At 68.1% G+C, this 53,852-nt stretch carries 59 protein-coding genes, 1 pseudogene and 1 riboswitch (2 of these 61 only partly in view); of the genes and pseudogenes, 30 read left to right on the forward strand and 30 right to left on the reverse strand.

What is annotated here, in order from left to right; genetic code table 11:
* The 4 genes from KZX42_RS08520 to KZX42_RS08535 all read left to right on the forward strand — a co-directional run.
* Nucleotides 1-103 carry the 3' portion of a DUF6468 domain-containing protein gene (locus KZX42_RS08520; RefSeq protein ID WP_248118781.1) on the forward strand. The gene continues 494 nt to the left of window position 1, outside the view, so only the last 103 of its 597 coding nucleotides appear in the window; the start codon falls outside the window, past its left edge; its stop codon occupies nucleotides 101-103.
* A 17-nt stretch (nucleotides 104-120) separates the two neighbouring features.
* A complete protein-coding gene (locus tag KZX42_RS08525) occupies nucleotides 121-1,032 on the forward strand; it encodes a hypothetical protein (RefSeq protein ID WP_248118782.1) in 912 nt (303 codons plus the stop codon).
* A gap of 86 nt (nucleotides 1,033-1,118) precedes the next feature.
* Nucleotides 1,119-1,358, forward strand: coding sequence for a DUF3297 family protein (locus tag KZX42_RS08530; protein ID WP_087119764.1), 240 nt, complete (start codon nucleotides 1,119-1,121; stop codon nucleotides 1,356-1,358).
* A gap of 43 nt (nucleotides 1,359-1,401) precedes the next feature.
* A complete protein-coding gene (locus tag KZX42_RS08535; protein WP_248118783.1) occupies nucleotides 1,402-2,847 on the forward strand; it encodes a M20/M25/M40 family metallo-hydrolase in 1,446 nt (481 codons plus the stop codon).
* A 529-nt stretch (nucleotides 2,848-3,376) separates the two neighbouring features.
* On the opposite strand, the gene KZX42_RS08540 is transcribed toward KZX42_RS08535, so the two are convergent.
* Nucleotides 3,377-4,087, reverse strand: coding sequence for a DUF3592 domain-containing protein (locus KZX42_RS08540; protein WP_248118784.1), 711 nt, complete (start codon nucleotides 4,085-4,087; stop codon nucleotides 3,377-3,379).
* A gap of 113 nt (nucleotides 4,088-4,200) precedes the next feature.
* Here KZX42_RS08540 and KZX42_RS08545 point away from each other — a divergent pair, with 113 nt between their 5' ends.
* The gene (locus KZX42_RS08545) at nucleotides 4,201-4,938 is read left to right on the forward strand and encodes a hypothetical protein (protein ID WP_248118785.1); all 738 of its coding nucleotides are present in this window, start codon (nucleotides 4,201-4,203) and stop codon (nucleotides 4,936-4,938) included.
* A 72-nt stretch (nucleotides 4,939-5,010) separates the two neighbouring features.
* Here KZX42_RS08545 and KZX42_RS08550 read toward each other — a convergent pair whose 3' ends face one another.
* Complete coding sequence (locus tag KZX42_RS08550) at nucleotides 5,011-5,745, reverse strand: fatty acid desaturase (protein WP_248118786.1); 735 nt, start codon at nucleotides 5,743-5,745, stop codon at nucleotides 5,011-5,013.
* An 80-nt stretch (nucleotides 5,746-5,825) separates the two neighbouring features.
* Here KZX42_RS08550 and crtY point away from each other — a divergent pair, with 80 nt between their 5' ends.
* From crtY to KZX42_RS08565, 3 genes and pseudogenes are all read left to right on the forward strand, one after another.
* Nucleotides 5,826-6,992 (forward strand): lycopene beta-cyclase CrtY, encoded by a 1,167-nt coding sequence (gene crtY, locus KZX42_RS08555; protein WP_248118787.1) that lies wholly within the window; start codon nucleotides 5,826-5,828, stop codon nucleotides 6,990-6,992.
* The gene (locus KZX42_RS08560; RefSeq protein ID WP_248118788.1) at nucleotides 6,992-8,473 is read left to right on the forward strand and encodes a phytoene desaturase; all 1,482 of its coding nucleotides are present in this window, start codon (nucleotides 6,992-6,994) and stop codon (nucleotides 8,471-8,473) included. Before crtY ends, KZX42_RS08560 begins: the two co-directional genes overlap by 1 nt.
* A gap of 32 nt (nucleotides 8,474-8,505) precedes the next feature.
* A pseudogene (locus KZX42_RS08565) lies at nucleotides 8,506-9,401 on the forward strand (phytoene/squalene synthase family protein).
* Nucleotides 9,402-9,405: 4 nt separating this feature from the next.
* On the opposite strand, the gene KZX42_RS08570 reads toward KZX42_RS08565, so the two are convergent.
* The 3 genes from KZX42_RS08570 to KZX42_RS08580 are packed head-to-tail and all read right to left on the reverse strand — an operon-like array spanning nucleotide 9,406 to nucleotide 12,270.
* Complete coding sequence (locus tag KZX42_RS08570) at nucleotides 9,406-10,473, reverse strand: ABC transporter permease (RefSeq protein ID WP_248118789.1); 1,068 nt, start codon at nucleotides 10,471-10,473, stop codon at nucleotides 9,406-9,408.
* Nucleotides 10,470-11,387, reverse strand: a complete 918-nt coding sequence (locus KZX42_RS08575; RefSeq protein ID WP_248118790.1) for an ABC transporter ATP-binding protein — start codon at nucleotides 11,385-11,387, stop codon at nucleotides 10,470-10,472. Before KZX42_RS08575 ends, KZX42_RS08570 begins: the two co-directional genes overlap by 4 nt.
* Nucleotides 11,377-12,270 (reverse strand): polyprenyl synthetase family protein, encoded by an 894-nt coding sequence (locus tag KZX42_RS08580; RefSeq protein ID WP_248118791.1) that lies wholly within the window; start codon nucleotides 12,268-12,270, stop codon nucleotides 11,377-11,379. Before KZX42_RS08580 ends, KZX42_RS08575 begins: the two co-directional genes overlap by 11 nt.
* A gap of 111 nt (nucleotides 12,271-12,381) precedes the next feature.
* Between KZX42_RS08580 and fni the strand changes: the two genes are divergently transcribed.
* Entirely contained in the window at nucleotides 12,382-13,425 is a 1,044-nt protein-coding gene (gene fni / locus KZX42_RS08585; protein WP_248118792.1) for a type 2 isopentenyl-diphosphate Delta-isomerase, read from the forward strand.
* Here the strand turns inward: fni and KZX42_RS08590 are convergent.
* Entirely contained in the window at nucleotides 13,392-13,877 is a 486-nt protein-coding gene (locus KZX42_RS08590; protein WP_248118793.1) for a sterol desaturase family protein, read from the reverse strand. The two genes, fni and KZX42_RS08590, sit on opposite strands and share 34 nt — an antisense overlap.
* A gap of 80 nt (nucleotides 13,878-13,957) precedes the next feature.
* Here KZX42_RS08590 and KZX42_RS08595 point away from each other — a divergent pair, with 80 nt between their 5' ends.
* Complete coding sequence (locus tag KZX42_RS08595) at nucleotides 13,958-14,752, forward strand: sterol desaturase family protein (protein ID WP_248118794.1); 795 nt, start codon at nucleotides 13,958-13,960, stop codon at nucleotides 14,750-14,752.
* On the opposite strand, the gene poxB is transcribed toward KZX42_RS08595, so the two are convergent.
* Nucleotides 14,700-16,418 carry a ubiquinone-dependent pyruvate dehydrogenase gene (poxB, locus tag KZX42_RS08600; RefSeq protein ID WP_248118795.1) on the reverse strand — a complete coding sequence of 573 codons (1,719 nt, stop codon included), beginning with the start codon at nucleotides 16,416-16,418 and terminating at the stop codon, nucleotides 14,700-14,702. The genes KZX42_RS08595 and poxB overlap by 53 nt on opposite strands.
* Nucleotides 16,419-16,565: 147 nt before the next feature.
* On the opposite strand from poxB, the gene KZX42_RS08605 reads away from it, so the two are divergent.
* Together KZX42_RS08605 and KZX42_RS08610 are read left to right on the forward strand one after the other, a co-directional pair.
* Complete coding sequence (locus tag KZX42_RS08605; RefSeq protein WP_248118796.1) at nucleotides 16,566-17,606, forward strand: DNA adenine methylase; 1,041 nt, start codon at nucleotides 16,566-16,568, stop codon at nucleotides 17,604-17,606.
* A 61-nt stretch (nucleotides 17,607-17,667) separates the two neighbouring features.
* A complete protein-coding gene (locus KZX42_RS08610; RefSeq protein WP_248118797.1) occupies nucleotides 17,668-18,012 on the forward strand; it encodes a hypothetical protein in 345 nt (114 codons plus the stop codon).
* Nucleotides 18,013-18,021: 9 nt separating this feature from the next.
* Here the strand turns inward: KZX42_RS08610 and KZX42_RS08615 are convergent, their stop codons facing one another.
* The 6 genes from KZX42_RS08615 to KZX42_RS08640 form a co-directional block, all read right to left on the reverse strand.
* Entirely contained in the window at nucleotides 18,022-18,663 is a 642-nt protein-coding gene (locus KZX42_RS08615) for a ribonuclease HII (RefSeq protein WP_248118798.1), read from the reverse strand.
* Nucleotides 18,656-19,255, reverse strand: coding sequence for a DNA-3-methyladenine glycosylase I (locus KZX42_RS08620; protein ID WP_248118799.1), 600 nt, complete (start codon nucleotides 19,253-19,255; stop codon nucleotides 18,656-18,658). Before KZX42_RS08620 ends, KZX42_RS08615 begins: the two co-directional genes overlap by 8 nt.
* Before the next feature lie 528 nt (nucleotides 19,256-19,783).
* Nucleotides 19,784-20,542: a 3-oxoacyl-ACP reductase gene (locus KZX42_RS08625; RefSeq protein WP_248118800.1), complete on the reverse strand. Its 759-nt coding sequence runs from the start codon at nucleotides 20,540-20,542 to the stop codon at nucleotides 19,784-19,786.
* Between the two features lie 8 nt (nucleotides 20,543-20,550).
* Nucleotides 20,551-21,357 carry a folate-binding protein gene (locus KZX42_RS08630; RefSeq protein ID WP_248118801.1) on the reverse strand — a complete coding sequence of 269 codons (807 nt, stop codon included), beginning with the start codon at nucleotides 21,355-21,357 and terminating at the stop codon, nucleotides 20,551-20,553.
* 30 nt (nucleotides 21,358-21,387) lie between these two features.
* Nucleotides 21,388-21,933, reverse strand: coding sequence for a hypothetical protein (locus tag KZX42_RS08635; protein ID WP_248118802.1), 546 nt, complete (start codon nucleotides 21,931-21,933; stop codon nucleotides 21,388-21,390).
* The gene (locus tag KZX42_RS08640; RefSeq protein WP_248118803.1) at nucleotides 21,930-22,160 is read right to left on the reverse strand and encodes a hypothetical protein; all 231 of its coding nucleotides are present in this window, start codon (nucleotides 22,158-22,160) and stop codon (nucleotides 21,930-21,932) included. The genes KZX42_RS08635 and KZX42_RS08640 overlap by 4 nt, the downstream gene beginning before the upstream one ends.
* Nucleotides 22,161-22,246: 86 nt before the next feature.
* Between KZX42_RS08640 and KZX42_RS08645 the strand changes: the two genes are divergently transcribed.
* From KZX42_RS08645 to KZX42_RS08655, 3 genes are all read left to right on the forward strand, one after another.
* Complete coding sequence (locus KZX42_RS08645) at nucleotides 22,247-23,212, forward strand: glycosyltransferase family 9 protein (protein ID WP_248118804.1); 966 nt, start codon at nucleotides 22,247-22,249, stop codon at nucleotides 23,210-23,212.
* Between the two features lie 183 nt (nucleotides 23,213-23,395).
* The gene (locus KZX42_RS08650; protein ID WP_248118805.1) at nucleotides 23,396-24,727 is read left to right on the forward strand and encodes a dihydroorotase; all 1,332 of its coding nucleotides are present in this window, start codon (nucleotides 23,396-23,398) and stop codon (nucleotides 24,725-24,727) included.
* Complete coding sequence (locus KZX42_RS08655) at nucleotides 24,724-25,455, forward strand: prephenate dehydrogenase (protein WP_248118806.1); 732 nt, start codon at nucleotides 24,724-24,726, stop codon at nucleotides 25,453-25,455. The genes KZX42_RS08650 and KZX42_RS08655 overlap by 4 nt, the downstream gene beginning before the upstream one ends.
* A 501-nt stretch (nucleotides 25,456-25,956) precedes the next feature.
* Here KZX42_RS08655 and KZX42_RS08660 read toward each other — a convergent pair.
* The 4 genes from KZX42_RS08660 to KZX42_RS08675 form a co-directional block, all read right to left on the reverse strand.
* Nucleotides 25,957-26,886, reverse strand: a complete 930-nt coding sequence (locus KZX42_RS08660) for an alpha/beta hydrolase (RefSeq protein ID WP_248118807.1) — start codon at nucleotides 26,884-26,886, stop codon at nucleotides 25,957-25,959.
* 25 nt (nucleotides 26,887-26,911) lie between these two features.
* On the reverse strand, nucleotides 26,912-27,607 hold the full coding sequence (locus tag KZX42_RS08665; RefSeq protein ID WP_248118808.1) for an SdpI family protein: 696 nt from the start codon (nucleotides 27,605-27,607) through the stop codon (nucleotides 26,912-26,914).
* Entirely contained in the window at nucleotides 27,604-27,909 is a 306-nt protein-coding gene (locus KZX42_RS08670; RefSeq protein WP_248118809.1) for a metalloregulator ArsR/SmtB family transcription factor, read from the reverse strand. Before KZX42_RS08670 ends, KZX42_RS08665 begins: the two co-directional genes overlap by 4 nt.
* A 138-nt stretch (nucleotides 27,910-28,047) precedes the next feature.
* A complete protein-coding gene (locus tag KZX42_RS08675) occupies nucleotides 28,048-28,365 on the reverse strand; it encodes an iron-sulfur cluster assembly accessory protein (protein WP_248119138.1) in 318 nt (105 codons plus the stop codon).
* A gap of 131 nt (nucleotides 28,366-28,496) precedes the next feature.
* Here KZX42_RS08675 and KZX42_RS08680 point away from each other — a divergent pair, with 131 nt between their 5' ends.
* From KZX42_RS08680 to KZX42_RS08710, 7 genes are all read left to right on the forward strand, one after another.
* Complete coding sequence (locus tag KZX42_RS08680; protein ID WP_248118810.1) at nucleotides 28,497-29,687, forward strand: deoxyguanosinetriphosphate triphosphohydrolase; 1,191 nt, start codon at nucleotides 28,497-28,499, stop codon at nucleotides 29,685-29,687.
* Between the two features lie 76 nt (nucleotides 29,688-29,763).
* Nucleotides 29,764-30,555 (forward strand): SPOR domain-containing protein, encoded by a 792-nt coding sequence (locus KZX42_RS08685; protein WP_248118811.1) that lies wholly within the window; start codon nucleotides 29,764-29,766, stop codon nucleotides 30,553-30,555.
* Nucleotides 30,552-31,601, forward strand: a complete 1,050-nt coding sequence (gene nagZ / locus KZX42_RS08690; RefSeq protein ID WP_248118812.1) for a beta-N-acetylhexosaminidase — start codon at nucleotides 30,552-30,554, stop codon at nucleotides 31,599-31,601. Before KZX42_RS08685 ends, nagZ begins: the two co-directional genes overlap by 4 nt.
* 7 nt (nucleotides 31,602-31,608) lie before the next feature.
* The gene (locus tag KZX42_RS08695) at nucleotides 31,609-32,430 is read left to right on the forward strand and encodes a ScpA family protein (protein ID WP_248118813.1); all 822 of its coding nucleotides are present in this window, start codon (nucleotides 31,609-31,611) and stop codon (nucleotides 32,428-32,430) included.
* Nucleotides 32,431-32,442: 12 nt separating this feature from the next.
* The gene (gene scpB / locus KZX42_RS08700) at nucleotides 32,443-33,114 is read left to right on the forward strand and encodes an SMC-Scp complex subunit ScpB (RefSeq protein ID WP_248118814.1); all 672 of its coding nucleotides are present in this window, start codon (nucleotides 32,443-32,445) and stop codon (nucleotides 33,112-33,114) included.
* Between the two features lie 62 nt (nucleotides 33,115-33,176).
* Nucleotides 33,177-34,784 carry an ATP-binding protein gene (locus KZX42_RS08705; RefSeq protein ID WP_248118815.1) on the forward strand — a complete coding sequence of 536 codons (1,608 nt, stop codon included), beginning with the start codon at nucleotides 33,177-33,179 and terminating at the stop codon, nucleotides 34,782-34,784.
* Nucleotides 34,785-34,806: 22 nt separating this feature from the next.
* On the forward strand, nucleotides 34,807-35,061 hold the full coding sequence (locus tag KZX42_RS08710; RefSeq protein WP_248118816.1) for a hypothetical protein: 255 nt from the start codon (nucleotides 34,807-34,809) through the stop codon (nucleotides 35,059-35,061).
* Between the two features lie 52 nt (nucleotides 35,062-35,113).
* Here KZX42_RS08710 and ispH read toward each other — a convergent pair whose 3' ends face one another.
* Nucleotides 35,114-36,085 carry a 4-hydroxy-3-methylbut-2-enyl diphosphate reductase gene (gene ispH / locus KZX42_RS08715; protein WP_248118817.1) on the reverse strand — a complete coding sequence of 324 codons (972 nt, stop codon included), beginning with the start codon at nucleotides 36,083-36,085 and terminating at the stop codon, nucleotides 35,114-35,116.
* A 249-nt stretch (nucleotides 36,086-36,334) separates the two neighbouring features.
* Here ispH and KZX42_RS08720 point away from each other — a divergent pair, with 249 nt between their 5' ends.
* From KZX42_RS08720 to KZX42_RS08740, 5 genes are all read left to right on the forward strand, one after another.
* Nucleotides 36,335-36,694 carry an AtpZ/AtpI family protein gene (locus tag KZX42_RS08720; RefSeq protein ID WP_248118818.1) on the forward strand — a complete coding sequence of 120 codons (360 nt, stop codon included), beginning with the start codon at nucleotides 36,335-36,337 and terminating at the stop codon, nucleotides 36,692-36,694.
* A 6-nt stretch (nucleotides 36,695-36,700) separates the two neighbouring features.
* On the forward strand, nucleotides 36,701-37,486 hold the full coding sequence (locus KZX42_RS08725; protein ID WP_248118819.1) for a F0F1 ATP synthase subunit A: 786 nt from the start codon (nucleotides 36,701-36,703) through the stop codon (nucleotides 37,484-37,486).
* 58 nt (nucleotides 37,487-37,544) lie between these two features.
* On the forward strand, nucleotides 37,545-37,769 hold the full coding sequence (locus KZX42_RS08730) for a F0F1 ATP synthase subunit C (protein WP_008261286.1): 225 nt from the start codon (nucleotides 37,545-37,547) through the stop codon (nucleotides 37,767-37,769).
* Nucleotides 37,770-37,837: 68 nt separating this feature from the next.
* Complete coding sequence (locus tag KZX42_RS08735) at nucleotides 37,838-38,410, forward strand: hypothetical protein (protein WP_248118820.1); 573 nt, start codon at nucleotides 37,838-37,840, stop codon at nucleotides 38,408-38,410.
* Nucleotides 38,410-38,925 carry a F0F1 ATP synthase subunit B gene (locus KZX42_RS08740; protein ID WP_248118821.1) on the forward strand — a complete coding sequence of 172 codons (516 nt, stop codon included), beginning with the start codon at nucleotides 38,410-38,412 and terminating at the stop codon, nucleotides 38,923-38,925. Before KZX42_RS08735 ends, KZX42_RS08740 begins: the two co-directional genes overlap by 1 nt.
* A gap of 76 nt (nucleotides 38,926-39,001) precedes the next feature.
* Here the strand turns inward: KZX42_RS08740 and KZX42_RS08745 are convergent, their stop codons facing one another.
* From KZX42_RS08745 to gcvT, 7 genes are all read right to left on the reverse strand, one after another.
* Nucleotides 39,002-39,469 (reverse strand): DUF6789 family protein, encoded by a 468-nt coding sequence (locus KZX42_RS08745; protein WP_248118822.1) that lies wholly within the window; start codon nucleotides 39,467-39,469, stop codon nucleotides 39,002-39,004.
* Nucleotides 39,470-39,604: 135 nt separating this feature from the next.
* On the reverse strand, nucleotides 39,605-40,009 hold the full coding sequence (locus KZX42_RS08750; RefSeq protein WP_248118823.1) for a hypothetical protein: 405 nt from the start codon (nucleotides 40,007-40,009) through the stop codon (nucleotides 39,605-39,607).
* A 192-nt stretch (nucleotides 40,010-40,201) separates the two neighbouring features.
* Nucleotides 40,202-41,137, reverse strand: a complete 936-nt coding sequence (locus tag KZX42_RS08755) for an SDR family oxidoreductase (protein ID WP_248118824.1) — start codon at nucleotides 41,135-41,137, stop codon at nucleotides 40,202-40,204.
* 225 nt (nucleotides 41,138-41,362) lie between these two features.
* Nucleotides 41,363-42,922: an aminomethyl-transferring glycine dehydrogenase subunit GcvPB gene (gene gcvPB, locus KZX42_RS08760; protein ID WP_248119139.1), complete on the reverse strand. Its 1,560-nt coding sequence runs from the start codon at nucleotides 42,920-42,922 to the stop codon at nucleotides 41,363-41,365.
* Between the two features lie 21 nt (nucleotides 42,923-42,943).
* The gene (gene gcvPA, locus KZX42_RS08765) at nucleotides 42,944-44,290 is read right to left on the reverse strand and encodes an aminomethyl-transferring glycine dehydrogenase subunit GcvPA (RefSeq protein WP_248118825.1); all 1,347 of its coding nucleotides are present in this window, start codon (nucleotides 44,288-44,290) and stop codon (nucleotides 42,944-42,946) included.
* A 142-nt stretch (nucleotides 44,291-44,432) separates the two neighbouring features.
* Entirely contained in the window at nucleotides 44,433-44,798 is a 366-nt protein-coding gene (gene gcvH / locus KZX42_RS08770; RefSeq protein ID WP_248118826.1) for a glycine cleavage system protein GcvH, read from the reverse strand.
* A 131-nt stretch (nucleotides 44,799-44,929) separates the two neighbouring features.
* On the reverse strand, nucleotides 44,930-46,042 hold the full coding sequence (gene gcvT, locus KZX42_RS08775; RefSeq protein WP_248118827.1) for a glycine cleavage system aminomethyltransferase GcvT: 1,113 nt from the start codon (nucleotides 46,040-46,042) through the stop codon (nucleotides 44,930-44,932).
* Nucleotides 46,043-46,188: 146 nt separating this feature from the next.
* Nucleotides 46,189-46,286, reverse strand: a riboswitch (glycine riboswitch).
* A 105-nt stretch (nucleotides 46,287-46,391) separates the two neighbouring features.
* Here gcvT and KZX42_RS08780 point away from each other — a divergent pair.
* From KZX42_RS08780 to KZX42_RS08790, 3 genes are all read left to right on the forward strand, one after another.
* Nucleotides 46,392-47,432, forward strand: a complete 1,041-nt coding sequence (locus KZX42_RS08780) for an alpha/beta hydrolase (protein WP_248118828.1) — start codon at nucleotides 46,392-46,394, stop codon at nucleotides 47,430-47,432.
* Nucleotides 47,433-47,568: 136 nt separating this feature from the next.
* Nucleotides 47,569-48,534: a class 1 fructose-bisphosphatase gene (locus tag KZX42_RS08785; RefSeq protein WP_248118829.1), complete on the forward strand. Its 966-nt coding sequence runs from the start codon at nucleotides 47,569-47,571 to the stop codon at nucleotides 48,532-48,534.
* Entirely contained in the window at nucleotides 48,534-49,166 is a 633-nt protein-coding gene (locus KZX42_RS08790) for a nicotinamidase (RefSeq protein ID WP_248118830.1), read from the forward strand. Before KZX42_RS08785 ends, KZX42_RS08790 begins: the two co-directional genes overlap by 1 nt.
* Here KZX42_RS08790 and KZX42_RS08795 read toward each other — a convergent pair.
* The 5 genes from KZX42_RS08795 to KZX42_RS08815 all read right to left on the reverse strand — a co-directional run.
* Nucleotides 49,163-50,176 (reverse strand): adenosine deaminase, encoded by a 1,014-nt coding sequence (locus KZX42_RS08795; protein WP_248118831.1) that lies wholly within the window; start codon nucleotides 50,174-50,176, stop codon nucleotides 49,163-49,165. The two genes, KZX42_RS08790 and KZX42_RS08795, sit on opposite strands and share 4 nt — an antisense overlap.
* Before the next feature lie 36 nt (nucleotides 50,177-50,212).
* Complete coding sequence (gene argS / locus KZX42_RS08800) at nucleotides 50,213-52,015, reverse strand: arginine--tRNA ligase (protein WP_248118832.1); 1,803 nt, start codon at nucleotides 52,013-52,015, stop codon at nucleotides 50,213-50,215.
* Nucleotides 52,016-52,702: a Tat pathway signal sequence domain protein gene (locus tag KZX42_RS08805; RefSeq protein ID WP_248118833.1), complete on the reverse strand. Its 687-nt coding sequence runs from the start codon at nucleotides 52,700-52,702 to the stop codon at nucleotides 52,016-52,018.
* A 111-nt stretch (nucleotides 52,703-52,813) separates the two neighbouring features.
* Complete coding sequence (locus KZX42_RS08810) at nucleotides 52,814-53,257, reverse strand: PaaI family thioesterase (protein ID WP_248118834.1); 444 nt, start codon at nucleotides 53,255-53,257, stop codon at nucleotides 52,814-52,816.
* 74 nt (nucleotides 53,258-53,331) lie between these two features.
* A protein-coding gene (locus KZX42_RS08815) for a DUF3035 domain-containing protein (protein WP_248118835.1) crosses the window boundary here: on the reverse strand, nucleotides 53,332-53,852 show its 3' portion. Its footprint extends 46 nt past the window's final position; the window shows 521 of its 567 coding nt (coding positions 47-567); its start codon lies beyond the right edge, outside the window — the gene reads right to left on this strand; it ends in the stop codon at nucleotides 53,332-53,334.

Consider the following 53,852-nt stretch of genomic DNA (forward strand, 5'->3'; position numbering starts at 1 on the left):
CATCGTTCAGGCCCTGACGGCCGGTCGGTCCGCTAACCATTCCGCCAAACAAAGCCTCAACGCCGCGCGTCGTAATCTTGACGACGACCTGTTCGCCGCCTGAGTTCGGAACCCGATTAAATGGCCCGCATCCCCCGCCTTCTGCCCCTGATCGCCATCGCCATCGGCGGGGTGGTCGCCGTGCGCGCCGTGGGCGTGGCGCCGGGCCTGTTCGACGGGGCCAAGGCCTGGGCCGAGGAGGCGGCGCCCGCCGCCGGGGCGGCCAAGCCCGCCCTGCCGGGAACCTGCGCCGCCCTGTCGCCGGAACAGTTGGCCCAGCAGGCCGGGATATCCCCTGCCGAGCTGAAGATCATCCAATCGCTGTCGCAACGCCGCGCGGCCCTGGATGCGCGTGATCAGGACTTCGCCACCACCCTGCCGCTGATGGTCGCCGCCGAGCAGAAGCTGGACGCCAAGATCCAGGCCATGGCCGCCCTGAAGGCCGAGATGAAGCAGATGCTGGGCCAGGTGGACGAGCGCGAGAAGGCCGAGATCGACCGGCTGGTTCAGGTCTATTCGGCCATGCGGCCCAAGGAAGCCGCCCCGGTCATGGCCACGCTGGAGGATCGCGTGCGCCTGCCTGTCGCCGCCGCCATGCGCCCGCGCACCCTGGCCGCCATCATGGCCCAGATGACGGCCCCACAGGCCCGCGAACTGACCGAGAAGCTGGCCGCCCGCTTCCAGGCCCAGCAGATGGCCGCCCGCGCCGCCGCCGCCGAGGCCGCGACCCCGGCCGCCGCCGCGCCGACGCCCGCTCCGAGCCCGGCCGCCGCGACGCCTGCCGTGGCGGCGACCGCGACGCCGGCCGCCAAACCCGCCGCGACCCCGGCCGCGCGGCCGACGCCCCGCCCGGCTGCAACACGCCCCGCCCAGCGCCCGGCCACGCCGCCCGCGCGCCGTCCCGCCGCCGCGACGCCGCCGCCCGCCGCCGGGCCTCAGGCCTATCAGCCCTCGAACCCCGCCAACGCCCAGCCGCGCCAGACGGTGCAGTAAGGGGGGCGTCGCCGACCACGCTTTCGGTTGGCATCCGCGCCGGGCGCCGCTATCACCGCGCCTTTCCGAGACCCCAGGCCCGCATCATGACCGACACGCCCCCCGACCGTCTCTCGGTCGATCCGTCCAGCCCCCATCACGACGCCGAGGTTCTTCAGCGCGGCGTGGGCATCCGCTTCAAGGGCGAGGAGAAGACCAACGTCGAGGAATATTGCGTGTCCGAGGGCTGGGTGCGCCTTGCGCTGGGCAACCGCGTGGACCGCAAGGGCAAGGCCCTGACCGTCAAATTGCAGGGCCCGGTCGAACCCTATTTCCAGAACGGCTGACACTGAATAGGGTCCGGGCCTTCGCGTCCAGGAGCCTGTTCCCATGTCCCGTCGTCTGATGACCGCCAGCGCGCTAGCGCTGGGCCTCGCCGCCTTCGCGCCCCTGGCGCACGCTCAAGACGCCTCTGTGGTCCAGCAGGCCATCGTGGTGCGCGACGCGGCGATGCGCTCCAACATCGCGCTGGACTACGTCACCCAGTTGACCACCCGGTTCGGCGCCCGCCCGGCGGGATCCAAATCCGAACAGAACGCCGCCGCCTGGGCCGCCGACTATCTGCGCGCCAACGGCTTCCAGAACGTGCGGATCGAAGAGTTCCCTCTGGTGGGCTGGGAGCGGGGCGAAAGCTCGGCCGCCATCGTCGGCGACCATGCCCAGACCCTGGTCGCGGCCGCTCTGGGTCATTCGCCCGCCACGCCGCGCGGTGGCGTCGAGGCCGAGATCGTGCGCTTCGCCTCGATGGAGGACCTTCAGGCCGCGCCCGACGCCGCCGTGCGCGGCAAAATCGTCTATATCGACCTGGGCCAGATGCACGCCATGCAGGACGGTTCTGGCTATGGTCCCCAGACCCGCGTGCGCGGCGCCGGCCCCGGCGTTGCGGCGGCCAAGGGGGCGGCGGCCTTCGTCATGCGCTCGGTCGGCTCGGACGAGAACCGGATGCCCCACACCGGCACCACCCGCTACGTCGACGGAAAGCCGACCATCCCCGCCTTCGCCCTGGCCGCGCCGGACGCCGATCAGGTCAGCCGCCTGGTCGCCCTGGGCCAGCCGGTGCGGATGCGCCTGACCTCGACCGCCCGCACCTATCAGACCCACAGCCAGAACGTGATCGGCGACCTGCCCGGCGCGACCCGGCCCGACGAGATCGTCGTCCTGGGTTCGCACATGGACAGCTGGGACCTGGGCACCGGCGCCATCGACGATGCGGCAGGCGGCGCCATCACCGTAGCCGCCGCCAAGGCCATCGCCGACAGCGGCCGCCGCCCGGCGCGCACCCTGCGCGTGATCTTCTATGGTTCGGAAGAGGTGTCGCAGCCCACGCCTCAGACGGGCAACGGCGGCGCCGTCTACGCCCGCGGCCAGGGCGCGGCGCTGGACAAGCACATCATCGCCGGCGAGAGCGATTTCGGCGCCGACCGCATCTATGCCCTGCGCCTGCCCGCCGGCGCGCAAGGGTCGGACTTCCAGAAGGCGGCGACGCGCGTCCTCTATCCCATCGGCGTCCTGGCCTCGGATCGCATCGAGACCGAAGGCGGCGTGGACGTCGGCCCGATGGGACCGCTTGGCGTGCCCTTCTTCGGCCTGGCCCAGGACGGAACCCGATATTTCGACCTGCACCACACCGCCAACGACACCCTGGACAAGATCGACCCAGCCCAACTGAGCCAGAACGTAGCCGCCTGGGCCGGCTTGCTGTGGCTGATCGCCGATTCCGACGTCGACTTCCGCGCGATGAAGCCCGCCTCAGCCTCGACCGCGCCGGCGCGCTAGAGTGCTTGGAGATCGGTCCGGTTCTGTCTATACGAGCCGGACCAGCACGCGGGCGTGGCGAAATTGGTAGACGCAACGGACTTAAGCTGAAGGATTGAGTGCGCCGGGGGAAACCCCGGACGTAGAACTGCTCAAAGTCGGGGAACCCTGTCAGATGGCGATCCCGAGCCAAGCCCGATCCACTGGTCGGGAAGGTGTAGAGACTAGACGGGCAGCGCCTAAAGCTCCGGCCATGGCGAAGGGATAGTCCAGACCACGAACGCCGTCAGGCGGCGGCGAAAGCCGAAGTGGTACGAAAATCCGTCGGGCGAAAGCCCTTGCCGGTTCGACCCCGGCCGCCCGCACCAGCCCCTTTTCAAGATGCGGTTCCGACATCTCGCGAGAGGGGTCAGGACCAGACGGCGCATAGGCGGTTCATCAGCCGTTGGCTGAGTTGGATCCGGTCTGCCGGCCCCGCGTCATGGTTTGCGCCGAATAAGGGGCGCTATGGGTTGCACGCCGCCTGCGGTTCTCAGCGAGGCTCGCCGTCCTAGACCACTGGCGACAGGTCGACATGATACCGTCTTGGGTCCGTGGGATCGATCAACACGCGCAGTTCACGCCCGGCCAGTTTCTCGGAAGGGTCGACCCAGATCGGGTCGCTCTCGAACCGCCGAAGGCGTCCTGTAACCGGGTCGGTCGCCTGCGCCACGACGCGGAAGGGATGCTCGCCATTGCGCGAGCGGCGCGTATCGCGAAACGCATGAAGGAAGCTGGCCTTGATGGGCCTTCCGCTCGTCAGCAGACGGGAGACCTTCTTTCGTCGCCGAAGCTCGATGAGCAGCAGCGTGCCGCCCAGAAGGGTGAAGATCGCCCCCATGCCCAGGAAGATGGTCGAAAGTCCCCGTCGCCCCCAGAAATCGTCGACCGTGGCGTGAGATATCTGCCGCCGGTCGTAAAGGACCGGAACCGTATCGCCGACGGCGAAGCGTGGCGGATTGGTGCGGACGGTTTCGCTGAACTCGTGGCGCCGCCCGTCCTCGGTTCGGAAGGCGACGACCGCCGAATAGCTGACCCCTGACGATCGCGTCCTGTCCCGGTCGTGGTCGACATGGCGAACCAGGTCCACAACCACACCCGATGTTCGCACCGCCCGATCGCTGAAACCCCGGTCGCTGACCAGCAGGAAGCCCGCAACGGCCAAGAAGATCAGCCCGATCCCGCCAAACAGGCCGCCGACCCAGAGGAAAATGCTCTTCATGGCGACAGGGTGCCCCTTGCAGGCCCGCCATGGCAACCGCTGAAACGCCATCCACGAGGCCGAGACATCAAGTCGTCTTGCCGGTTCACCTCCCGCTCCGGTATCGGTCAGGCATGACCAAGGATGGCAGACCTTCTCGCGTTCACGATGTTCGCCTGTTTCACGGCGGCCGCAACCAGTACTTAAAGAATTGTCCCGGCGCTTGGGCTTTCGGGCGTCGACTGGCCTGGTGGTTGAACGGCCTAGACGTCAGCGTCGGCAGTCACCCGGCAGTCTATATCCACTTCACGTCCGAGATCGCGGCCGGACAGGTCGAGATCGCCCCGCCGAACAGTTTTCGCGAGGACTGGTGGTGGCGCGACGTTCATGTCGGCGTGCCGGCGGACTTCCTTCCCCATGACGGCGATCCGAGGCTTTCGACAGGGATCGTCGCGGCCCTATCGGCCCTGGCCCCGCATGAGCGGCCCCATATCGACGAGGCGGCGCGGATCGCGGCCGAGGCCGGGGACGAATGCCAGTTCCTCATCCGGTCCAAGGACACGGCGAAACACGTCATCGACGTGTCCACCACCATCGGCTTCCCAAAGCCTTCGCGAATGATTGTCTCGCTAACGGACAAGGCGACGGGCGCCTATCTGGAAGCCCCGCCCGTGGCCATGAAGGGCTATGATGACGCGGTCAGTTTGGCGGGCAAGGTCAAGGTGACCAACAAAGCGGTCGCCGTCGCATCGCGCGTCTCAACGCCCGCCCAGATCATCACGCAGCAATACGGCGCCGATTACCGATGGTCGGTTGACGACTTCTCGCCCGCTGCGACGCCCACTCGATCCGGCTTGCTGAAGTTCCGCTGACGCCAGCCAAAGGCCCGCCCGGCAAGCGGCGCGCTCGTTGGCGTCGGGGATAAGGTCGCGGGCGACCTTTGTTCATTGTCCGGGCTGCGACAGACGCCACCACGGCTTCCACGGCGTCAGGTGATGCTCATGGTGGCGGCCGAAGTGAAAGCAGGTGAGCAGAGACAGGATGGGGCCAAAGGCGCTGGTGCGGGCGTTGTGGTGATCGGGAAAGGCGTCGTCCGTGTGACGATGCGGCAGCCAGGTGCCGAAGGTGAACAGCTGCAGGGCGGACAGCAGGGCCGGCGCGGCCCAGAAGAGCAGCAGATTGGGTATGCCGGCGCCGAGGACGAAGACGGCGATGCAGACCAGGATCGTCAGGACGCCCATCTCGCGCCAGCCGAAATAGGTGCGAAAGAAGCCGTAGAACCACGGGGCGAAGGCGCGCGGGGCCTCGGCATGGAAGTCCGGGTCCTGGGCCGTGCCGGGCGCAGCATGGTGCGCGGAATGGGCGGTCTTCAACGGCATGAAGCGAAAGCCGGCGTACAGCCCCAACGCCAGGCTTCCGATCACCCCGTTCAGGCGGGGACGGCCGGGCGCCAGCGAGCCGTGCATGGCGTCGTGCGCCACGATGAACAGGCCGACGGACAGCCAGGTCTGGATCGCGACGATCACCGGCGCGATCAAAAGACTCCAAGCCGACCAGCGATGAAAATAGACGCCATAGATATGCAGGATCAGCCAGGCGGTCGCGATCAAGCCCGCCAGCGTCAGACTGATAAGGGCCTGATGCGCAACGGTCCGGGGCTCTGAGGACACGACGGCCATGGCGCGACACTTAGCGCATTTGGAGCCCGGAAACATCCTGTTCGCTTGCCGCATCGGTCGCCGCGTGCCACCTGTGGCAAATGCCGGCTGACGCCTCTGACACTTCCGCGCCGGACCTTCTGCTGGTCGGCGGCGGACTGGCCAACGGGCTGTTGGCGTTGCGGTTGTCGCAGGTTCGACCGGATCTGGATGTGCGCATCGTCGAAGCAGCCGACTCTCTGGGTGGCGTGCATACCTGGTCCTTTTTCGAAAGCGATGTGACCCAGGCCCAGCGTGCTTGGATCGCGCCGTTGGTCGTGCATCGCTGGCCGACGTACAGCGTCGGATTCCCACAGTTCGAGCGCGAACTCTCGACCCCCTATTGCAGCGTCACGGCCGAACGGTTCGCGGCGGTGTTGAGCGCGGCCCTGCCCGGAAAGATCGCCCTGGGGACGCCGGTGGTCTCGGCGTCGCCCAAAGAGGTCGTGCTGAAAGATGGGCGACGGTTGAAGGCGAGGGCCGTGATCGACGGGCGTGGGCCGACGGCGACGCCGGATCTGGCGCTGGGGTTCCAGAAGTTCGTGGGGCTGGAGGTGCGATTGGCGGCGCCCCATGGGCTGACTGCGCCCATCGTCATGGATGCTCGCGTCGATCAGGCCGGCGGCTATCGTTTCCTCTACACGCTGCCGTTCGACGCCAGGACCTTGCTGATCGAGGATACGCGCTACACCGACGGCCCCGAGCTGGATCGCGACGTGTTCCGGCAAGGGGTGCTGGATTATGCCGCCGGACGGGGCTGGGTCATCGAGGACGTGTTGCGGGAGGAGGACGGCGTCCTGCCCGTGGCCCTGGACGGCGACATCGGCGCCCATCTGACGCGGATGGGCTCGACGGCGCTGAGCGGTTTGCGCGCCGGCCTGTTTCATCCGACGACCGGCTATTCCCTTCCGGACGCGGTGCGCCTGGCGGACCGCCTGGCGAATGATTTCCAGGCCACGACCCTCGTCGCCGACATCCGTCGTCACGCCACCGACGTATGGGCCGGACGAGGTTTTTATCGGTTGCTGAATCGCATGTTGTTTCGCGCCGCGCGCCCTGACGAACGATACAGGGTGCTGGAGCGGTTCTATCGTCTGCCTCAGCCGTTGATCGAACGCTTCTACGCCGCCGGATCAACCGTCGCCGACAAGGTGCGGGTGCTCAGCGGCAAACCCCCGGTGCCCATCGGCGCCGCACTGGCCTGTCTGGTCGAAAAAGGACGTGCGTGATGCGAGCTGCAGTAATCGGGTCAGGGTTCGGGGGGCTGTCGCTGGCCATTCGGTTGCAGACGGCCGGCATCCAGACCACGGTGTTCGAGGCGCGCGACATGGCGGGCGGCCGCGCCTATGTCTTCAAGGACAAGGGCTATACGTTCGACGCTGGCCCCACCGTCATCACCGACCCCTCGGCCCTGGAGGAGTTGTTCGAGGCGGCCGGGCGCAAACTGTCGGACTATGTCGAGCTGCTGCCGGTCGCGCCCTTCTATCGGCTGTGCTGGGAGGACGGCGACGTCTTCGACTACGTCAACGATCAGGATGCGCTGGATCGCCAGATCGTCGCCCGCAATCCCGCCGACAAGGAAGGCTATCGCAAGTTCCTGGCCTATTCGCAGGATCTGCTGAAGGAAGGTTATCTGAAGCTGGGGGCCGTGCCGTTCCTCGACTTCGCCAGCATGGTCAAGGCGGCGCCGGAATTGATGCGGCTGCAGGCCTGGCGGTCGGTCTATGACAAGGTCGCCAGCTTTGTTCAGGACGAGCACCTGCGTCAGGCGTTCAGCTTCCATTCCCTGCTGGTGGGCGGCAACCCGTTTGCGACCTCATCCATCTACGCCCTGATCCATGCGCTGGAGCGGCGCTGGGGCGTATGGTTCCCGCGCGGCGGCACCGGTGCGCTGATCCAGGCGATGGTGCGCCTGTTCCAGGACCTGGGGGGCGAAATCCGTCTGAACAGTCCGGTCGAGCGCATCACAATGGCGAACGGCCGGGCGACCGGCGTGGTCGTGGGCGGCGAGACGCTGGCGTTCGACATGGTCGCCTCCAACGCCGATGTGGTGCACACCTATCAGCGTCTGCTGGGCCAGGAGCCGAGGGGCCGCAAGGAGGGGGCGCGCCTGGCGGGCAAGCGGCACTCCATGTCCCTGTTCGTCATCTATTTCGGCCTGAAGCGGGTCCATCCCGAGGTGCGCCACCACACGGTGCTGTTCGGGCCGCGCTATCGCGAACTGATCGGCGAAATCTTCAAGGGACCGGATCTGCCCGACGACTTCTCCCTGTATCTGCACGCCCCGACACGCACCGATCCGTCGCTGGCGCCGGACGGTTGCGACGCCTTCTATGTTCTGGCGCCCGTGCCGCATCTGGCCTCGGCGGATATCGACTGGGCGGTCGAGGGGCCGCGCTATCGCGATCGGATTCTGGCCTATCTGGAGCAGCATTACATACCGGGCCTGACGGCGGATATGGACACCTGCCGCATCTTCACGCCGGTGGATTTCCGCGACCAGTTGAACGCCCACCAGGGGTCGGCCTTCTCCCTGGAGCCGATCCTGACGCAGAGCGCCTATTTCCGGGTGCATAACCGCGACGATCAGATTCCCAATCTCTACTTCGTGGGGGCCGGAACCCATCCGGGCGCCGGAGTGCCGGGGGTGGTCGGCTCGGCCAAGGCCACCGCCGGCCTGATGATCCAGGACGCCAGGCAGCCCGCATGACCGACGCCGTCCTGGACCACAGCCGCCAGTCGATGGAGCAGGGCTCCAAAAGTTTCGCCGCCGCCGCGCGGCTTTTCCCGGCGGCGATCCGGGACGACGCCTGGATGCTCTATTCCTGGTGCCGGCATTGCGACGACGAGATCGACGGCCAGGTGCTGGGTCACGGCGCGGTAGGCATCGATCCCGTCCTGGCGGGCGAAAAACTGGCGGAACTACGGGTCCGCACGGCGGCGGCCTTGGCCGGAGAACCTCAGGCCGACCCGGTCTTCACCGCCTTCCAGCGCGTCGCCACGCGCCACGGCATCCCCGCCGACGAGGCCATGGACCTGTTGCAGGGGTTCGAGATGGATGTGGTGGGGCGGCGTTACGACACGCTGGAGGACACGCTGGACTATTCCTATCACGTCGCCGGCGTCGTCGGCGTGATGATGGCGCGCATCATGGGGGTGGAGGACGCGCCCACCCTGCGGCGGGCGCAGGACCTGGGGCTGGCGTTCCAACTGACGAACATCGCCCGCGACGTGGTCGAGGATGCGGGGGCGGGCGGGTCTATCTGCCCGGCGCCTGGCTGGACGAGGCGGGCGTGCCGCGCGACCAAGTGGATCAGCCCCAGCACCGCGCGGCCGTCGCCCGTACGGCCCAGCGCCTGGTCGCGGCGGCCGAGCCCTTCTACGCCTCCGCCCGGTGGGGGCTGCGTGATCTGAATCCGCGCTCGGCCTGGGCGATCGCCACGGCGCGCGGCGTCTATCGGGCGATCGGTCGCCATGTCTCGCGCGCCGGGCCCGCGGCCTGGGACGGTCGGACGTCGGTCGACAAGGCGGGCAAGCTGATGCTGCTGGGGCGCGGGGGACTGATCGCCCTGTGGTGCAAGACGCTGGACAATTGGCGAGAACCGCCGCCGCGTCCGGCCCTGTGGACCCACGTCTGAAGGGTCAGCGCGCCGCCCGCCGCCGTTCCAGAGCAAGGGACGCCGCCAGACCCGCCAGACCTAGGCCGGTCAGAATCGCCCAGCCGGCGAGCACGCCGGGCGCGAACTCAGCCCGCCAAATCACGGCCTGATAAGCCTCGATGGCCCAGGCGTGCGGCGTGATCCAGCCCAGGGCGCGGAAGGCCTCGGGCATAAGGAAGCGCGGCGCCATCGACCCGCCCAGCGCCGCCAGCAGCAGGACGACGAAGGTGGTCAGGGGCTGAGCCTGCTCGCGCGATCGACACGCCGCCGTCAGCGCCAGGGCCAGACCCGCCGCCGAGAAGCCCACCAGCAGGGCCGTCACGACCGCCGCTCCGACCTGCCAGGGCGCGAGGTCGGGCAGTCTGGCCCAGGCCGCGACGAAGACAGCGGCCGATTGCATCACCCCCACGACCGTCAACCATGCGGCCCGCCCCATCAGGATCGGCGCCAGGCCGCCTCTCGCCAGGGCCAGCCGCGCCTGCAGACCCGAGCGTCGCTCGTCCAGACCGCCCATCGCCCCGTGCATGGCGGCGAAGAAGACGAACATGACACTGACCGCCCCGGCGTAATAGGCGGCCTGGACATCGCCGCTCGGCCCCACCTGAACCCTCGCCACGCGGGCCATCGGCGGCGCGACCTGGCCGGACAAGGCCGCCACCATCGGCTCAAGCCGCGCCTGAAGCGCCGCCGCCGCCACGTCCCGACCCGCAGCGGACAAGACCACGATCTGGGGCGGACGTCCGGGCGAGGGGCGGATCAGGACGCCGGCGTCCGCCCGTCCGTCGATCACCGACCGTTCCAGGTCTTCTGCCCGCTCCACGGTGCGGAGCCGGGCGCCCATGTCGCGCGCCAGGGCGTCGTGCATCGCCGCCGTGACCGGGGTGCGCGCCGCATCGTGCAGGACCACCGACGTGTCGATCTCGCCCCGCGCGCCCGCGCCGAAGATGGCGGCGAACAGCAGATAGACCAGGGGCGGCAGCAGCAGGGTCAGCACGACCCCGGCCCGGTCACGCCAGAATCCCCTGGCCCATGCGCCAGCGACGGCCATCATGACGGGACCCCCGACAGATGTGCGACCAGATCGTCCAGCCCCGGGCGCCGAACGGCGATTTCACCGCCCTCGCCATCGACCACGGCGGCCAGCATCTGGGCGACGGCGAGCGCGTCCTCGCAGAGGCGTCGCCACTCCAGTCCATCGTTCGCCAGGGTCAGTCCGGCCTGGCCGAACCATTGGATGGCGGCGGGCGAGGCCGGTCGCGTCAGGCGAATGTTCAGCAACTGCGCCGCGCCGAACGCCTGGCGCAACAGCATGTTCGGCGCGCCCTCCGTCAACAGCCGACCTTGCGCCAGAATGCCGATCCGGTCCGCCGTGTCGGACACGAAGATCGCGTCGTGGCTAATCAACAGGCAGCCGGCGCCCGCCGTGACCGTTTCGCGCAGGGCGGCGGACAGCACGCCGCGGGTGGCGGCGTCCACCCCTTCGGTCGGCTCGTCGGCGATCAGCAGTCGCGGCTGTCCGACCAGGGCGGCGCTCAGGTTTGCGCGCCTTCGCCATCCGCCGGACAGGGTGCGCACCGGCTGATCCGCGCGCGGACCGCAGCCGGTCAGGTCGAGGGCGCGATCCACCGCCGCGCGACGGTCCTTGCGCGCGACCCCGCACAGCCGCGCCGTCACCGCGACGTTCTCGCGCGGCGACAGGGCGGGAAACAGGGCGCTGTCCTGCGGGGCCAGGCCGATGCGCGCGCGCGTCGGGGTTCCGTCGCCCACCGCCACGCGGCCACGCCGCACCGGCAGCAGACCGCAGGCGACGCGGGCCACCGTGGACTTGCCCGCGCCGTTCGCGCCCAACAGGGCGTAGACCTCGCCCGCGTTCAGGGTCAGGCTGAAATTCTCCAGCACCCGCCGGTCGTCATAGCCTGCGTCTATGTCGCCGAGCACCAGCGCCGGCGCGACGCTAGATTTCAAGATCGGCCTGCCGGAAGAGATCGAGGACATAGAAGGACAGGGGACTGTCGTGGCCGACCGCCGACGCCGCCTTGGCCAGGGACTGTCGCACCGCCGCGCGCACCCGCCCTTCGCCCCACAGATCGACGAAGGTGGTCATGTCCTGATCCTGACCCACGTCCTTGCCCAGGGCGCCCGTCGTCGAACAGGCGTCCAGCAGGTCGTCGCATAGCTGGAAGGCGAAACCCACCGCCTCGCCGAAGGCGGTCAGTCGGGCCAGGGCGTCTTCGTCGCCGCCGCCCAGCAGACCGCCGCCGCGCACCGTCGCCGCGAACAGGGCGCCGGTCTTCAGATTGTTGATCTGGCGCAGGGCGACGGCGTCGCGCGTGTCAGGGTCGTCGCGCAGGTCGCGCATCTGACCTTCGGCCAGACCCTCGAACCCGACGGCCTGCGTCAAATGGTCCAGGATGGACAGCCGCGTCTCGGCCGGCAGTCGGCTTTGCAGGATCAGCCGGGTGGACTGGTTCAGCAGGGCCACCGCCGCCAGAACGGCCGCATCCTCGCCGTGGCGGCGATGCAGCGTCGGCTGACCGCGCCTCAGGGCCGCGTCGTCCATGCAGGGCAGGTCGTCCAGCACCAGCGACGCCGCATGGACCATCTCCAGCGCGCAGCCGTAATCCAGGGCGTCGTCGGGGCTGCCGCCGACATGGGCCGCCGCCAACATGGCCAGCACCGGCCGGACCCGCTTCCCCTGTCCCAGCAAGGCTTCGCGCGCCGCAAGAGACAACAGGCCGTCCTGCGACGGCGCCAGCTCGTTCAGACGCGACTGCACCCGCAGCCGCAGATCGTCGGGCGTGCAAGGGTCGTAGGCAAGGGGCTGGGGCCTTACGTCGACGATCGCCATACAGATCTCCTGGTGTCGCCTGACCATCGCGTTGCGACGACGATCCGAACCTCTATGATCGCATACGGCATCACGACTGGTTCGGATGCAACCCGCCAGGAGCCGTTTCTGATGCCCACCGCCGCCGACGCCCTGATCCGGCGCAAGGACGAGCACATCGACCATGTCCGGGCCGGGCGCGGCGTCAGCCAGACGACTTCCGGGCTGGAGGCCGTCCGCTTCGTTCATGACGCCCTGCCGGATCTGGATCACGACGCCATCGACCTGTCGGCCCGCTTTCTGGGTCGAGACGTGGCGCTGCCCTTCCTGATCAGCTCGATGACCGGAGGTCCGTCGCGAGCCGAGGCGGTCAATGCGCGCCTGGCCGAGGCGTCCCAGGCGATGGGCGTCGTCCTGGCCGTCGGGTCGCAGCGGGTGGCGCTGGAAACGGACGGCGGGTCGGGCCTGGGGGCGGATCTGCGACGCCGGGCGCCCGATGCGATTATTTTGGCCAATCTGGGCGCCGTGCAGTTCGCCTTGGGTTACGGCGTGGACCAGGCCCGAGCCGCCATCGAGATGATCGGCGCCGACGCCCTGATCCTTCACCTGAACCCCCTACAGGAAGGCGTCCAGCCCGAGGGCGACCGCGACTGGCGCGGGGTGGCGCGCGGCATCGAACAGATCGCCGCCGCCTATCCGGGCCGCGTGATCGTCAAGGAAACCGGCGCCGGCCTGTCGGGCGCTGTGGCGCGTCGTCTGGCGGATATGGGGGTCGCCGCGCTGGACGTGGCGGGGGCGGGGGGCACGAACTGGGGCCTGATCGAGGGCGCGCGGGCGACGGGCGGCCGGGCCGAGGCGTTGGCCGCGCCCTTCGCCGGCTGGGGCGTTCCGACCGCACGCAGTCTGAGGGACTGCGCCCAGGCCGCGCCGGAGCTTGATCTGATCGGGTCGGGCGGAATCCGGGACGGCCTGGATGCGGCGCGGGCGATCCGGTTGGGGGCCTGCCTGGTCGGTCAGGCGGCAGGGGTGCTGGAAGCGGCCCTGACATCGACCGAGGCCGTGGTCGAGCATTTGGACCTGATGGCGGCCCAGCTGCGGCTGACCTGCTTCTGCACGGGTTCCAAGGACCTGGCCGCCCTGTCTCAGGCGCCGTTGCTGGAAGAGCCGCGCTTCTGAGACAGTTCGGCCTTCAGCGCCCGCGCCGAACGCACCCACAGAAAGCCGAATGAGACGCAGCCCTCACGGGTCCGCACGGCATGATGCAGGCGGTGGGCCTGGATTCGACGGGTCCAGAAGCCGGAACGCCCGTCGATCCCGGTCGGGAAACGCCGATGCACCAAGCCGTCGTGGAAGAAGAAATAGACCATGCCATAGGCGGTGACGCCCAGGCCGACCGGCAGGGCCCAGGCCCAGACGTGCAGGCCCAGCGCGATGAGAATGATCGCCGGGGCGGCGAACACCACGGCGAACAGATCGTTCTTCTCCAGGACCCCGTCGTGCGGTTCATGATGGCTTCGGTGCCAGGTCCACAGCAGGCCGTGCATGACATAGCGATGCATGGCCCAGGCGAACGCCTCCATTCCCAGAAAGGCGGCCAGGAAAAGCAGGATCATCATCGGCATCGACATCAGGGCATCATAGGCGGTTTGAGCCACGCCCGCCACGACTTGACCTGAGCGTCTGTTTGGCCGTCTGTGCGGCCATGCTGATGGACCTGCTCGTCACCACGCTCGCGCTCAGCCTAATCATCGGCCTGCGTTATCTGCTGGTCGGGGTTCTGACCCATTGGCTGCTGTGGACGGGGGCGGGCCGGGGACGCCAGTTGAACCACAAGGCGCCCGCCGCGAAACGCATACGCGCCGAAATCATCGCCTCGTTGATCTCTTGTCCGATCTACGCCCTGCCTGCGGCCCTGGTGCTGGAGCTTTGGAAACGGGGCGGGACGGCCATCTATGACGATATCAACGCCTGGCCGATTTGGTGGCTGCCAGCCAGCTTCGTCGTCTACATGCTGGCCCACGACGCCTTCTACTATTGGGTGCACCGGGGGCTGCATCACCCGCGCATCTTTTCCTGGGCCCATGCCGAGCACCATCGGTCGCGCGATCCCAGCGCCTTCGCCTCCTTCGCCTTCGATCCGGCCGAGGCCGTCGCCACAGCCTGGTTCCTGCCGGCCCTGGCGCTTTTCCTGCCGATCCATTGGGGCGTGGCCCTGGCGCTGCTGACCCTGATGACCGCCACCGCCGTGCTGAACCACGCCGGCCGCGAAGTCTGGCCCGCATCATGGCTTGGGCGGGCGCCCCTGCGCTGGCTGATCACCGCCACCCACCATGACGCCCATCACAAGCGGTTCAACGGCAACTACGGCCTCTATTTCCAGATGTGGGACCGCATGGCCTCGACCGAGATCACGGCGACCAAAGCCTCGATCACGGAAAAGCGGGCCGGCCTCACAGATTGGTCCGCGCCAGCTCCAGAACCTCGTCGCCACGACCGTTCATGATGGCCTTGAGCATGAACAGGCTGAAACCCTTGGCCTGTTCCTTCTTGATCTTGGGCGGGATGACCAGTTCCTGGCCGGCGGTGACCACGTCGACCAGGGCGGGGCCGGGATGGGCCAGGGCCTGGGCCACCGCATCCTCGACCTGATCCGAGGCCTCGACGCGGAAGGCGGTGACGCCCATCGCGCGGGCCATGGCGGCGAAGTCGGGGTTCTTCAGATCGGTGCCGACGTCCAGGAAGCCGGCGGCCTTCATCTCCATGGCCACGAAGCCGAGCGAGCCGTTGTTGTAGACCACCACCTTCAGCGGCAGCCCCAGCTGCGACAGGCTGATGAAGTCGCCCATCATCATGGTGAAACCGCCGTCGCCGGACAAGGAGATCACCTGGCGGTCGGGCGCGGCGGCCTGGGCGCCGACGCCCTGCAGCATCGCATTGGCCATTGAGCCGTGGTTGAACGATCCCAACAGGCGGCGCCGACCGTTCATGGTCAGATAGCGGGCGGCCCAGACGGTGGGGGTGCCGACGTCGGCGGTGAAGACGGCGTCCTGGTCGGCCAGCCGGTCGATCACGGCGGTCAGATACTGCGGATGGATGGGCCGGTCGGCCGGGGCGGGACGGGCCAGATCGTCCAGACCCTTTCGCGCCTCGGCATAGTGTTTGCGGGCGGCGTCGAGGAAACGCGACGAGCGATCCGCCCTCAGGTGCGGGATCAGGGCCGGAACCGTCTCGCCCACGTCGCCGACGATCCCTTGCGCCAGATGGGCCCGCTTGCCCAGCGCAGACGGGTCGCGGTCGATCTGGATGATCCTGGCGTCCGAGGGGTAGAAGTTGCGGTAGGGGAAGTCGGTCCCCAGCATGACCAGGGCGTCGCAGTTCATCAGGGCGTGATAGCCGGAGGAGAAGCCGATCAGGCCGGTCATGCCCACGTCATAGGGATTGTCCCATTCAACGTGCTCCTTGCCGCGTAGGGCGTGGACGACCGGGGCCTGAAGCGCGTCGGCCAGGGCCAGAACCTGGTCATGGGCGCCGGCGCAGCCGCTGCCCGCCAGGATGGCCACCTTGTCCGCCCCGTTCAGCAGCTGGGCCGCCTGGGTCACGTCGCTGAGCGCGGGGCTGATGCGCGGCCGGGCGGGGGCGGACCAGTCGGGCGAGGCGCCGTCGGGGGCGCGGGCCAGGGCGACGTCGCCGGGCAGGACGATCACCGCCACGCCGCCCTTGCCAACGGCCGTGTTCAGGGCGCGGGCCAAGACGCCGGGGATCTGGGCCGGATTGGACACCAGCTCGCAGAAGTCGCTGCACTCGCGGAACAACTCCTGCGGATGGGTCTCCTGGAAATAGCCCAGGCCGATCTCGGACGACGGGATGTGGGCGGCGATGGCCAGGACCGGAACCCGGTTGCGATGACAGTCGAACAGGCCGTTGATCAGATGCAGGTTGCCCGGGCCGCAGCTGCCGGCGCAGACGGCCAGCTCGCCCGTGACCGCGGCCTCGGCCCCGGCGGCGAAGGCGGCGGTCTCCTCGTGGCGGACGTGCATCCACTCGATCTGGTCGAAGCGGCGCAAACTGTCGTTCAGGCCGTTCAGGCTGTCGCCCGTGACGCCCCAGATACGCTTCACCCCGGCCGAGGCCAGGGTCTGGGCCAGAAGGTCCGCGACGGTCATCGCCATGGTCGGCTCCCGATGGGTCGGTTGGTGATCGAGGGGCGCGCCAGGCGTCCCGTTCAGCTTAACAATGCGCGGGATGGCGTTCGGCTGCCTGCGATCTGTCGTCCCGCGCCGAACCGGCTATGGTGGGGTCATGACTCGGGCTGCGGCATGATCAAATACATCGGCTCCAAGCGCGCCCTTCTAGGCCATGTGACGGGAGCGATCGCCGGCGTCCTGCCGGACGGCGGGCGGGTCTGCGACCTGTTCTCGGGCACGGCGCGGGTCGGTCATGCGCTGAAGAAGCAGGGGTTCCAAGTCTGGTCGAACGACGTCAACGCCTATGCCCACGTCCTGGCCGCGACCTATGTGCAGGCGGATCGGGGGCGGTGGATCGAGCGGGCGGAGGCGGTGCTGGCGGAGCTGAGAACCGTCACGCCGCAGGCCGGCTGGTTCACCCAAGCCTTCTGCCGCGACGCCCGCTACTTCCATCCCGACAACGGCGCCCGCATCGACGGGGTGCGCGACCGGATCGAGGCGATGGGGCTGGAGCCCGAGCTGAAGGCCATCGCCCTGGTCAGCCTGATGGAGGCGGCGGATCGGGTCGATTCCACCGCAGGCGTGCAGATGGCCTATATGAAGCAGTGGGCGCCGCGCGCGCTGAAGCCGCTGGTGCTGAGGACGCCCGATCTGCTCCCGGCGGTGGTGGGCGGCCCGTGTCGGGCGACGCAGGGCGATGCGGTCGAAATCGCCGATCAGGTGGAGGCCGATCTGGTCTATCTGGACCCGCCCTATAACCAGCATTCCTACCTGGCCAACTACCACTGCTGGGAGAGCCTGGTGCTGTGGGATCGGCCCGAGACCTATGGGGTGGCCAACAAGCGGGTGGACGTGAAGACGCGCAAGAGCCCCTTCAACAGCCGCCCCGGCATCGGCCCGGCGCTGCGGTCGGTGATCGAACGGGTCAGGGCGCCGAACCTGATCGTGAGCTTCAACGACGAGGGGTATCTGAGCCGGGCCGAACTGGTCGAGATGCTGTCCGCGCGTGGCCATGTGCAGGTGATCGAGGTGGCCCATCCCCGGTATGTCGGCGCCCGCATCGGCATCCATAACCCCAAGGGCGAGAAGGTGGGGCAGGTCGGGCGGCTGAAGAACGTGGAGCATCTGTTCGTGGTCACGGATCGGCCCGTGGCCCTGCCGGTCGCCGCATAAGTGTTGTAAAAACAACAGCCGTTCCTCTGGAACGCGAATCGCGGGCCGCCGTTCTGGAGGGATGGAACCGCGCTTCGACACCGCTCGCATCAAGCCCCGGACCGACGCTGACGGCGTGGGCGGCGGTCGGATCGCACCTGCCGAGGCGCGGTCGTGGGCGCCGACGGCGGATGCGCCGCGCGTGGCGAGCGCCGACTGGACCTGGGCGCCGAAGCCGATCGACAACCGCCCGACCTTCACCCACAACGCCGCCCGCTACAGCCGCCCGGCCGAAGCGGTGGAGCCTGTCGAACACATCGACCTGGAGCCAGAGCTGACGCCGCCGCCGCGCTGGATGATGATGGTGGCGGGCGCGGCCGTTGCGGCCCTGCTGGGCGCCCTGTTGGGCGGATTCATGCACATCTGACGCTGGGCGTCAGACCCCTGCCAAAAGGGCGCGGATCGGGGACCAGCTGCGCCGATGGGCGGGGCAAGGTCCCATCTCTTTCAAGGCGTGCTGGTGGATCGGCGCATTGTAGCCCTTGTGGCTGGCGAAGCCGTAGCCGGGGTACTGGGCGTCCAGTTCGACCATCAGACGGTCGCGCGCCGTCTTGGCCAGAATGGAGGCCGCCGCAATCGACAGGGACAGGCCGTCGCCGCCGACCACGGTCTGGATTTCGCAGGGCAGTTTGAAGCGGTAGTTGCCGTCCACCAGGGCCGCGACCGGCTGGACCTGCAAGGCCTCGATGGCGCGGCACATGGCCAGGCCCGTGGCGTGCAGGATGTTCAGTTCCTCGATCTCCTCCACCGAGGCGAAGCCGACGCCCCAGGCGATGGCGCGGGCCTTGATCTCCGGTTCCAGGGCGGCGCGGCGCTTTTCGGTCAGGGCCTTGGAGTCATCGATGCCGGGCGGCAGGTCGTCAGGGTTCAGGATCACCGCCGACGCCGAAACCGGGCCGGCCCAAGGGCCGCGTCCCGCCTCGTCCACGCCGCAGACATGGCCCTCGACGCGCTGGAGCAGCACCGTCTCGAGCGCGAGGGTGGGGAAGGCCTTGGAGTTTGAGTGGGCTTTAGCCATGGCCCGCCATCGCACGAACCTGGGCGTGACGGAAGCAGGTCGTCTGGTGATCGTTGGCCATGCCCACCGCCTGCATGAAGGCATAGACGATCACCGGGCCGCAGAAGTTGAAGCCGCGCTTCTTCAGGGCCTTGGCCATGGCTTGGGACTGTTCCGTCTGGGTCGGGGCCTGGCGATAGTCGGCATGGGTCGTCTGAATCGGTTCGCCGCCGACGAAGGACCACAGCCAGGCGGAGAAGTCTTCGCCGTCATCGCGCATCTCCAGCCAGATCTGGGCGCCCCGGATGGCGGCGGCGATCTTGGCGCGCGAACGGATGATGCGGGGGTCGTTCAGCAGGCGCTGGATGTCGTCCTCGCCATAGCGGGCGACGATCTCGGGGTCGAAGCCGTCGAAGGCGTCGCGAATGCCCTCTCGCTTTCGCAGAATGGTGATCCAGGCGAGGCCGGCCTGAAAGCCGTCCAGGATCAACTTCTCCCATAGGGCGCGCGGATCATATTCGGGCACGCCCCATTCGGTGTCGTGATAGGCGATATAGAGCGGGTCGGTGGTCCCGCACCAGCCGCAGCGGCCTTCGGCATGTGAATCGGTCATGGCGTCATGTTGCCAGTCTGTTCCGGTGGAAAAAAGGGCGGGGTTGGAGACGCGGCGGCGAAAAAGAACGTCTGAATTGTCTCAATCGTCTGAAATCGGGGCGGCGGGCGTAATTGCACTGCACCTGGGAAAACAGTGCAAAGTGCAAGAGGGTGCAATTGGGGAGGGGCCGAGTTGGACGGTAAAAAAACAGTCCAACGAGTCCAATGAGTCCAAGTTTTCTTCTCCTCCGGTCCTGAAGCACGCATTGTAAGGGGGGTGGGAGGAGGGGATGGTTGATTGACGCTGATGGTGGATAAATTGCGGAAATCGTGATGAATTTTTTCGGCGAATAGGATGGCCGGCCAGAAGATTCGCTATCGGCGCCCTTCTCTCGCTGGGAGAAGGCTTGAGCGCACGGCGGCGATAGCCGGCGTTCTTGCGCGAAAGGGTCAGGGTTAGATCGTGCGAACTGGCCCACTGGCCGACCCTCATCCGACCCTGCGGGCCGCCTTCTCCCAATGGGAGAAGGAAGCACGTGTGGATGGATCAGTCCCGCACCAGCCCACCGTCGACGACCAGGTTCTGGCCCGTCACCGCGCGGCTCCAGGGGGAGGCGAAGAACAGGACGGCGTCGGCGAATTCTTCAGGCGTGGTCACCGAGCGCAGGGGCGTCATGCCGGCGATCAGGTCGAACACGGCCTCGGGCGTGGCGGCGCTGGCGTCGGTGGTGCGCAGCAGGCCGCCCGAGACCATGTTGACGGTGATGCCGTCGGGCCCCAGGTCGCCGGCGGCGGTGCGGGTCAGGGACAGAAGCGCGGCCTTGGCGGCGGTGTAGTCGTGATAGGGCACGACCGGGTTCTGGAACAGGTTGGTGCCGATGTTGACGACGCGGCCAAACCGGCCAGCGGCCATGCCGGCGGCCGCAGCCTGGATCAGATTCAGGGCGCCACGCACCACGGTCGAGAACTGCCGGTCCATCTCGCCCCAGCCGATGGCGGTCATCTGGGATCGGGCGTCGCCGTTGAAGCTGTAGTCCAGGGCGTTGTTGACCACGGTGGTGACGGGGGCGCCGAAACGGCCTTCAGCCGCGGCGACCATGGCGTCCACGGCGGCGCGGTCGGTCACGTCGGCCTGAAGGGCGATGGCGCGCTCGCCGATCTCGGCGGCCAAGGCGTTCGCCGCCTCGCCGCTGTTCCTCCAGTTGATGACGACGCGGGCGCCTTCACGGGCGAAGGCGCGCACGCAGGCGGCGCCGACGCCGCGCGCGCCGCCGGTGACGAGGACGATCTGGTCGGCGATCTTCATGGGGCGACTCAAGGCTGGGAGGAAGGAAGCACGTCCTCGCCCATCCAGGCGGGTTTGCGCAAGCGCACGGGGCGGCCGTCCACGGTCAGGTCGCCGTCGATTCGGTCGATCCGCAGCAGGGCCATGGCGGAACCGTCGCGACCAGACAGCACCTCGCCCGCGCGCAGTTCGCCCTTCAGCACCTCGGCGCCGAAGGCGGGGGGCGGCCCGTCGAAATCCAGCGGCAGCATCCGGTTCTTGATCGCGCCTCGCCGCTTCATGCGCGAGGTGGTCTCCTGGCCCACGAAACAACCCTTGTGGAAGTCGATGCCGTTCAGCAGGTCGAAATCGGCCTCGATCGGATAGGTCTTGTCCTGGGGCGCGTCGCCGGTCGGATCGGGCAGGCCGATAGACAGGCGGTGGGCGTCATAGTCGGCCTGACCGGCGTCGGCGGTCGCGTCGCCGCCATAGAGGCGACCGCCCATCAGCGGGGTGCGCGGGTCGGGCATGAAGCCGGCGGGCGCATCCGGCCAGGCGGCGAAGACGGGGCGGTCGTCGGCGGCGACCTGAACCCTGGCGCGCAGCCTATACATCGTCAGCCGCTGCAACAGGGCGTCGCGGCGGTCGGCGGCCACGTCCAGCAGAACCTCGTCGCCTTGACCCAAGATGAACAGGTCGAACAGCAGCCGGCCGGGCGGGGAGAGCAGGGCGCCGAACCGCAGTTGGCCGTCGGCCAGCGTCTCGACGTCTTGGGTCAGCAGATTGTGCAGGAAGGGCTTGGCGTCCTGGCCCGTGATCGAGATCAGGGCGCGGCTGTCGAGACGGGCGATGGGCATGACGGCTAGATAGGGTGCTGAGAGCGTTTCTCAAACCACCGCATAGCGCGCCGTGACGCCATCGGGCTGGAAGTCGTGTTCGGCCAGCTTGTCCAGGGATCGGATGACGCGCGCGACGAAGTCCTGCGGATCGCCCGCTTCCACGGCGGGGCGCAGCCAGTCGGTGACGATGGCGCGCGCCGGATAGGCACCGACCGGGCCGGGGACGCTGAGCGCGACCTCGATCCCCTCGGCGATCCAGCCCGCCACGGTGACGAAAAGGTCGGTAGAAGCCAGGAAGTCCGAGCGGCGCAGGACATACAGGGTGATGATCCCGTCCTCGATCCCGTCGGGCCGCACGATCACGCCGCTGCGGTCCGGGCGCCAGGCCTCGTCCAGTTCGATCACGCGCCACAGGCAGAACCAGATGCGACAGGTGTTGGGCCGGATTTCGTGAACCGAACAGCCGGCGCCGTCGACGCAATAGGCGCAAAGCTCGCCGGTCGGCTTGGCCAGTTCCGGCAGGTCCAGCGGAATGACCCGGCAGCATTCGACGCAACCGCCGCAGGTCCGGCCGGGGAGGAGGGGAAGGCTCACCCCAGCGCGCGTTCAAGCTGGGCGATGCGGCGGTCCATGTCGGCGACGACCTGCTCAAGTCGGGCCTTTTCCGACGCCATGTCGATGGGGGCGCCGTCCTCGTAGGTCAGGGTCGCGCCCTTGGCGATCAGGTCCAGCCGGTAGATGGCCGTGACGCGCTGGGCCTTGAAGCGGTCCAGGGCGGCGGTCGCGGCGGGGTCGGCGGCGGAAGGGGGCGTCTGGCTCATGCGCGTCGCTGTAACGCACGACGTCCGCCTGTGGAAACAGTCGTTTGGCGCTGAACCTGAGATAGAATCCCTGTAGTCCTGATTTCATGATCGGGCGGTTCCCCATCCTGTATATCGCCGAGGCCGACGCCGAGGACGCGATCTTGTCGTCCGGCGTCCTGGCGCATCTGGTCGACAGCCTGCCGCAGGCGAGCTTCACCATCGTCGGATCGGCCGCCAGCGCGCCGCTGTTCGCCGACACGCCGCGCCTGGCCAGGACCATCGTGCTGGAGCGCGAGGGCCATTTCGAATGGATCGCCCTGTGGAACCAGGTGCGGGGCGCCAAATGGGGTCTGGTCGTGGACATGCGCGGCTCGGACCTGTCGGGCAAGCTGAGGCGCGAGCGGCGGGCGGTGCGCGGCAAGACGCCGGCCGGCCTGCACGCGGTCGAGGCGGCGGCGGCGGTGCTGAAGCTGGAGCCGGAGGAGACGCCGGGCCCGCGCCTGTTCTTCTCCGACAAGACATTGGCCGAGGCCAGGGCGCTGTTCCCGGCGACCGGGGGCGAGGGGCCGATCCTGGCGGTCGGACCGGGCGTGGAATGGATGGGAAAGCGCTGGCCGGCCGAACGCTACGCCAAGGTGGCGACCAAGCTGTTGGCCGACGACGGGCCGCTGGCCGGCGGGCGGCTGATGATCGTGGGCGAGGAGGTGGATCGCGAGGCGGCCCACACCATCCGCTACGCCGTGCCGCGCGCGCGGGTGATCGAACTGCAGGGGAAACTGACGCGACTGCAGACGGCGGCGGCGATCTCTCAGGCGGCGCTCTATATCGGGGCGGATTCGATATGGACGCATCTGGCCGTGGCGGCTGGCGCGCCGACCATCGCCGTTTTCGGGCCCTCGGACGAGACGACACGCGGCCCATGGAAGGGCCAGGCGGTGCGCGGACCGCGCAGCTATCAGGAGTTCAAGGCCCTGGACCCCCGCCTGAACCAGGCCATCCAGCACATGATGGACCTGCCGTGGGAGCGCGTGCTGAAGACCGCGATGCGGATGCTGGCGACGCGGGGGTAAGCATCCCCTTTTTCGTTCATCCCGGCGAAAGTCGGAACCCAGCGGCTTTCCCTGAGACAGCCGTTGGGGGCGAGATCGGGTCTGCAATGTGCCGCATCTTGCGCCCAAAGGTCTGGGCGCCGGCTTTCGCGCGGATGTGCGGAGCGTTAGAACCCAGCCACCCATTGCGCAGGAGCCCGCCCCATGACCCCGACCTATGACCTGATCGTGCGTGGCGGCGAGGTGGCCAATCACGCCGGGCGCGGCCTGGCCGATGTCGGCGTCATCGACGGCAAGATCGCCTTCATCGGCGACCTGAGCCAGGCCTCGGCCGGAGAGGTGTTCGACGCGACGGGCCTGACGGTCCTGCCCGGCGTCATCGACACCCAGGTCCACTTCCGCGAGCCGGGGCTGGAGTGGAAGGAAGATCTGGAGACCGGATCGCGCGCGGCGGCCCTGGGCGGCGTCGTCGCCGTGTTCGAAATGCCGAACACCAATCCCAACACCACCGACCCCGACACCATGGCCGACAAGCTGGCGCGGGCGAAGGACCGGATGTGGACGGACCACGCCTTCTACGTCGGCGGCACGCACGAGAACGCCGACTATCTGGCCGAGCTGGAGCGGCTGCCCGGCTGTTGCGGGGTCAAGGTCTTCATGGGCGCCTCGACCGGGGACCTGCTGATCGCCGACGACGAAGGGGTGAGGAAGGTTCTGTCCAATGTGCGCCGCCGCGCCACCTTCCACTCCGAGGACGAATACCGGCTGGTCGAGCGGCGGGGCCTGGCCCGCACCGGCGACTGGACCAGCCACCCCGAGGTGCGCGACGCCGAGAGCGCCATCCGCTCGACCCGGCGTCTGGTCGGTCTGGCCAAGGAGACGGGCGCCCGCATCCATGTGCTGCACGTCACGACCAAGGACGAGATGGAGTATCTGCGCTTCCACAAGGACGTCGCCACCGTCGAGATCACGCCCCAGCACCTGACCCTGGTCGGGCCGGAAGCCTATGAGCGGCTGGGCAGCTACGCCCAGATGAACCCGCCGATCCGGTCGCAGGAGCATGTGGACGCCCTGTGGCTGTGGGGGATGCAGCAGGGCGTGGCCGATGTGCTGGGCTCGGACCACGCGCCGCACACCAAGGAGGAAAAGGCCAAACCCTATCCGGCCTCTCCGTCCGGGATGCCGGGGGTGCAGACGCTGGTGCCGCTGATGCTGACGCATGTGGCCAACGGGCGGCTGTCGCTGGAGCGTTTCATCGACCTGACCTCGGCGGGCGCGCAGCGGGTGTTCGGCACGGCCAACAAGGGGCGGATGGCCGTCAGCTATGACGCCGACCTGACCATCGTCGATCTGAAGGCGAAACGGACGATCACGCACGACCAGCAGGCGACGCGCTGCGGCTGGACCCCGTTCGACGGGGTGGAGGCGACCGGCTGGCCGATGGCGACCATCGTGCGCGGGCGGGTGGTGATGCAGGACGGCGAACTGATCGGATCGGCGCACGGGCGGCCGGTGCGGTTCATGGAGACGCTGTGAGGGAAACGCTCGGCCTGATCGGCTTCGGCGCCTTCGGGCGGCTGACGGCGCGGCATCTGTCGTCCTGGTTCGACATCCTCGCCCATGATCCGGCGGCGACGGACGGCGAGGGCGTGGCTGCGCTGACCGACCTGGCGACCGCCGCCGCCTGTCCCACGGTGGTGCTGGCCGTGCCGGTCGAGGCGCTGGAGGCGACGCTGATCGCCATCCGCCCGCATCTGGCGCCCGACGCCCTGGTGATCGACGTGGGGTCAGTGAAGGTGAAGCCGGCGCAGGCGATGGACGCCCTGCTGCCGCCCGGCGTACGGATCGTCGGCGCCCATCCGCTGTTCGGCCCCCAAAGCGGCAAGGACGGCATCGCTGGCCTGAGGATCGCCGTCTGTCCGGTGCGAGAGGCTGCGGACGCCCGCCGCGTCGCCGCCTTCTGCCGCCTCGCGCTGGGTCTGAAGGTGTTTTTGGTCACGCCGGAGGAGCATGACCGCGAGGCCGCCGTGGTCCAGGGCCTGACCCATCTGATCGCGCGGGTCCTGCTGAACATGGAGCCGTTGCCGACGCGGATGACGACGGCCAGTTTCGACCGGCTGATGCAGGCCGTCGACATGGTCCGCTACGACAGCCCCGCCGTCTTCCGCACCATCGAACGCGACAACCCGTTCGCGGCCGAGGTGCGGGAGCGGTTCTTCGTGCTGGCGGATGAGGCCCGGGGAGAGGTGGGCGTTGCAGATTAAGCGACCATCGGTATGGTCAAGCCATGGCGCTGCCCATCAAACGAAATACGAAACGTGCGCTGATCGTCACAGCAGCTTTGATGATTGTCGGCTTACTGACATTAAGTCTGACAACCACACGTCCCCCAAGCCGCGCTTTAGCCGATGAGATTGATCGGTCGCTTGAGCAAGACCCGTGCATTGGCTCGGTCGAACGCTGGCCGTCGCGGTACTATGGTTGGCGGCCAACTTCTTGGTTCTGGGCGAATGACATTCGAGGGTTGCTTTGGATGGTGAGCGGCCCTTGGCTTGGGTCCGATACCTCCAAAGTCAGTGTTCGTCTCTATAGGGGTGCATCGAGTGAGGACTACCCGGCGGGGCGTCATTTGCTCCGTGCGGATCAGGATAAGCTTTCGCTCGATAGCTCAAAATTTCTATTCGCTTCTGGTACATACGATGTGCGCACACGCCAAGTGAGGGGTTGGACGTGCGGGCCTAGTGACTACCCAGTCGTTGCTTCCATCACATTTCATTCGCCCGAATAAACGCCCCCACATCCTCCGCCACGCCCGGCGCGAGCGGCAGGGCCGGATCGGCGTAGGTGGCCATGTTGGCTGCGCGGTCGGCGGGGGCGGTCTTGAGGAGGTGGTTGACGCCGTCCCAGAGTTTCAGCGTCGCCTTGGGGTCGGCGGCGGCCAGGGTCTGGGCGTCCGTGACGCCGATCTGGAGGTCGGTGGTTCCCTGACCGATGAAGACGGGGCCGTCATAGGCGGCGAGCAGGGCGGCGGGGTCCAGCGGCAGCCACGAGATCAGATAGGGCTGGACCGAGGGCCGGAACAGGGCCGCCAGAGCGGGCGGCGCATCGGCGACGGTGCGTCCGGCCTCCAGTTCGCTGAGGGCGGCGAAGGCCTGGGCCTTCAGCGGTTCCGGCAGGCCGTTATCCAACTGTTCGCGCAGGACCACGCCCGCCGGACGCCCGGCGCCCGACAGCAGGATCAGGCCGCAGACCTTGTCGTCGCCGCCCTCGACCGCCTTCACGGCGACCAGCGCGCCCTCGCTGTGGCCGATCAGCCAGGCGCAGGGCTTGCCCGCGCGCGATGCGGCCTCAGCCGCCCAGGCGCGGGCGTCTGTGGAATAGTCGGTGAAGCGGAGCGCAGCCTCATCCCCGCCCGCCGCCGCGCTCTGGGCGACGCCGCGCTTGTCGATGCGGACGGTGGCGATCCCTTGCGCCGCCAGACCCTCGGCCAGCAGGCGATAGGTTCCAGCCCGGACGCCCATCGGGCTGTTTCCATCGCGGTCGGTGGGCCCTGATCCGGGCAGGATCACCGCCACCGCGCTGGGGTTCTCGGGCGTCAGCAGCACGCCATGCAGCGGCGCAGGCTGGGCGGGCAGGGTGATCGCGGTCGCGACAGGCGCGCTGGTCAGGGCGGCGGCGAGGATCAGGCTCAACATGATCGGTGTCCGTTTGCGAAGGGTGTCAGAAGGGCTGGCGGTCGGGATCGGTGAGCCAGACGCGCCAGCTTTCGAAGACGGCGATCAGGCTGATGACGATGGCGCCGACGGTCAGGGCGGTGAGGCCGAAAGGCTGGGGCGTGACAGGGGCGGCGATCAGGCCGCACAGCCCGATCAGGAAGAATAGTCTTCCGGCCAGCCGATTGGACCGATCCCACGCCCGGCGGCTCTTGTAGGCCCATGGTGTGCGAACCCCGACGAAGGGATTGGGCGACACCCGGCCGAGGAAGGCGCCGACGCCGGCCAGGACCAGCGACAGGCCGCCCATCATGACGCCGCCGCGCGTCTCGACACCCGTTTGCCCCAGACTTGTTTGCCCAAGACTGGCCCAGGCGATGAGAACGCCCAGGACCGTGACGGTGAACAGGCCGATACCCTGTCCGATCCTGAGCGACCGATTTCGAGGCTGATCGCCCGTCGCTTCGGCCCGCACGGCGCCAAGGCCCAGCCCCGCGCACACGATCAGCCCCAGAAAAGCCATCCCGCCCAGCGTCAGGGCCAGTTCGGTCCGGTCCGACCAGCGATCCGGTTGCAGGTCGGGGCCGAAATGCACCGGAACCGGCGTTGTCGGGCCGTTCAAACCGACATGCAGGGCGAAGGCGCCCTGAAGCGTGAAGATCGCAACGGTCAGATAGTCCAGCAGCGACAGGCGGTCCTTCATCCACGATTTCCTTCAGTCTTGGTGATGGGGATGGCGGAGGGTTTCCCCGTGCCGGCGATGTCCATCAGGAAGGCCATGGCCTCCTCGACGGCGGAAATCTCCAGGCGATAGCGGATGGTCTGGCCGTCGCGTTCGGGGCTGACCAGGCCGGCCTCCTTCAGGGCGTTGAGGTGGCCGGTGATGGTGGGCCAACTCATGTCGAAGGCGGCGGCGATGTCGCCGGAGGCCAGAGGGCCGGCGCGCAGCATCGCGATTATGCGGCGGCGGACGGGATGGGACAGGGCCTTGAACACGGTGTTCATAGGCTCATCCCTAATTAGGAACTTGCCTAAATGCAAGTCGTGGATCGGTGGTTGGCGGAGGCTTTTTGAAATGATGACGAGGCAGGGGCGGCGCGGCACATGGCCGAGGATGACGCCGGTGTGTGGGCCGCGCGCCTGTCAGATCGAGAAGCTGACGCCGCAGCCGCAGCTGGAGGCGGCGTTGGGGTTTCTGACGACGAACTGGGCGCCGGCCAGTTCGTCGACGAAGGCGATCTCTGCGTTCTTCAGGAAGGGGACCGAGACGGGATCGACCAGGGCCGCCTGGCCGTCGCATTCGACGCGCAGGTCGTCGTCCTGCGCCGCCTCGACCAGTTCGAACCGATACTGAAAGCCCGAGCAGCCGCCGCCGTCCACGGCGACGCGCAGCAACAGGGTCTTGCCCTCGGCGGCGCCTAGCCTGGCCAGGCGCCTGGCGGCGCCGGCGGCCAGGGTGATGCCCTCCGGCGCGCGTGTGGCGACGGAGAAGGCGGGTGTGGATGGTTCTGTGGATTGGACGGTGCTCACGCGTGTCTATATGAGGCGCGTGCGGCCAATCGCAAAGGGTCGCCCGCTGCAAAGTTGATCCGTTGAGCCATTCAGACCGCGCGACCTACTCAGAACGCCCCGAACTGACCCTGGGCCGCCGCTTCTTCGAGCCGCCCAGCCGCACCCGGACGCCCTTCGCCCGCGATCGCGACCGCATCATCCATGCAACGGCGTTTCGTCGGCTGAAGGAGAAGACCCAGGTCTTCGTGGCGCACGAGGGCGATCATTACCGCACCCGCCTGACCCATTCGCTGGAGGTGGCGCAGATCGCGCGGTCGCTGGCCCATGCGCTGAGGCTGGACGACGATCTGGCCGAGACCATCGCCCTGGCCCACGACCTGGGCCATCCGCCCTTCGCCCATGCGGGCGAGGACGAGCTGGTGGTGCAGATGGCGAGCTATGGCGGCTTCGACCACAACGTCCAGAGCTTCCGCGTCGTGACGGAGCTGGAGAACCGCTATCCGCAGTTCGACGGGCTGAACCTGAGCTGGGAGACGGTCGAAGGGGTCATCAAGCACAATGGCCCTGTGTCGCACCGGCTGGAGGAGCCGGCCTGGTCGGTGGTGCGGCCCTATGCGGCCGGGGGCGAGGCGGGCTGGGACCTGCGGCTGGACACCTTCGCCTCGTTGGAGGCCCAGTGCGCCGCCATCGCCGACGACATCGCCTACAACAACCACGACGTGGACGACGGGGTGCAGGCGGGGCTGTTCACCCTGGCGGACCTGGCCCAGGTGCCGCTGATCGGGCCGATGCTGGCCGAGGCGCGGCGCGACTGGCCCGAAATCGACGAGCGGATGCTGCGGATCGAGGCCGTGCGGCGCATGATCGGTGTGATGGTCGAGGACGTGCTGGCCGAGACGCAGGCGCGGCTGGAGCAGGATCGGATCGTCACGACCGAGGATGTGCGAACGGCCAAGCGGACGATGGTGGACTTTTCGGCCGGGATGCACGCCGACCTGGCGATCCTGAGGAAGTTCCTGTTCGAGCGGATGTATCGCCATTACCGCGTCAACCGCACGCGCAGCCAGGCGCGGCGGGTGCTGTCGCAACTGTTCGAACTGTTCATGGCCGAGCCGGAGGTGATGCCGCCGGAATGGGGCGAGCCGGCTCTGACGCAGGACCGGACGCGGCGGGCGCGGGCCGTCTGCGACTATATCGCCGGCATGACCGACCGCTATGCGATAGAAGTCCACCAGAAATTGTTCAGCCTCGACCTGGCGCTCGATCTGTGATTCGAAAGACGGACGCGGGGGCGTAAAGTGAACGTTCGGCGCCCGATTCGCGCCGGACAGACGGCGGAGCGCGACCATGTCATTCGAAGACGACAACAAGCCGGGCCGGGGCGCCTATACGCCCCCCACCGACGACGACCTGCCGTTCCGCCGCAACAGTTATGATCCGCGCAGCGGCCGCAATGTCGGCTCGGGCGGGGGCAAGGCGCCGCCGGTGACGCTGATCGTCAGCGCGGTGGTCCTGCTGCTGCTGATCGTGGCGGTGATCTTCTTCTACCGTTCGGGCATGCGCGCCTCGACCGACGCGCCGCCGGCGGTAGGACAGCCCGTGGGTGAAATGAAGACGCCCGCACCTATCGACGCCCAGCCCATCGACCCGGCCGCCGGCGTGCGCGTCTATCGCGACGAGACCGAGACGACGGACGCGCCGGTGACCTTCACCCCGCCGCCCGAAACGCCCCAGCCGCGCCCGGCCGCCCCCGCGCCGGTCGCCCCGACAGGCCAGGGGCTGACGCCCGCCAGGCCGGCCCCGGCCCCGACCACGCCTGCCCCGACGACGCCTGCGACCCGCCCGGCGACCGCGCCCGCCGCGACGACGCCTGCGCCGGCCGCCCCTGCCGCCGCGCGCGGTTCGGCCTCGGTCCAGATCGGCGCCTTCTCCTCGACCGAGATCGCGGACCGGGAATACGCCGCCGTGGCCGGCCGCTTTGGCCAATATGCGTCGGGCGCCGAAAAGCGTGTGACCGAGGTGACGACCTCCAGCGGATCGACGCTTTACCGCACCGCCTTCTCGGGCCTGTCGCGCGAACGGGCCACGGCCTTCTGCAATGCGCTGAAGGCGGCGGGCCGGGACTGCATCGTTCGGTGACGTCCGCCGCCCTCTACGGCTGCGCCGGTCATCGGCTGACGGAGGACGAGCGCGCCTTCTTCGCCAAGGCGCGGCCGTGGGGCTTCATCCTGTTTCGGCGCAATATCGATACGCCGGAGCAGCTGCGGGCGCTGACCGAAGACCTGCGGGCCTGCGTCGGCGACCCCGATGCCCCGATCCTGATCGACCAGGAGGGCGGACGGGTTCAGCGGATGGGACCGCCGCACTGGCCCAAATATCCGCCGGGCGACGCCTATCTTAAGGCCGCGAACGATCCGATGCGCGCGCGCGAACTGGCGCGGCGGGGCGCCCGGCTGATGGCGCATGACCTGCGGGATGTCGGGATCACCGTCGATCTGCTGCCGGTGCTGGACGTGCCGGTGCCGGGCGCGCACGACATCGTCGGCGACCGGGCCTATGGCCGCGATCCGCAGACGGTGGCCCTGCTGGGCCGGGCGGCGGCGGAAGGTTTGCTGGCCGGCGGGGTTCTGCCCTGCCTCAAACATATGCCCGGCCACGGACGCGCCTTCGCCGACAGCCACAAGGACCTGCCGACGGTCCATGCCGATTTCGAGACGCTGGACGGCTGGGATTTCGCGCCGTTCAAGGCCCTGTCGGACATGCCGATGGCGATGACGGCGCACATCGTCTTCACCGCCTTGGACCGGAAACGGCCGGCGACCCAGTCGAAGAAGGCGGTGCGGACGATGCGCGAGCATCTGGGCTTCACCGGCCTGCTCCTGACTGACGACCTGTCGATGCAGGCGCTTAGCGGATCGCTGGGCGAGCGGGCGGATATGTCGCTGAAGGCCGGGTGCGACGTGGTCCTGCACTGCAACGGCGATCTGGCCGAGATGCAGGCGGTGGCCGAGGCGACCGGCAAGCTGAAGGGCAAGGCCAGGGCGCGGGCCGAGGCGGCGCTGGCGCGGATCGTGCGCGCGCCTGAACCGCTGGACGCGGCGGCCGGGCATCAGCGCTTCTTCGAGGCGATGGGCGGGCGGCTGGATGTCGCCAAGGGGCCGGACGTGGGAGAGGCCCAGGCCTAGTCGCCGCATGACCGACGCCTTCCAGCCCAATCTGGACTTCACCGCCGTCGCCGAGGTCGAGGAGCGGGAGGCCTTCGTCGTCGACCTGGACGGATACGAGGGGCCGCTGCACGTCCTGCTGGCTCTGGCGCGAAACCAGAAGGTCGATCTGCTGAAGCTGTCGATCACGCAGTTGGCGGAACAGTATCTGGCCTTCGTGCATGAGGCGCGGCGCAGGAACTTCGCCCTCGCGGCCGATTACCTCGTGATGGCGTCGTGGCTGGCCTATCTGAAGTCGCGCCTGCTGCTGCCTCGCACCGACAAGGGCAAGGCCGAGGAGCCGCCGGCCGAGGAGATGGCCGCCGCCCTGGCGTTCCGCCTGCAGAAGCTGGAGGCGATGCGGAAGGCCGTCGAACAGCTGATGGCGCGGCCTCAGTTGAAGCGCGACGTCTTCACGCGCGGCGACCCGGAGGCGACGGTGATCGTGCCGTCCGACCGTATCGACGCCAGCTTGTACGACTTGATGAGCGCCTATGTGGTGCAGCGTCGGCGCGAGGAGGCCCGGCGCTATGCGCCCGGTCAGCGGGTCGAGGCCTTTCCGCTGGAGGCCGCGCGCGACTGGCTGCGAGAGATTATGCCGAAACTGGCCGATTGGACCCCGCTGGAAAGGGTGGCGCCGATGCGCCAGGACGAGGCCGGCCCCAGCCAGGCCAGCTTTACCGCCTCGACCCTGTCGGCCAGTCTGGAGCTGGTGAAGGAGGGCGCGATGGACATCCGGCAGGCGCAGGCGTTCGCCGAGCTTTATCTGAAACGGCGCGGGCAGGGGCAGCCGCTGGAACTGAGGGGATGAGCGGATATCTTGATGTCTGACCTGTCGTTCCAACCCGACGAGGCCGAGATCGAGCGCCGGGTCGAGGCGCTGTTGTTCGCCGCCGCGGGCCCGCTGACGGCCGCCGAGATCGCCGCCCGTTTGCCCCAGAACTGCAATGTCGCGCGCGCCATCGCCGCCTTGCGCGCCCGTTACGAGGGACGGGGGGTGGAGTTGGAGTGCGTCGCCGACCGCTGGCGGTTCCGCACGGCGCCGGACCTGGCCTTCATGATGACCCAAGAGCGCGAAGAGCCGCGCCGCCTGTCCAAGGCCGCTCTGGAGACCCTGGCCATCATCGCCTATCACCAGCCCGTCACTCGCGCCGAGATCGAGAGCGTGCGGGGCGTCAGCATCTCAAAAGGCACGCTGGACCTGTTGCTGGAGATGGGCTTCGTGCGGTTGCGCGGACGCAGGCGGACGCCGGGCCGGCCCGTGACCTATGCGACGACCGACCGCTTTTTGGAGCATTTCGGCCTGGCGACCCTGTACGACCTGCCGGGCGTGCAGGAGATGAAGGCGGCGGGCCTGTTGGACCTGTCGCTGCCGGTCGGGTTCGAGGTTCCAGACCCCAGCCGCGCCTCCGAGGCCGACGACGAGGACGGAACCCTGCCTATCGACGAAGAGGCGCCCGAGTTCGCCCAGGACTTCGTCAACGACGACCGTTGATCCGATCCGCGCATCGGCGGGGCGTTCATCTTGTCTTATCGGGCCAATGGTAGCGGTTCGTCATGTCTCGTGGCGTTGCTTCAAAATCCGGCCCGCAAGCGTGGGTCGCCTTCCGAATCGCGGCGATCCTGCTGATCGGTTCGATGGCGGGGATGATCGCGGTTCTGGCGGTCGTCAGCCAGGCCATCGACGCACACCAGGCCGTCAAGGAGCAGAAGCTGGTCGAGCGCCGCGTCGCCCGGGCCCTGCAGGCCATAGGCGAGGATCTGACCACGGCCTCGGTCTGGGACGACGCGGTCGATCATATGACGGGCGCCGGCGACGTCGCCTGGTGGGACCGGCATCTGGGCGGCTATTACGAGGCGCAGAGCAAACTGCCCGTCACCCTGGGCTATGACGACGCCGGGCGGCTGTTTCGCATCTCCAAGAACGGGGGACCGGCCGGGGCCGACGCCGCCGACCCGTTCGCCCAGTCCGCGCGCCCCATCGTCGATGCGCTGAGAGCGGCGGCGGCGCGGCGCGACCGTTCGACCGTGGCGCTGGACGCCGTGACGCTGAAGCCGGCCATAGTGAAGGTGAACGGGACCGTCTATCTGATGGGCACCTCGACCATCGTGCGGCACACGCTGAAGGGGCAGGTCCCGGCGTCGGATCCGGCGGTGGCGTCGTTCAGGCGATTCGAGACCATCGTTCCGCAGATTCACGACCGCCTGGGCCTGATCGATCCCGCCTTCTCCATCGGCGATGCGCCGCCGCCGCAGGGGCGTGGGGCGGTCGATATCCGCGATCCCAACGGCGTGCTGCTGGGCCGGATCGTCTGGACGCCGGAACGGCCGGGTGCGGATATCTTGCGTCAGGCCGGGCCGCTGCTGCTGATGCTGCTGACGCTGCTGCTGGTGGGCGGCGGCGCCCTGCTGTGGCGGGTGGCGCACGACATCCGGCGCCTGCGCGCGTCGGAAGCCGCCCTGTCGGCGGCGCTGGACAAGGCGGAGGCCGCGAACCAGGCCAAGACGCGGTTCCTGTCCAACGTCAGCCATGAACTGCGCACCCCCCTGAACGGCGTCCTGGGCATGGCCGAGGTGATCGGCGCCGACGCCATCACGCCCCAGCAACGCGAACGGCTGGAAATCCTGAAGGCTTCGGGGCGTCAGCAACTGCGGCTGGTCGAGGAGTTGCTGGACGTGGTGCGGCTGCGCGACGGGGCGGTGATGCTGGAGCGACGGCCGTTCCGCCCCGACAACCTGCTGCAGCGGGTCGCGCATGACTTCGAAGGCGCGGCGGCGACCAAGGGGTTGGCTCTGCACGTCGAGGCGGTCGAAGGGGAATGGCTGGGCGACCCGGTCCATATCGAGAAGATGCTGGCCGCCCTGGCCGACAATGCGGTGCGCTTCACCCGGTCGGGCCAGGTGACGCTGCGCGCCCGAGCCGACGATGATCTGGTGCTGGAGGTCGAGGACACCGGGCCGGGCATGACGCCCGACGATGTGACGCGCCTGTTCGAAGCCTTCACCCAGGGCGACGAGAGCAGCACCCGCACCGCCGAGGGTCTGGGTCTGGGCCTGACCGCCGCCCATGGGTTGGCGGTGCTGATGGGCGGCAGGATCGAGGTTGTGTCCACGCCGGGCGTGGGCAGCCTGTTCCGCGTCCCGCTTCCGCTGGCGCGGGCCTAGCGCCGGGCGCTCAGGACGGCGGGTGGGCGCTGCGGAACAGCGCCCATTCCTCCATGACGCGATTGTCGGGCAGGTGGCACATGCCGGTCTGGCCGCCGTCGGCGCCAGTACGGATCTCCAGCCGACCGCCGATGTCGCCGCAGTATTTGGAGGCGGGATGACCATGCCGACCGGCTTCGCGCCGGTGTCGCCGACCGGCTGCGCACAGGCGGCCAGCGCAGCCAAGGGCAGCACGATGGAAACAGCGCGTTTGATCATGGCGTTTATCCCGCGTTGATGGGGGACTGCCGCTGATGGCAACGGAACGTCTGCGCCGTGCATGGGCGCGTTCAGGCCGTCAGCAGGCGCGGCAGTTTGAAGGTCACGGTCTCGCGCGCGCCGGCGTCCTCGGTCACCGTGGCGTCGAAACGGGCGCGGATGGCGTCGACCAGGGCCTCGATCAGCGGCTCGGGCGCGGATGCGCCTGCGGTGACGCCGACCGTATCCACCCCGTCGAACCAGGCCCAGTCCACCTGAGAGGCGTCATCCACCAGATAGGCGGCGCGAGCGCCCGCGCGCATCGCCACTTCGACCAGGCGCGCCGAGTTGGACGAGTTCTTGGACCCCACCACCAGCACCAGTTCGCAGCCCTCGCCCAGCGCCTTGACCGCGTCCTGGCGGTTGGTGGTCGCGTAGCAGATGTCTTCCTTGTGCGGATCGGGCAGTTCGGGGAAGCGGCGCTTCAGCACCTTCAATATGCCGGCGGTGTCGTCCACCGACAGGGTGGTCTGGGTCGCATAGGCCAGGGGGGCGTCGCCCGGCCGCTGGAACCGTTCGGCGTCTTCCTCGGTCTCGACCAGGCTGATGGCGCCGGGCGGCAGCTGGCCCATGGTGCCGATCACCTCCGGGTGGCCCGCGTGACCGATCAGAATGATGTGCTTGCCGGCGGCGTGGTGGCGCTCGGCCTCGACATGGACCTTGGACACCAGGGGGCAGGTGGCGTCCAGGAACAGCAGGTCGCGGGCGCGGGCGTTGGCGGGCACCGACTTGGGCACGCCGTGGGCGGAGAAGACGACCGGGCGGTCGTCCGGGCATTCGTCCAACTCCTTGACGAAGACGGCGCCCATGGCCTTCAGCCGCTCGACCACATGGCGGTTGTGAACGATCTCGTGCCGCACATAGACGGGGGCGCCGTATTTTTCGATGGCCCGCTCCACGATCTGGATCGCCCGGTCCACCCCGGCGCAGAAGCCGCGCGGCGTCGCCAGGCGCACGGTGATCGGACGAGGCGAGGGCGCGGGCGGCGGGACGTGGGCGTTCATGGCGCCAACCTAGTCGTTTCCGCACCGCATCGCCATGTCGGCCGGCGCAAACGCGGCGGGATTCTGTCGTCCGCAATCGCGGCGCATCGTCACGGCTTGTGCGTGCGTTCTGAAAGCGGAGCATTTCCAGCAACTTAGGTCGATATCACGACGCCTTGACCTGATGGCCGCTCACGATTAGTTTCCGCGCCGAATTCAGACCCGTTCGGACCCATCGTCCGGACGTCGAGCAAACAGGTCCTGTCCCTTATGTCGGAATCGCGCGAAGAGGCGATCAAACGCCTCCAAGAGAGCGCATCCGCATTGGAGGCGCGGACCACGGTGGAGAAATCCGCCGAGCTGACCGGCCAGCAGGTGTCGGGTCAGGCCTATAAGATCATCGCCGAACTGCTCGGCGGCGTCTTCGTGGGTCTGGCGTTCGGTTTCATCGCGGACTGGGTCTTCGGGACCCGCCCGTGGGGTTTGATCGGCGGGGTCCTTCTGGGCTTCGCCTTGTCGATTTACATGGCGCGTCGCACAGCCAACCGGCTGATGGCGCAGGCCAAGGCGTTGGGAACGTCGGCTCCGGCCGAACCCTATGTCGAGGCCGACGAAGACGGGGAACGATAGGGCTTCATGGCCGATCCGATTCATCAGTTTCAGATTCAGAAGGTCGTCGACCTTGGCGACGTGACCCTGCCCGTGGTGGGGACCGTCGATCTGGCGATCACCAATTCCCACATCGCAATGACCGTCGCCTTCCTGCTGATCGTGGGCTTCCTGACCGCCGTGACGTCGAACGCCAAGATCGTGCCGGGCCGCCTGCAGGCGGCGGGCGAGGGCGTGTTCGGCCTGATCGACAATCTGGCCGATTCGATCATCGGTCATGACGGCCGCAAGTATTTCCCGTTCGTCTTCACCCTGTTCATCCTGATCCTCGGCATGAACATTCTGGGTCTGTTCCTGACCTTCACGGCGACGTCGCAGCTGGCCATCACCGCCACCTTCGCCCTGATCACCTTCGGCCTGGTGCTGGTGGTCGGCTTCGCCAAGAACGGCCTGGGCTTCTTCAAGCTGTTCTGGCCCATGGGCGCGCCGCTGCTGCTGCGCCCGGTCGTGGGCCTGATCGAGTTCGTCTCCTTCCTGCTTCGTCCGGTGACCCTGGCGCTGCGTCTGTTCGGCAACATGCTGGGCGGCCACGTCGCGCTGAAAATCTTCGCCGGCTTCGTCGTGTCTCTGGGCCTGTTGGGTCTGGGCGGCGGCATCGGTCTGCTGGCCTTCCCGGTCGCGGCTCTGTCGCTGGGCATGGTCGTCGCCCTGACCGCGCTGGAGTTCCTGGTGGCCTTCCTCCAGGCCTTCGTCTTCGCCGTTCTGGCCTGCATCTATCTTAATGATGTGGTCAACCTGGACCACGCCCACTAAAGGGCCGGACCAGTCTCTTCACCCCAACCACCAACGACTTTAATCTAGGAATACAATCATGGACGCTGAAGCCGCCAAGTACATCGGCGCTGGTCTCGCCACCCTGGGCATGATCGGTTCGGCCCTGGGCGTGGGCAACATCTTCGGCCAATTCCTGGCCGGCGCCCTGCGCAACCCCTCGGCCGCCGCCGGCCAAGTCGGCAACCTGTTCGTCGGCGCCGCCCTGGCCGAAGCCCTGGGCATCCTGGCCTTCGTGCTCGGCATCCTGATGATCTTCGGCTGATATCAGCCGATCACGGCGCGCGGGGTTCGCCCGCGCGCCGCTTCATCTGATTCTGCAGCAGACGGTTCATGGCCAGCACCCACACCATCGACGCGGTCCCGCCTTCGGTCGAAGCGGACCTGCACGCCGAGACGGCGACCCCCGCCGAGCACGGCTCGGGCGGCCTGCCGCAATTCCAGTTCGAACACTGGGCGGGCCAGATCGGCTATTTGCTGATCCTGTTCGTCATCCTGTACGTCCTGGTCTCCAAGGTCTTCGCTCCGCGCCTTCGCAAGGTGATGGATGAGCGGGCCGACACCATTTCCAACGCCGTCGCCACGGCCCGTCAGGTTCAGGCCGAGGCCGCCGGCCAGGCCGCCGAAGCCCAGGCTGAGGTCGCCAAGGCCCGGGCCGACGCCCGCGCCATGGCCGCCGCCGCCAAGGCCCGCGTCGCCGAAGAGGCCAACGCCCGTCAGGCTTCGGAAGAGGCGGTCGTCAACGCCCGCATCGCCGAGGCCGAGGCCGCCATCGGCAAGACGCGCGACGCCGCCATGAGCAATGTCTCCACCATCGCCGCCGACACGACCGCCGCCATGGTCGAGCGTCTGACCGGCAAGGGCGCGACCGCCGCCGAACTGGCCGCCGTCAAGGGAGCCGCCTGATGAACCTGATCTTTGAGCACGGCATCTGGAGCTTCGCCAATGCGGAGATCTGGGTCGGGATCGGCCTGATCCTGTTCTTCGCCATCCTGGTCGCCGCCGGCGTGCCCAAGATCGCCGCCAAGGCGCTGGACGCCAAGGCCGTCAAGATTCAGGCCGACCTTGACGAGGCCGCCCGCCTGCGCGCCGAAGCCGAGGCCCTGCTGGCCCAGATCCGTAAGGAGAAGGCCGAGGCCGAGGCCCAGGCCGCCGAGATGATGGCCCAGGCCGAAGCCGACGCCCGTCGCCTGGAGGCCGAGACCAAGGTCAAGCTGGAAGAGACCCTGGCTCGCCGCCAGACCATGGCCGAGAACCGCATCGCCCAGGCCGAGGCCCAGGCCTCCGCAGAGGTCAAGGCGGCCGCCGCCGACCTGGCCGCCCGGTCCGCCGAGCAGATCCTGGCCGCGCGCCTGGCCTCGGGCGCCAAGGACCCGCTGCTGGACGGCGCCATCGCGCAGATCGGCGACCGCCTCAACTGAGGCCGGTTGGTCCAAAGACATCAAGGCCCCCGACGACGACGTCGGGGGCCTTTTTGCTGGTCGGTTCAGATGCGGCTTAGTGGGCGGGGGCGCCGCCCATGACGGTCGCGCCCATCCGCTTGTCGCGGCTGACTAGCCGGGCATAGACATTGCCCAGCACGATGCCGAACACCGCATGGGTGATCAGCAGCCAGGCGAAGGTGCCGAAGCCGGCGCCGGCGGTGAAGGTGCGATAGTTTCCGAACATCACGATGGCGGCCATCATGATGATCCAGGCGCCGACCGCGAAGACGATGCCTTTGGTTTCGGGCGTGTCGGTCGGTAGGCGGGGACACAGGATCGCGAATAGCGGACCCAGGATGAAGACCCCGCTGATCAGGTGGATCACCCAGCCCACCGCCAGATTGCCGGGCATGCCGATCATCGAGGCGATCACGCCCTGAAACGGATCGAACCAGTTCAGGAACATATTGGGGATTTCGAGCAACGAGGCGGCCGCGGTCGCCGCAACCCCGGCGATCAGACCCTTTTGTACGCGTGACATCATGACCTTAGCGCCTCCCAACGCCTTGAGTGGTTCTCTGATAACGCTGGGTCAGGATATGCCTGTCCGAGGGCGGCAGGGTTCACGATGCCGTGGTTAGCGGTTGCAGCAACGCAACCGCGAGATAGACGTCAACTAGCGGACCAACTTGCGGAAATAGCGACGCAGCTGTTTGCGGCCGCGCGACAGGCGACGACCGGACCGTTTGACGACCGCCTTCTCGGCCCGCAGCGCCTGTTGCCAGAAGACGGGCGCGAACTCGGGCTTCTTTCGCATCAAACGGCGGAAGGGATAGACCCATTTGGGCCGGGCGTATTGGGCGCGGATGAACTGTCGCTTGGCCCAGAACGAGCTTTTCAGGATCAGCACCAGACCGACCGCGATGACCGGCACGCCCCCGGGGCCAGGCAGGGGGGCGATCAATATGCCCAGCAGCACGATCAGAAGCCCGCCGATCATCAGCGCCCAGCGTCGCACCGCCCGCAGCGTGCGGCTGCGGGGCTTGGCGAACGGGGGGAGGGCGACAGGCAGGGAGGTCACGAACACGCCAGATGGGAAGCCATAGTCGGTGTGACAACGGCCGCCCCGATCGCGCGATCCCTCGTCGGGAAAGGAAAGGGCGACCGTGACGACCGCGCCACACGCCATTCAGGCGCGGCTTCGATGGCGGATCGGTGTCATGCGGATTAAGCTTTGCTCATGATCGGGCGGTGATCCGGGGCGCGGCGCGGCTCAGCCGTAACGCACGCCGGTCAGGGCTTCGGATTCCGACCACAGACGCTGCGCCACGGCCTCTTTCCTGGCCTGCGACGCGATATGGGCGGCGCCGGGCGGTCCCGCCAACTCCTGGAACCCTTGCGGGCCGTAATAGCCGCCGGGCCGGGCCTGGGGCAGGGTGGCGGCCATCAGGCTGGGCAAAGCGCCGGCGGCGCTGGATTGGCCGAACAGACGGATGAACAGGCGGGACGCCCAGGCGGCCGGATCGCCGCCGTCGCCCTGGCCATTGGCCACCAGATCGGTGCGCGCCACGCCAGGGTGGGCGGCCACGCTGGTCAGGCCCCAGTCGTGGGCGTCGCTGCGCCGCTGCAGCTCCAGGGCGAACATCAGCATGGCCAGCTTGGACTGCTGATAGACCGCAAAGGGGCGATAGCCGGAGGTGAAGTTCAGGTCGTCCAGATGGATGCGCCCGCCGCGATGGGCGATGCTGGACAACTGCACCACCCGCGCGCCAGCCGGCCTGGACGCGCCGGCGCTCAGCAGGGGCAGCAGCCGGCCGGTCAGGGCGAAATGCGCCAGATAGTTCACGCCGAACTGGGTCTCGAACCCGTCCACGGTCGTGTTGCGGTGGGGCAGGGCCATGACGCCCGCGTTGTCGATCAGGATGTCGATAGGCCGGGCGGCGACCAGGCGCCGGTCGGCAAAGGCCGCGACGGAGGCCAGGTCGCTCAGGTCGAGCGGATCGAACCGCACGTCGGCGCCAGGATGCCGGGCGCGGATCAGCCGTTCGGCCTCGACGCCCTTGGCCGGATTGCGGGCCGCCAGAATGACCTCCGCGCCCTTGCCCGCCAACACAAGAGCGGTCTCCAGCCCCAGCCCGCCGGTCGCGCCGGTGATGACGGCCAGCCTGCCGGTCTGATCGGGGATGTCGTGGGTGGTCCATTGGGTCATGACGCCATCCTGCAGCGGAATGGATGGATCGTGAAGGGTTTTGGACCAGCGCATCGGCTGCGCTTGGCGGCGTCGCGGGCGCGGTGGGCGAGGCTGCACCCATCCGCCGTCATCCTCGCCCTTGTGGCGAGGATTCATACGCCGGGTATGTCCGCAGCGGTCGCGGCTGTCGAACACCGGGCGTATGGATCCCAGGGACAAGCCCTGGGATGACGGGATGAGTGTTTACGCCGCCTGGTTGGAGCCTTCCGGCGCCGACCAGCGCAGCACCGGCGCGCGGGCGGCGCGGGTTTCGTCCAGGCGTTTCAGCGGGGCGTGGAAGGGCGCGCCCTTGAAGCGGTCGACGTCGCCCGCCTTCGCGGCTTGGGCCAGCAGACGCATGGCGTGGATGAAGCGGTCCAGTTCGGCCTTGGACTCGGTCTCCGTCGGCTCGATCAGCATGGCGCCGTGGACGACCAGCGGGAAATACATGGTCATCGGGTGGAAGCCCTCGTCGATCATCGCCTTGGCGAAGTCGAGCGTTGTGATGTCGGTGCCCTTCAACCATTCGTCGTCGAACAGGGCCTCGTGCATGCAGGGGCCGTCGGGGAAGGCCGGGCTCATCAGGTCCTGCAGGTGGGCCTTGATGTAGTTGGCGTTCAGCACCGCATCCTCGGCCACCTGACGCAGGCCGTCCGAGCCGTGGGACATCATGTAGCTGAGGGCGCGCACATACATGCCCATCTGCCCCTGGAAGGCGCACAGACGGCCGAAAGCCTGGGCCGCCTCGTCCTCCTCGCGCTCGATCAGACGATAGCCGCCTTCGTCATGCACGACCCAGGGGGCGGGGGCGAAGGGGGCCAGGGCCTCGGACAGGACCACCGGACCCGCGCCCGGACCGCCGCCGCCGTGGGGCGTCGAGAAGGTCTTGTGCAGGTTGATGTGCATGGCGTCGACGCCCAGGTCGCCGGGGCGCACCCGGCCGACGATGGCGTTGAAGTTGGCGCCGTCGCAGTAGAAATAGGCCCCCGCCTCATGCGTCAGGCGCGCGATCTCGATGATGTCGCGCTCGAACAGGCCGCAGGTGTTGGGGTTGGTCACCATGATGGCGGCGACGTCCGGGCCCAGCTTGGACGCCAGATCGGCGACGTCCACGCGGCCGTCTTCGGTCTGGGCGACCTCGACGACGGAATAGCCGACGAAGGCGGCGGTGGCGGGGTTGGTGCCGTGGGCGGACGTGGGGACCAGCACCTTGCGGCGCTGCTCATGCTCGCCCTTGGCCTCGTGCGCGGCGCGGATGGCCATCAGGCCGCACAGTTCGCCGTGCGCGCCCGCTTTCGGGGAAAGCGCGACGGCGGGCATGCCGGTCAGGGTCTTCAGCCAGTGGGCCAGCGTATCCATCAGCTCCAGCGCGCCCTGAACCGTCGATTGCGGCTGCAGCGGGTGGATGTCCGAGAAGCCCGGCAGACGCGCCATCTTCTCGTTCAGGCGCGGGTTGTGCTTCATCGTGCACGAACCCAACGGATAGATGGCCAGGTCGATGGCGTGGTTCTTCTGGCTCAGGCGCACATAGTGGCGCATGGCCTCGGGCTCCGACAGGCCGGGCAGGCCGATCGGATCCTTGCGGACCAGGTCGCCCAGGTCGGACGCATCGGTCCTGGGCTCCGGCAGATCGACGCCGGTCTTGCCCCAGCCGTCGCCCTCGAAGATCAGGGCTTCGTTCTGCAACAGGCCGCGTCCGCCGGTCAGGGTGGCGGGCTTGGTCTGGACCTGGTTCGGAGCGGTGGGGCGGCCGACGGTGTTCATGGTGCTCATGATCGGTTTCCCTTAGGCGGCCAGGACTTTGGAGAGGGACTTGGCGAGGATTTGGATGTCGGCCTCCAGCGTCGTCTCGGTTGCGGCGACCAGCAGGATGTCGTCCATGCCGGCGTCGGGGGCCAGACGGCTGTAGGGCACGCCCGCCAGGATGTGATGACCGGCCAGGGCGTCCACGACCTCGGCCGCGTTTTTCGGCAGGCGAATGGCGAACTCGTTGAAGAAGCGCGGCGTCAGGACGTCCACGCCCGGAATGGCGGCCAGGGCGTCGCGCGTGGCGACGGCCTTTTCGTGGTTCAGCAGGGCCAGTTTGCGCAGGCCCGTCTCGCCCAGCAGGCTCATGTGGATGGTGAAGGCCAGGGTGCAGAGGCCGGAGTTGGTGCAGATGTTCGAGGTGGCCTTGTCGCGGCGGATATGCTGCTCGCGCGTCGACAGGGTCAGGACGAAGCCGCGTTCGCCGTCGGCGTCCACGGTCTCGCCGGTCAGGCGCCCCGGCATCTGGCGGATCAGCTTCTCGCGCGTGGCGAACAGGCCGACGTAGGGACCGCCGAAGTTCAGGGCGTTGCCGATCGACTGGCCTTCGGCCGCGACGATGTCGGCGCCCATTTCGCCGGGCGATTTCAACAGGCCCATCGACACGGCTTCCGTCACCACCACGATCAGCAGGGCGCCCGCCGCATGGGCGGCCTCGGCGATCTTGGTCACGTCGGTGGCGGTGCCGAAGACATTGGGGGTCTGAACGACGACGCAGGCGGTGTCCGGGCCGATCTGGTCGATGACGGCGGCCTCGGCGTCGAACGCCGGGGCCAGAACCTGAGTTTCCACGCCGACAGCGTGGACCACGGTCTCGGTCGCCTTGACGTAGTGGGGGTGGACGCCGCCGGAGATCACCGCCTTGTTGCGGCGGGTGACGCGCGTCGCCATCAGCACGCCCTCGGCCATGGCGGTCGAGCCGTCATAAAGGCTGGCGTTGGCGACCGGCATCCCGGTCAGGTTCGCGACCTGGGTCTGGAACTCGTACAGGTATTGCAGCGTGCCCTGCGCGATTTCCGGCTGGTAGGGGGTGTAGCTGGTCAGGAACTCGGACCGCTGGATCACATGATCCACCGTCGCCGGGACATGGTGCTTGTAGGCTCCCGCGCCGCAGAAGAAGGGCACGGCGCCGGCCGTGGCGTTCTTGGCCGCCATGGCGGACAGGGCGCGCTCGACCTCCAGTTCGCCCGCCACGCGGGGCAGGTCCACAGGCCCGTTCAGACGCGCGCTTTCGGGCACGTCAACGAACAGATCGTCGATGGATTTCGCGCCGATGGCGGCGAGCATCGCCGTGCGGTCGTCGGGCGTCAGGGGGAGGTAGCGCATTTTCTAATCCGCTCATCCCCGCGAAAGCGGGGACCTAGTGCTTTGGGCGACCAATGTGGCCGGAGGAGTTTCCGCCCATCCCAGCACTGTTCTCGCGAAAGAACTGGGTCCCCGCTTTCGCGGGGCTGAGCGGAAGGGGAAATCAGAGGGTGGTCAGGAAGGCGTCGTAGGCGGCCTGGTCCATCAGGGCGTCCAGTTGCGAGGCGTCCGAGACCTTGATCCTGGCGAACCAGCCGTCGCTTTCGGCGCTGGAGTTGACGGTTTCCGGGGCGGTGGACAGGGCGTCGTTGGCCTCGACCACCTCGCCCGAGACGGGGGCGTAGACGTCCGAGGCGGCCTTGACGCTCTCGACCACGGCGAAGCTGTCGCCCTTGGTGACGGTCTTGCCGACCTCGGGCACTTCAACGAACACCACGTCGCCCAGGGCGTCGGCGGCGTGTTTGGAGATGCCGACGGTGGCGATGTCGCCGTCCAGGCTGACCCACTCGTGATCCTTGGTGAACTTCATGTTTTCTCTCCTGTCCCGGTCCTCGGGCTTGACACGAGGATCGGATGTTGTGCGGTTCGTGCGTCGATGTCTTCGCACGAGCGGTTGATCGCCCGGCCCTTGGGTCAAGCCCGAGGGTGACAGGCTGAATGTTACGCCTTCGGCTTGCGGTAATAGCGTTGGGCCACGAAGGGCATGGCGACCACCTCGGCGGCGGCGGACTTGCCGCGCACGATGACCTTCAACTCGGTGCCCAGGGCGGCGAATGCCGGGGGCGCGAAGCCCATGGCGATGTTGTGGCCCAGGGTGGGCGAGGGGCCGCCCGAGGTGACCTTGCCGATGATGTTTCCGTCGGCGTCGGCGATCTCTGCGCCTTCGCGGGCCGGGGCGCCTTCCTTGACGTGCAGGCCGACGCGGACACGCGAGGGGCCGTCGGCCAGTTCCTTCAGGATGCGGTCGGCGCCGTTGAAGTCGGCTCGTTCCTTCCTCGACTTGGACAGGGCGAAGGTCAGGGCGCCCTCGACCGGCGAGGTGGTCGGGTCGATGTCGTGGCCGTGCAGCGGCAGACCGGCTTCCAAGCGCAGGCTGTCGCGGGCGCCCAGGCCGATCGGCTTGACGCGGGCGTCTTCCAGGAGGGTGTTCCAGATGCGTTCGGCCTGGTCCGCCGGGACGGAAATCTCATAGCCGTCTTCGCCTGTGTAGCCCGAGCGGGAGACGTAAGCGTCGACGCCGAACAGCATCAGCCGGGCCGTCTCCATGAAGCCCATCTCGGCCAGCACGGGCTCGTGGGCGACCATGACCTCGGCGGCTTCCGGCCCCTGAATGGCGATCAGGGCGCGGTCCAGCACCGTCAGCTTGGCGTCGCCTTCCAGATTGGCGTTCCAGAAGGCGAAGTCCTCGTCCTTGTTGCCGGCGTTGACGACGACGAACAGGCCGTCGTGGTCGGGGCGGCCCGCCATCAGGTCGTCGATGATGCCGCCGTCGGTGTTCAGCAGCAGGGTGTATTTCTGCTTGCCGTCCTTCAGGATTTCATAGTCGCCGGGGACGAAGCGCTGGAACTGCGCCGTGGCGTCCGCGCCGGTGATCTTGCACTGGCCCATGTGGGACACGTCGAACAGACCGGCGTGTTCGCGGGTCCAGCGGTGTTCGGCCAGGACGCCCTCGTACTGAACCGGCATGTCATAGCCGCTGAAACCCACCATGCGGGCGCCCAAGGCGCGGTGCGCGGCGTTCAGCGGCGTGGTTTTAAGAGCTTGGTCGGTCATGGTTCAGGCTTTCGCGGTCGCGTGTTGGGGCGGAGCTCCGCCGGTCCTCGCGCCCCCGCTGTCCTGAAGCCTGAGAGATTCCGGCGACCAAATCATGTCGCCTTGCTCCGTCGGCGCGCCCATCAAGAGCGACTTTCCAGCGTCCGTATGCTGTCGCGGTCCGTTTGCCTGAGCGTTTCCGGGGCGGTTGCGCCTTCGGCGTCGCGGCCGGTTTCCCGTCCCCGAACTCTCCCGCGAGAGCGTTCGACCTAAGGCATCGACTCCGGCGCCAAGTCAAGCGTCGGCGGAACAAGGTCTGCCGGGGCGGGTTGTCGTCCCGAGCCCCCAACCCCAACCCAGGAAAACGAAAATGTCGATTATAGACAAGCTGTTCGGCGACAACGACAAGCCGCGCGACACCCCCGCCAAGGCCGATGGCCCCATGCAGAAGGTGCTGGATGAACTGGCTTCGCTCGGCGGCAAGCCGATCGAGACCTTGTCGCCCGAGGAGGCGCGCCAGCAGCCCACGCCGACCGACGCCGTTCACGCCCTGCTGCGCAAGGCCGGCAAGGAGCCGAAATCCGACGATCTGGGCGTGAAGACCACCGACATCACCATCCCTGGCGCCGCCGGACCGATCCAGGCCCGAATCTACAAGCCGCACGACCATTCCGAGGACAAGCTGCATCCGGTCGTGGTCTATTTCCACGGCGGCGGTTTCGTGATCGCCGATCTGGACGTCTATGACGGCGGGCCGCGCGGCGTGTCCAAGATGGCTGACGCCATCGTGGTCTCGGTCCATTATCGCCAGGCGCCTGAACATCATTTCCCCGCCGCCCACGACGACGCCCTGGCCGCCTATCGCTGGGTGCTGGAGAACGCCCAGAGCTTCAATGGCGACCCGCAAAAGGTGGCGGTCATGGGCGAGAGCGCGGGCGGCAACCTGGCCATCGGCGTATCGATGATGGCGCGCGACGCGGGCGTGACCCTGCCGGTGCATCAGGTGCTGGTCTATCCGGTGGCTGGCGTGGACATGGACAATGAATCCTACGTCGAGAACGCCGACGCCAAGCCGCTGAACAAGCCGATGATGAAATGGTTCGTGAAGCATATCTTCGCCAACGAGGCCGACGCGCAGGACCCGCGCATCAACATCGTCGAGAACGCCGACCTCAGCGGCCTGCCGTCCTCGACCGTGATCTGCGCCGAGCTCGACCCGCTGCGGTCGGAAGGCGAACTGCTGGCCGAAAAGCTGGAGCAGGCAGGCGTTGACGTGCGCCACAAGACCTTCCACGGCTCGACGCACGAGTTCTTCGGCATGGCCATGGTGGTGCCCGACGCGGCGGCGGCGCAGACGTTCGCGGCCCATGAACTGAAGCGGGCCTTCGGCACGGCGATCCTGCCGATCTGATCCTGCACCATGACATCCGTCGTCCCAGGCGCAGGGCCTGGGATGACGGGGTAGGGTGACAAGAGGGTTTTTCTTGCGGCGGCGCGTCCCGCCCGCCAAGAACGCGGTACGCCTCAGCCGCATCGGACCGACCCGCATGACCCGCACCAGCCTAGACGCCCATATCGCCGCCCTGGATGTGGCGGACGGCCTGAAGACGGTGCTGACCGTCGTGGGCCGGACCTGCGCCGAGATCAGCCGGGTCGTGGCGGGCGGCGCCCTGGTCGGGGCCCTGGGCGCCTCGGGCCAGATCAACGTCCAGGACGAAGAGCAGAAGAAGCTGGACGTCATCACCGACGACATGCTGACCCAGGCGCTGCTGGCCTGTCCCGCCATCGCGGGCGTGGCCTCCGAAGAGAAGGATACGGCCGAGATCGCGACGAATGCGGCGGGCGAATATCTGGCCCTGTTCGACCCGCTGGACGGGTCGTCCAACATCGACATCAATGCGCCGGTCGGCACCATCGTCTCGGTGCTGAAGTCGCCGTCCGCCAGTCCCAGCGAGGCCGATTTCCTTCAGCCGGGGCGTCAACAGGTCGCGGCGCTCTACGCCGTCTATGGGCCGCAGACCATGCTGGTGCTGACGATTGGAGACGGCGTGAAGGGCTTCACCCTGGCGCAGGACGGTCAGTGGTTCCTGACCCACGACACCATCGCCATTTCGCGCGACACCAAGGAGTTCGCGATCAATGTCTCAAACCAGCGCCACTGGGCCGAGCCGGTGCAGCGCTATGTCGATGGTCTGCTGAAGGGGGCGGACGGTCCTCGGGCTAAGAACTTCAACATGCGCTGGGTCGCGGCCATGGTGGCGGACGTTCACCGCATCCTGATGCGCGGCGGCGTCTTCATCTATCCGTGGGACAGCCGTGAGCCGAACAAGCCGGGCAAGCTGCGCCTGATGTACGAGGGCAATCCGATGGCCTTGCTGGTCGAACAGGCGGGCGGCAAGGCGACGACGGACGGGGTGCAGCCGATCCTGGACGTCCAGCCGACGCAGTTGCACCAGCGCATCCCGGTCGCTCTGGGCTCGGCGAACGAAATCGACGCCCTGGCCGCCGCCTGATGCGGATCGGGCCTACCGACGCGCTCTTGGTCATCGATCCGCAGAACGACTTCTGCGAAGGCGGGGCGTTGGCCGTGTCGGGCGGGGCAGGGATCATGCCGCTGATCGTGCGGTTGGCGGAACGGTTCGACCGGGTCGTGGTGACCCAGGACTGGCATACGCCGAATCAGATCAGTTTCGCCTCCAACCATCCCGGCGCGACGCCCTTCACCGAGATCGAGGTCGCCTATGGGCGTCAGATGCTGTGGCCGGATCACTGTCTGCAAGGCTCGCCCGGCGCCGATTTCCACCCCGACGTCGCGCCGGTGGTGACCCGGGCGCTGGCCGTGATCCGCAAGGGCTACAACCCCGCGGTCGACAGCTATTCGGGCTTCTTCGAGAATGACCACCGGACGCCGACGGGCCTTGCGGGCCTGTTGCGGGAACTGGGGGTGACGCGGGTGTTCCTGGCGGGTCTGGCGCTGGACTACTGCGTCCGTTTCACCGCCGAGGACGCGGTGCGCGAGGGGTTCGCGGCGGTGTTGGTCACCGACGCCACCCGTGCGATCTCGCCGGAAACAGCGGCGGCCGCCCACGACAGTTTCCGCGCGCTGGGCGTCACGGAGACCGAGGCGGCGACGCTGCTGGTCTAAAGCCCACTCGCCGCGTAGGCCTCGACCTCGGCCAGCCGCGTGGCCTTTTCGGCGTCGCCCAGGAACGAGCCCTCGAAACTGTTCCTGGCCAGTTGCGTCACCTGGTCCCGCGTCAGGCCGACCGCCGCCGCCAACTGGCTGTAGTTCGCGTTCACATAGCCGCCGAAATAGGACGGGTCGTCCGAGTTCAGGGTCACGTGCAGGCCCCGGCGCAGCATCTCCGGGACCGGATGATCCTTCAGGTCTTTGACCACGCACAGCTTCAGGTTCGACAGCGGGCAGACCGTCAGGGTCATCTGCTCGGCGGCCAGGCGCTCGATGAGGGCCTCATCCTCCATCGAACGGTTGCCGTGGTCCATGCGGTCGATGTGCAGCAGGTCCAGCGCCTCGTGCACATAGGCGGGCGGGCCTTCCTCGCCCGCATGGGCGCACAGTTTCAGGCCCAGGTCACGGGCGGCGGCGAAGACGCGCTGGAACTTGGACGGCGGATGGCCGACCTCCGACGAATCCAAACCCACGCCGATGAAGTGATGCAGATAGGGTTTGGCCGACTCCAGGGTGGCGAAGGCCTCATCTTCGGTCAGGTGGCGCAGGAAGCTGAGGATCAAGCCGCTCGACACGCCCAACTCCGCCTTGGCCCGGTCCATGCCGGCGATCAGTCCCTCGACCACCACGCCGAACGGCACGCCGCGATCCGTATGCGTCTGCGGGTCGAAGAAGATTTCGGCGTGACGCACATTGTCCGCCGCCGCGCGCTGGAAATAGGCGAAGGCCAGATCCTCGAAATCCCGCCGAGTCAGCAGCACCGCCGCCCCGGCGTAATAGATGTCCAGGAAGTCCTGCAGATTGGAGAAGTCATAGGCCGCGCGCACCGCCTCGACGCTGTCGTAGGGAATGGACACGCCGTTGCGCTGGGCCAGTTCGAACATCAGTTCCGGCTCGAGACTACCCTCGATGTGCAGGTGGAGTTCAGCCTTTGGCAGGCCTGCGATATAGGCGTCGAGGGACATGGGCGATCTCCGGGAGGATGTCGCCCGGTCTATACCCTACATCCGCTCCGGCGTGTCGATGCCCAAGAGATCCAGCGCGATTTCAAGCTGGCGCAGGGCCGCCGCCGACAGGGCCAGGCGCGACCGTTTCGTGTCCTCGTGCGGCGCGACCAGCACGGGGCAGGCGGCGTAGAATTTCGAGAAGGACTGGGCCACGCGATAGGCGTGTTCGGCGACCAGGTGCGGCATCCGCTTGTCGTAGGCGTCGGCTGCGGCGGTCGAGAAGGCGTCCAGCGTTAGGGCCAGGTCGCGTTCGGCGGGTTCGGCGATGACGATGGGTCCGGCGGACACGCCCTGTTCGGCGGCCTTACGCAACAGGGATTTGATCCGAACCGCCTGATACAGCAGATACGGCCCGGTCTTGCCCTCGAAGCTCATGAAGCGGTCGAGGTCGAAGACGTAGCTGGTCGTGCGCGCGTTCGACAGGTCGGCGAACTTCAGGGCGGCGATGGCCACCTTGTGGGCGATAGCCTCGAACGCTTCAGGCGACAGATCGTCGCCCAGCTTGGCCTCATGCAGCCGCTCGCGGGCCTTGTCCGTCGCCTGGTCGATCAGGTCGCGCAGTTTCAGCACGCCGCCGGCGCGGGTCTTGAACGGCTTGCCGTCCTGACCGTTCATGGTGCCGAAGCCCAGATGCTCCAGCGACTTTTCGGGCGCATATCCGGCCAGATAGGCGGCGCGGAACACCTGTTCGAAATGCTCGGCCTGACGTTCGTCGACGACGTACAGGATCAGGTCAGGGCCGATCGACTTCTTGCGGTCCAGAATGGTGGCCAGGTCGGTCGTGCCGTACATGGCCGAACCTTCCGAGCTGATGACCAGCAGGGGCGGGGGCGAGGGGGCTTCGATAACCGATCCGTCGGCCAGCTTCTTCTTGCGCGTCTCTCCGGGCTTGGCGACGTGCACAACCTGGGCGCCGTCGTCCTCGACCAGCAGGCCCGCATCCGTCAGGTGGGCCAGCATTTCCGGCATCACCGGATCGGCGTCGCTCTCGCCGTTCCACAGGTCGAAATCGACCGACAGATCGCCATATTCGCGTTTCAGCGCCTCGCGGCTGACCGCAACGAAGTGGCTCCATAGCGCGCGGTAGCCGGGGCGGCCGTTCTGCAGTTCGGCCGTCGCCTTGCGGGCGCGGTCGCGGAAACCTGCGTCTTCCTTGGCCTTGCCGGCGGCCAGCGGATAAAGCCGGTCCAGATCGGCCAGGGTCACGGGCGTTTCGGCCGGGAAGGGACCGTCGCCCTCGGCCATGAAGGCGTCGGCCAGGCCTTCGTCGCCGCAGGCGACGATCAGCAGACCCATCTGGAAACCCCAGTCGCCAAAGTGGGCGTCGCCGGTGACGTCATCGCCGCGGAAACGGAACAGCCGTTTCAGGCTCTCGCCGATGATGGCGCTGCGCAGATGGCCGACGTGCATGGGCTTGGCCACGTTCGGGCCGCCGAAGTCGATGACGACCTTGCGCGGATCGGCGACGACCGCCGCGCCCGCGTGATCGGCGTCCGCCGCCACTTCCTCGGCGCGTTCGGCTAGGGTCGCATCGGCGATCTTCAGGTTGATGAAGCCGGGACCGGCCACCTCGACCGAGGCGAAACGCGGATCAGCGCTCAGGCGTTCGGCGATCTTGCCCGCCAGTTCGCGCGGGTTGGCCTTCATCGCCTTGGCGGCGGCCAGGGCGCCGTTGGACTGGAAGTCGGCCAGGTCGGGGCGGTCGGACGGGGTGACGCGCGCCAGGGCCGCCTCCACGCCTTCGGCGGCGAAGGCGGCGCCGACCGCTTCGCTGAGGACGGTCTTGAGATCAGCCATTTATTCGCTCGTGGGTGCGGCGGCAGCGGGCGCAGGTGCGGGCGTCGTTCCGGCGTTGACGCGGAAGCGGCTGCCCGAGCGGTTGAACTCGGCCATTTCCGGCGTCACGTCGAAACCGACCAGGATCTCGAAGTTGCTGCCGCTGGTGGTGGCCTCGGCGCGCGGGATGACGATGGTGCGCTCTTCGGTCACGGACGCCGTGCGCTGGCCCTGGAAGTTCACCGGAAGGTCGAAATATTCCTTGGACAGAATTGCGGTGTTCCGCTCGGTCACCGCGATCCAGTAGCGATAGGTGCGCTGGTCGCCGGCGGCCTGAGCGCCGCGGCCCAGGTTGAACAGCACGCTCATGTCCACGCGGATCGGATCGCTCTCACGGTATTCACAATCGGACGACACGCCCTCGATCTCGCCGGTATAGCCGACATTGGCCACGGCGGCGCGACCGCCTTCCAGCTCGACATAACGGGCGGCGTCGTACAACACCTTCACATAGGGGCAGGGGCCGGCGTTGACGCGGCGGCGCAAGGGAGCGATTCGCGGCGCGCGGCGCGGAGCGGCGTCGTCGCCCGACGCCTGCTGCTGTTGGCCCCCGCGTTGGCGTTGACGCTGGGATTGGGCCTCGGCGGCGACCGGCAGGACGGAGGCCGCGATCGAGAAGGCGGCCAGGGCGGTGAGGACGCGACGCATCAGCTTATATTTCCGACAGCGAAAAGGGGCGCACGACAATCGGCGGCCGATCATTGAACGCTCGCCGCTGATAGCGGCTAAAGCGAGGCGCGGCAAACGCTTGCTGGCGGCCTATCGCTCCATGACCAGGCAGGTCGAGGTCGCGGTGGCGTAAAGCCGCCCGTCCAGACCGCGCAGATCGGCCTCGGCGAAGGCGGCGCGGCGGCCGGCCTGGACGATTCGCCCCTCGGCGCGGACCGGCGTGCCGGCGCTCAACGCCTTGTGGAAGACGGTCTTCAGCTCCAGCGTCGTATAGGTCTGGCCCGGCCGCAGCGTCGAATGCACCACGCAGCCGCAGGCCGAATCGAGCACGGTGGCGATCCAGCCGCCATGCACAGAACCGAGCGGATTATAGACGGCGGCCGTCGGCACCGCCTCGAACACCACCCGGCCTTCCTCAACTTCGGTCAGCTCGAAACCGACCGTGCGGGCGATGGGGGCGACGAAGCCGCCGCTCAGGCCCAGGCGCAGCTGTTCGACCCCGGACAGGGCGGCGATATCGAGAGTTTCGGTCATGGGAACGGCTCCATCAGGTCCGTTCACAATAAGGACGGACGCCGCGGTGGCAAGCGTCCGATCCGATGCGGGTCTTACAGACCCGGCAGCTTGAAGCCGCCGCTGCGGCGCGGCTGGATGGTGATGGCCTGACGGCCGCCGGTCAGGGCCTGCAGACGCTCGGCCTCGGTGGCGGCGTCTATGGTCTTCTGGCCCTCGGCGGTCTGGCGAACGGTCGCCGTCTGGGTCGATGGGTCGTTCTTGCGCCAGAACATCAGGCGATTGGCGAAGCTTTCGTCCTTGTGCGCCAGGTCGCCGAACTCGTCGTCCACGACGTAGCGGGCCAGGGGATCGGCCTGTTCGCCGCCGGCCTGGGCCACAAGAACCTGCTCGCCCGGCGTGCGGGTGACGGCCTGACGCTGACCCAGCAGGATCTGACGGGCGGCGCTTTCGGGGGCCAGTTCCTGCGGGCGCGGCTGGCCGGGCGCGGGCGGACGCAGGCCGTATTCCGGCGGCACGCTGAGCGGGGCGGTCGAGACTGTGACGAACTCGTCCGGCACCACCTTGGTCAGACCGATGCCCTGCTTCAGGCTGCCGCAGGCCGAAACGGCGAGCG

Origin of the sequence: Brevundimonas sp. EYE_349 (genome assembly GCF_023147505.1) — a bacterium.
Lineage (GTDB): Bacteria > Pseudomonadota > Alphaproteobacteria > Caulobacterales > Caulobacteraceae > Brevundimonas.

Excerpts from the sequence above, each read along its gene's own strand:
- KZX42_RS08525 (WP_248118782.1), top strand. The coding sequence starts at position 121 with ATGGCCCGCATCCCCCGCCTTCTGCCCCTGATCGCCATCGCCATCGGC.
- KZX42_RS08530 (WP_087119764.1), top strand. The coding sequence starts at position 1,119 with ATGACCGACACGCCCCCCGACCGTCTCTCGGTCGATCCGTCCAGCCCC.
- KZX42_RS08535 (WP_248118783.1), top strand. The coding sequence starts at position 1,402 with ATGTCCCGTCGTCTGATGACCGCCAGCGCGCTAGCGCTGGGCCTCGCC.
- KZX42_RS08540 (WP_248118784.1), bottom strand. The coding sequence starts at position 4,087 with ATGAAGAGCATTTTCCTCTGGGTCGGCGGCCTGTTTGGCGGGATCGGG.
- KZX42_RS08545 (WP_248118785.1), top strand. The coding sequence starts at position 4,201 with ATGACCAAGGATGGCAGACCTTCTCGCGTTCACGATGTTCGCCTGTTT.
- KZX42_RS08550 (WP_248118786.1), bottom strand. The coding sequence starts at position 5,745 with ATGGCCGTCGTGTCCTCAGAGCCCCGGACCGTTGCGCATCAGGCCCTT.
- crtY (WP_248118787.1), top strand. The coding sequence starts at position 5,826 with ATGCCGGCTGACGCCTCTGACACTTCCGCGCCGGACCTTCTGCTGGTC.
- KZX42_RS08560 (WP_248118788.1), top strand. The coding sequence starts at position 6,992 with ATGCGAGCTGCAGTAATCGGGTCAGGGTTCGGGGGGCTGTCGCTGGCC.
- KZX42_RS08570 (WP_248118789.1), bottom strand. The coding sequence starts at position 10,473 with ATGATGGCCGTCGCTGGCGCATGGGCCAGGGGATTCTGGCGTGACCGG.
- KZX42_RS08580 (WP_248118791.1), bottom strand. The coding sequence starts at position 12,270 with ATGGCGATCGTCGACGTAAGGCCCCAGCCCCTTGCCTACGACCCTTGC.
- fni (WP_248118792.1), top strand. The coding sequence starts at position 12,382 with ATGCCCACCGCCGCCGACGCCCTGATCCGGCGCAAGGACGAGCACATC.
- KZX42_RS08590 (WP_248118793.1), bottom strand. The coding sequence starts at position 13,877 with ATGTCGATGCCGATGATGATCCTGCTTTTCCTGGCCGCCTTTCTGGGA.
- KZX42_RS08595 (WP_248118794.1), top strand. The coding sequence starts at position 13,958 with ATGGACCTGCTCGTCACCACGCTCGCGCTCAGCCTAATCATCGGCCTG.
- poxB (WP_248118795.1), bottom strand. The coding sequence starts at position 16,418 with ATGGCGATGACCGTCGCGGACCTTCTGGCCCAGACCCTGGCCTCGGCC.
- KZX42_RS08605 (WP_248118796.1), top strand. The coding sequence starts at position 16,566 with ATGATCAAATACATCGGCTCCAAGCGCGCCCTTCTAGGCCATGTGACG.
- KZX42_RS08610 (WP_248118797.1), top strand. The coding sequence starts at position 17,668 with ATGGAACCGCGCTTCGACACCGCTCGCATCAAGCCCCGGACCGACGCT.
- KZX42_RS08615 (WP_248118798.1), bottom strand. The coding sequence starts at position 18,663 with ATGGCTAAAGCCCACTCAAACTCCAAGGCCTTCCCCACCCTCGCGCTC.
- KZX42_RS08620 (WP_248118799.1), bottom strand. The coding sequence starts at position 19,255 with ATGACCGATTCACATGCCGAAGGCCGCTGCGGCTGGTGCGGGACCACC.
- KZX42_RS08625 (WP_248118800.1), bottom strand. The coding sequence starts at position 20,542 with ATGAAGATCGCCGACCAGATCGTCCTCGTCACCGGCGGCGCGCGCGGC.
- KZX42_RS08630 (WP_248118801.1), bottom strand. The coding sequence starts at position 21,357 with ATGCCCATCGCCCGTCTCGACAGCCGCGCCCTGATCTCGATCACGGGC.
- KZX42_RS08640 (WP_248118803.1), bottom strand. The coding sequence starts at position 22,160 with ATGAGCCAGACGCCCCCTTCCGCCGCCGACCCCGCCGCGACCGCCGCC.
- KZX42_RS08645 (WP_248118804.1), top strand. The coding sequence starts at position 22,247 with ATGATCGGGCGGTTCCCCATCCTGTATATCGCCGAGGCCGACGCCGAG.
- KZX42_RS08650 (WP_248118805.1), top strand. The coding sequence starts at position 23,396 with ATGACCCCGACCTATGACCTGATCGTGCGTGGCGGCGAGGTGGCCAAT.
- KZX42_RS08660 (WP_248118807.1), bottom strand. The coding sequence starts at position 26,886 with ATGTTGAGCCTGATCCTCGCCGCCGCCCTGACCAGCGCGCCTGTCGCG.
- KZX42_RS08665 (WP_248118808.1), bottom strand. The coding sequence starts at position 27,607 with ATGAAGGACCGCCTGTCGCTGCTGGACTATCTGACCGTTGCGATCTTC.
- KZX42_RS08670 (WP_248118809.1), bottom strand. The coding sequence starts at position 27,909 with ATGAACACCGTGTTCAAGGCCCTGTCCCATCCCGTCCGCCGCCGCATA.
- KZX42_RS08685 (WP_248118811.1), top strand. The coding sequence starts at position 29,764 with ATGTCATTCGAAGACGACAACAAGCCGGGCCGGGGCGCCTATACGCCC.
- KZX42_RS08695 (WP_248118813.1), top strand. The coding sequence starts at position 31,609 with ATGACCGACGCCTTCCAGCCCAATCTGGACTTCACCGCCGTCGCCGAG.
- scpB (WP_248118814.1), top strand. The coding sequence starts at position 32,443 with ATGTCTGACCTGTCGTTCCAACCCGACGAGGCCGAGATCGAGCGCCGG.
- KZX42_RS08705 (WP_248118815.1), top strand. The coding sequence starts at position 33,177 with ATGTCTCGTGGCGTTGCTTCAAAATCCGGCCCGCAAGCGTGGGTCGCC.
- ispH (WP_248118817.1), bottom strand. The coding sequence starts at position 36,085 with ATGAACGCCCACGTCCCGCCGCCCGCGCCCTCGCCTCGTCCGATCACC.
- KZX42_RS08720 (WP_248118818.1), top strand. The coding sequence starts at position 36,335 with ATGTCGGAATCGCGCGAAGAGGCGATCAAACGCCTCCAAGAGAGCGCA.
- KZX42_RS08725 (WP_248118819.1), top strand. The coding sequence starts at position 36,701 with ATGGCCGATCCGATTCATCAGTTTCAGATTCAGAAGGTCGTCGACCTT.
- KZX42_RS08730 (WP_008261286.1), top strand. The coding sequence starts at position 37,545 with ATGGACGCTGAAGCCGCCAAGTACATCGGCGCTGGTCTCGCCACCCTG.
- KZX42_RS08735 (WP_248118820.1), top strand. The coding sequence starts at position 37,838 with ATGGCCAGCACCCACACCATCGACGCGGTCCCGCCTTCGGTCGAAGCG.
- KZX42_RS08740 (WP_248118821.1), top strand. The coding sequence starts at position 38,410 with ATGAACCTGATCTTTGAGCACGGCATCTGGAGCTTCGCCAATGCGGAG.
- KZX42_RS08745 (WP_248118822.1), bottom strand. The coding sequence starts at position 39,469 with ATGTCACGCGTACAAAAGGGTCTGATCGCCGGGGTTGCGGCGACCGCG.
- KZX42_RS08755 (WP_248118824.1), bottom strand. The coding sequence starts at position 41,137 with ATGACCCAATGGACCACCCACGACATCCCCGATCAGACCGGCAGGCTG.
- gcvPB (WP_248119139.1), bottom strand. The coding sequence starts at position 42,922 with ATGAACACCGTCGGCCGCCCCACCGCTCCGAACCAGGTCCAGACCAAG.
- gcvPA (WP_248118825.1), bottom strand. The coding sequence starts at position 44,290 with ATGCGCTACCTCCCCCTGACGCCCGACGACCGCACGGCGATGCTCGCC.
- gcvH (WP_248118826.1), bottom strand. The coding sequence starts at position 44,798 with ATGAAGTTCACCAAGGATCACGAGTGGGTCAGCCTGGACGGCGACATC.
- gcvT (WP_248118827.1), bottom strand. The coding sequence starts at position 46,042 with ATGACCGACCAAGCTCTTAAAACCACGCCGCTGAACGCCGCGCACCGC.
- KZX42_RS08780 (WP_248118828.1), top strand. The coding sequence starts at position 46,392 with ATGTCGATTATAGACAAGCTGTTCGGCGACAACGACAAGCCGCGCGAC.
- KZX42_RS08785 (WP_248118829.1), top strand. The coding sequence starts at position 47,569 with ATGACCCGCACCAGCCTAGACGCCCATATCGCCGCCCTGGATGTGGCG.
- KZX42_RS08790 (WP_248118830.1), top strand. The coding sequence starts at position 48,534 with ATGCGGATCGGGCCTACCGACGCGCTCTTGGTCATCGATCCGCAGAAC.
- KZX42_RS08795 (WP_248118831.1), bottom strand. The coding sequence starts at position 50,176 with ATGTCCCTCGACGCCTATATCGCAGGCCTGCCAAAGGCTGAACTCCAC.
- argS (WP_248118832.1), bottom strand. The coding sequence starts at position 52,015 with ATGGCTGATCTCAAGACCGTCCTCAGCGAAGCGGTCGGCGCCGCCTTC.
- KZX42_RS08805 (WP_248118833.1), bottom strand. The coding sequence starts at position 52,702 with ATGCGTCGCGTCCTCACCGCCCTGGCCGCCTTCTCGATCGCGGCCTCC.
- KZX42_RS08810 (WP_248118834.1), bottom strand. The coding sequence starts at position 53,257 with ATGACCGAAACTCTCGATATCGCCGCCCTGTCCGGGGTCGAACAGCTG.